This window comes from Sphingobacterium gobiense, from assembly GCF_002980575.1.
Taxonomy (GTDB): domain Bacteria; phylum Bacteroidota; class Bacteroidia; order Sphingobacteriales; family Sphingobacteriaceae; genus Sphingobacterium; species Sphingobacterium gobiense.
This window is the reverse complement of the sequence record NZ_PVBS01000002.1, coordinates 1,268,769-1,326,439: the sequence shown is the minus strand read 5'-3', so window position 1 is coordinate 1,326,439 and position 57,671 is coordinate 1,268,769. Positions and strand designations below refer to the sequence as shown.

Annotated in this window: 45 protein-coding genes (2 of these 45 cut by a window edge); 21 read left to right on the top strand and 24 right to left on the bottom strand. The window is 42.7% G+C overall.

What is annotated here, in order from left to right; all coding sequences use genetic code 11:
- From C5749_RS14355 to C5749_RS14315, 9 genes are all read right to left on the bottom strand, one after another.
- Positions 1-1,970: the 5' portion of a glycoside hydrolase family 127 protein gene (locus tag C5749_RS14355; RefSeq protein WP_105726832.1), read on the bottom strand. Its footprint begins 406 nt before the window's first position; 1,970 of the gene's 2,376 nt are visible here — the first part of the coding sequence; it begins with the start codon at positions 1,968-1,970; the stop codon falls past the left edge of the window.
- A gap of 64 nt (positions 1,971-2,034) precedes the next feature.
- On the bottom strand, positions 2,035-3,792 hold the full coding sequence (locus C5749_RS14350) for a glycoside hydrolase family 43 protein (RefSeq protein ID WP_245893786.1): 1,758 nt from the start codon (positions 3,790-3,792) through the stop codon (positions 2,035-2,037).
- A 35-nt stretch (positions 3,793-3,827) separates the two neighbouring features.
- Positions 3,828-5,765 carry a glycoside hydrolase family 97 protein gene (locus C5749_RS14345; RefSeq protein ID WP_105726831.1) on the bottom strand — a complete coding sequence of 646 codons (1,938 nt, stop codon included), beginning with the start codon at positions 5,763-5,765 and terminating at the stop codon, positions 3,828-3,830.
- Between the two features lie 2 nt (positions 5,766-5,767).
- Positions 5,768-7,318: a glycoside hydrolase gene (locus C5749_RS14340; RefSeq protein ID WP_105726830.1), complete on the bottom strand. Its 1,551-nt coding sequence runs from the start codon at positions 7,316-7,318 to the stop codon at positions 5,768-5,770.
- 26 nt (positions 7,319-7,344) lie between these two features.
- Positions 7,345-9,393, bottom strand: a complete 2,049-nt coding sequence (locus tag C5749_RS14335; RefSeq protein ID WP_219847986.1) for an alpha-glucuronidase — start codon at positions 9,391-9,393, stop codon at positions 7,345-7,347.
- Between the two features lie 12 nt (positions 9,394-9,405).
- Entirely contained in the window at positions 9,406-10,368 is a 963-nt protein-coding gene (locus C5749_RS14330) for a glycoside hydrolase family 43 protein (RefSeq protein ID WP_105726829.1), read from the bottom strand.
- A gap of 17 nt (positions 10,369-10,385) precedes the next feature.
- Positions 10,386-11,522: an endo-1,4-beta-xylanase gene (locus C5749_RS14325; RefSeq protein ID WP_105726828.1), complete on the bottom strand. Its 1,137-nt coding sequence runs from the start codon at positions 11,520-11,522 to the stop codon at positions 10,386-10,388.
- A gap of 22 nt (positions 11,523-11,544) precedes the next feature.
- Positions 11,545-12,957, bottom strand: a complete 1,413-nt coding sequence (locus C5749_RS14320; protein ID WP_105726827.1) for an MFS transporter — start codon at positions 12,955-12,957, stop codon at positions 11,545-11,547.
- A 27-nt stretch (positions 12,958-12,984) separates the two neighbouring features.
- Positions 12,985-15,477, bottom strand: coding sequence for a glycosyl hydrolase 115 family protein (locus C5749_RS14315; protein WP_105726826.1), 2,493 nt, complete (start codon positions 15,475-15,477; stop codon positions 12,985-12,987).
- 361 nt (positions 15,478-15,838) lie between these two features.
- Here C5749_RS14315 and C5749_RS14310 point away from each other — a divergent pair, with 361 nt between their 5' ends.
- From C5749_RS14310 to C5749_RS14290, 5 genes are all read left to right on the top strand, one after another.
- On the top strand, positions 15,839-19,840 hold the full coding sequence (locus C5749_RS14310; RefSeq protein ID WP_105726825.1) for a hybrid sensor histidine kinase/response regulator transcription factor: 4,002 nt from the start codon (positions 15,839-15,841) through the stop codon (positions 19,838-19,840).
- 116 nt (positions 19,841-19,956) lie between these two features.
- The gene (locus tag C5749_RS14305) at positions 19,957-20,556 is read left to right on the top strand and encodes a TetR/AcrR family transcriptional regulator (RefSeq protein ID WP_105726824.1); all 600 of its coding nucleotides are present in this window, start codon (positions 19,957-19,959) and stop codon (positions 20,554-20,556) included.
- A 79-nt stretch (positions 20,557-20,635) separates the two neighbouring features.
- A complete protein-coding gene (locus C5749_RS14300; protein ID WP_105726823.1) occupies positions 20,636-21,835 on the top strand; it encodes an efflux RND transporter periplasmic adaptor subunit in 1,200 nt (399 codons plus the stop codon).
- Between the two features lie 21 nt (positions 21,836-21,856).
- Positions 21,857-25,054 (top strand): efflux RND transporter permease subunit, encoded by a 3,198-nt coding sequence (locus tag C5749_RS14295; protein ID WP_105726822.1) that lies wholly within the window; start codon positions 21,857-21,859, stop codon positions 25,052-25,054.
- Positions 25,055-25,064: 10 nt separating this feature from the next.
- Positions 25,065-26,483: an efflux transporter outer membrane subunit gene (locus C5749_RS14290; protein WP_105726821.1), complete on the top strand. Its 1,419-nt coding sequence runs from the start codon at positions 25,065-25,067 to the stop codon at positions 26,481-26,483.
- Between the two features lie 115 nt (positions 26,484-26,598).
- Here the strand turns inward: C5749_RS14290 and C5749_RS14285 are convergent, their stop codons facing one another.
- Positions 26,599-29,094 carry a pectate lyase gene (locus C5749_RS14285; RefSeq protein WP_105726820.1) on the bottom strand — a complete coding sequence of 832 codons (2,496 nt, stop codon included), beginning with the start codon at positions 29,092-29,094 and terminating at the stop codon, positions 26,599-26,601.
- A gap of 430 nt (positions 29,095-29,524) precedes the next feature.
- Between C5749_RS14285 and C5749_RS14280 the strand changes: the two genes are divergently transcribed.
- Entirely contained in the window at positions 29,525-31,060 is a 1,536-nt protein-coding gene (locus C5749_RS14280) for a SulP family inorganic anion transporter (protein ID WP_105726819.1), read from the top strand.
- A 124-nt stretch (positions 31,061-31,184) separates the two neighbouring features.
- Here C5749_RS14280 and C5749_RS14275 read toward each other — a convergent pair whose 3' ends face one another.
- Positions 31,185-32,636: a glycoside hydrolase family 28 protein gene (locus C5749_RS14275; RefSeq protein ID WP_105726818.1), complete on the bottom strand. Its 1,452-nt coding sequence runs from the start codon at positions 32,634-32,636 to the stop codon at positions 31,185-31,187.
- 85 nt (positions 32,637-32,721) lie between these two features.
- Positions 32,722-33,495 (bottom strand): alpha/beta fold hydrolase, encoded by a 774-nt coding sequence (locus C5749_RS14270; protein WP_105726817.1) that lies wholly within the window; start codon positions 33,493-33,495, stop codon positions 32,722-32,724.
- A gap of 166 nt (positions 33,496-33,661) precedes the next feature.
- Here C5749_RS14270 and C5749_RS14265 point away from each other — a divergent pair, with 166 nt between their 5' ends.
- Positions 33,662-34,222 (top strand): helix-turn-helix domain-containing protein, encoded by a 561-nt coding sequence (locus C5749_RS14265; protein ID WP_219847985.1) that lies wholly within the window; start codon positions 33,662-33,664, stop codon positions 34,220-34,222.
- A 7-nt stretch (positions 34,223-34,229) separates the two neighbouring features.
- A complete protein-coding gene (locus C5749_RS14260; protein ID WP_219847984.1) occupies positions 34,230-35,387 on the top strand; it encodes a hypothetical protein in 1,158 nt (385 codons plus the stop codon).
- A gap of 43 nt (positions 35,388-35,430) precedes the next feature.
- On the opposite strand, the gene map is transcribed toward C5749_RS14260, so the two are convergent.
- Positions 35,431-36,195: a type I methionyl aminopeptidase gene (map, locus tag C5749_RS14255; protein WP_105726816.1), complete on the bottom strand. Its 765-nt coding sequence runs from the start codon at positions 36,193-36,195 to the stop codon at positions 35,431-35,433.
- Positions 36,196-36,360: 165 nt separating this feature from the next.
- Here map and C5749_RS14250 point away from each other — a divergent pair, with 165 nt between their 5' ends.
- The 4 genes from C5749_RS14250 to C5749_RS14235 are packed head-to-tail and all read left to right on the top strand — an operon-like array spanning position 36,361 to position 41,577.
- Positions 36,361-38,589 (top strand): heavy metal translocating P-type ATPase, encoded by a 2,229-nt coding sequence (locus C5749_RS14250; RefSeq protein ID WP_105726815.1) that lies wholly within the window; start codon positions 36,361-36,363, stop codon positions 38,587-38,589.
- A gap of 39 nt (positions 38,590-38,628) precedes the next feature.
- A complete protein-coding gene (locus tag C5749_RS14245; RefSeq protein ID WP_105726814.1) occupies positions 38,629-38,844 on the top strand; it encodes a heavy-metal-associated domain-containing protein in 216 nt (71 codons plus the stop codon).
- 18 nt (positions 38,845-38,862) lie between these two features.
- Positions 38,863-39,288, top strand: coding sequence for a heavy-metal-associated domain-containing protein (locus C5749_RS14240; RefSeq protein WP_146113757.1), 426 nt, complete (start codon positions 38,863-38,865; stop codon positions 39,286-39,288).
- 27 nt (positions 39,289-39,315) lie between these two features.
- A complete protein-coding gene (locus C5749_RS14235; protein ID WP_245893785.1) occupies positions 39,316-41,577 on the top strand; it encodes a multicopper oxidase domain-containing protein in 2,262 nt (753 codons plus the stop codon).
- On the opposite strand, the gene C5749_RS14230 is transcribed toward C5749_RS14235, so the two are convergent.
- The gene (locus C5749_RS14230) at positions 41,571-42,002 is read right to left on the bottom strand and encodes a hypothetical protein (RefSeq protein ID WP_146113756.1); all 432 of its coding nucleotides are present in this window, start codon (positions 42,000-42,002) and stop codon (positions 41,571-41,573) included. The two genes, C5749_RS14235 and C5749_RS14230, sit on opposite strands and share 7 nt — an antisense overlap.
- Before the next feature lie 70 nt (positions 42,003-42,072).
- On the bottom strand, positions 42,073-42,222 hold the full coding sequence (locus C5749_RS19665; protein ID WP_181151434.1) for a hypothetical protein: 150 nt from the start codon (positions 42,220-42,222) through the stop codon (positions 42,073-42,075).
- Positions 42,223-42,460: 238 nt separating this feature from the next.
- Here C5749_RS19665 and C5749_RS14225 point away from each other — a divergent pair, with 238 nt between their 5' ends.
- The 6 genes from C5749_RS14225 (at position 42,461) to C5749_RS14200 (ending at position 46,108) form a co-directional block, all read left to right on the top strand.
- The gene (locus tag C5749_RS14225; protein WP_105726810.1) at positions 42,461-42,790 is read left to right on the top strand and encodes an ArsR/SmtB family transcription factor; all 330 of its coding nucleotides are present in this window, start codon (positions 42,461-42,463) and stop codon (positions 42,788-42,790) included.
- A gap of 66 nt (positions 42,791-42,856) precedes the next feature.
- Complete coding sequence (locus tag C5749_RS14220) at positions 42,857-43,330, top strand: DUF6428 family protein (protein ID WP_105726809.1); 474 nt, start codon at positions 42,857-42,859, stop codon at positions 43,328-43,330.
- 20 nt (positions 43,331-43,350) lie between these two features.
- The gene (locus C5749_RS14215; RefSeq protein ID WP_105726808.1) at positions 43,351-43,956 is read left to right on the top strand and encodes an arsenate-mycothiol transferase ArsC; all 606 of its coding nucleotides are present in this window, start codon (positions 43,351-43,353) and stop codon (positions 43,954-43,956) included.
- A gap of 3 nt (positions 43,957-43,959) precedes the next feature.
- The gene (arsB, locus tag C5749_RS14210) at positions 43,960-44,991 is read left to right on the top strand and encodes an ACR3 family arsenite efflux transporter (RefSeq protein ID WP_105726807.1); all 1,032 of its coding nucleotides are present in this window, start codon (positions 43,960-43,962) and stop codon (positions 44,989-44,991) included.
- A 37-nt stretch (positions 44,992-45,028) separates the two neighbouring features.
- Positions 45,029-45,571, top strand: coding sequence for a sigma-70 family RNA polymerase sigma factor (locus C5749_RS14205; RefSeq protein ID WP_105726806.1), 543 nt, complete (start codon positions 45,029-45,031; stop codon positions 45,569-45,571).
- Positions 45,572-45,640: 69 nt separating this feature from the next.
- Positions 45,641-46,108, top strand: a complete 468-nt coding sequence (locus tag C5749_RS14200; protein ID WP_105726805.1) for a DUF2703 domain-containing protein — start codon at positions 45,641-45,643, stop codon at positions 46,106-46,108.
- Here the strand turns inward: C5749_RS14200 and C5749_RS14195 are convergent.
- From C5749_RS14195 to C5749_RS14170, 6 genes are all read right to left on the bottom strand, one after another.
- On the bottom strand, positions 46,064-46,780 hold the full coding sequence (locus C5749_RS14195) for an IS3 family transposase (RefSeq protein ID WP_181151432.1): 717 nt from the start codon (positions 46,778-46,780) through the stop codon (positions 46,064-46,066). The genes C5749_RS14200 and C5749_RS14195 overlap by 45 nt on opposite strands.
- Positions 46,781-46,794: 14 nt before the next feature.
- Positions 46,795-47,205 (bottom strand): hypothetical protein, encoded by a 411-nt coding sequence (locus C5749_RS14190; RefSeq protein WP_105726803.1) that lies wholly within the window; start codon positions 47,203-47,205, stop codon positions 46,795-46,797.
- A gap of 62 nt (positions 47,206-47,267) precedes the next feature.
- Complete coding sequence (locus C5749_RS14185) at positions 47,268-47,486, bottom strand: DUF4468 domain-containing protein (protein ID WP_483881776.1); 219 nt, start codon at positions 47,484-47,486, stop codon at positions 47,268-47,270.
- Positions 47,487-47,608: 122 nt separating this feature from the next.
- Positions 47,609-47,935 (bottom strand): hypothetical protein, encoded by a 327-nt coding sequence (locus C5749_RS14180; RefSeq protein WP_146113755.1) that lies wholly within the window; start codon positions 47,933-47,935, stop codon positions 47,609-47,611.
- Between the two features lie 348 nt (positions 47,936-48,283).
- Positions 48,284-49,477, bottom strand: coding sequence for a hypothetical protein (locus C5749_RS14175; protein ID WP_219847983.1), 1,194 nt, complete (start codon positions 49,475-49,477; stop codon positions 48,284-48,286).
- 85 nt (positions 49,478-49,562) lie between these two features.
- Positions 49,563-52,298, bottom strand: coding sequence for a TonB-dependent receptor (locus C5749_RS14170; protein WP_219847982.1), 2,736 nt, complete (start codon positions 52,296-52,298; stop codon positions 49,563-49,565).
- Positions 52,299-52,505: 207 nt separating this feature from the next.
- Here C5749_RS14170 and C5749_RS14165 point away from each other — a divergent pair, with 207 nt between their 5' ends.
- From C5749_RS14165 to C5749_RS14155, 3 genes are read left to right on the top strand one after another with little or no spacing between them, the layout of a single operon-like run.
- Positions 52,506-53,144, top strand: coding sequence for an ABC transporter ATP-binding protein (locus C5749_RS14165; protein ID WP_105726799.1), 639 nt, complete (start codon positions 52,506-52,508; stop codon positions 53,142-53,144).
- A gap of 2 nt (positions 53,145-53,146) precedes the next feature.
- Positions 53,147-54,544, top strand: coding sequence for an ABC transporter permease (locus C5749_RS14160; RefSeq protein ID WP_105726798.1), 1,398 nt, complete (start codon positions 53,147-53,149; stop codon positions 54,542-54,544).
- Between the two features lie 51 nt (positions 54,545-54,595).
- Complete coding sequence (locus C5749_RS14155; protein WP_105726797.1) at positions 54,596-55,081, top strand: hypothetical protein; 486 nt, start codon at positions 54,596-54,598, stop codon at positions 55,079-55,081.
- Between the two features lie 416 nt (positions 55,082-55,497).
- On the opposite strand, the gene C5749_RS14150 is transcribed toward C5749_RS14155, so the two are convergent.
- The 3 genes in view from C5749_RS14150 to C5749_RS14140 are tightly spaced (at most 8 nt apart) and all read right to left on the bottom strand, a layout consistent with a single transcriptional unit that may run on beyond the window.
- Positions 55,498-56,220: a 16S rRNA (uracil(1498)-N(3))-methyltransferase gene (locus C5749_RS14150; RefSeq protein ID WP_105726796.1), complete on the bottom strand. Its 723-nt coding sequence runs from the start codon at positions 56,218-56,220 to the stop codon at positions 55,498-55,500.
- Positions 56,221-56,227: 7 nt separating this feature from the next.
- Positions 56,228-57,544: a hemolysin family protein gene (locus C5749_RS14145; RefSeq protein WP_105726795.1), complete on the bottom strand. Its 1,317-nt coding sequence runs from the start codon at positions 57,542-57,544 to the stop codon at positions 56,228-56,230.
- An 8-nt stretch (positions 57,545-57,552) separates the two neighbouring features.
- On the bottom strand, positions 57,553-57,671 hold the 3' end of the coding sequence (locus tag C5749_RS14140) for an inorganic diphosphatase (RefSeq protein ID WP_105716496.1). Its footprint extends 424 nt past the window's final position; only the last 119 of its 543 coding nucleotides appear in the window; the start codon falls outside the window, past its right edge — the gene reads right to left on this strand; its stop codon occupies positions 57,553-57,555.

The window sequence follows — 57,671 nt, the reverse complement described above, 5'->3', positions numbered from 1 at the left end:
CGTTTATCCAATTCCAACTTTAAGCGCTCCTCCTCTTTTTTCTCCGTCTGCAGTTCCTTAAACTCCTCCCCTGTCATCGCCAGCCAGTACATCATATAACGGCTATCATGGATTTCATAAAAAGGCTGTAAGGTGAGTTGACCATGGCGTTCCTCGACAAACGCTGACGGCACCTCAAAATGCAGCGGTTTGTTGTATGTGGGACGCGCTTGGTTTAAGCTTTTGATTAGTTCCGTACGTTCGCCAATAAGGGCAGGTGTATCAAAAAGCGACACCAAAGATCCATGTGCAATATGCCCCCAGCGATGGTCATCCGCTACTAATCCCTGCAGATCGTCGTTACCTACTTTACTTCCCATTAAAATAGGTCCTCTGAATAGTGAAATATATTGCGGATGATGCCGTAGTTCTTCCACATGAAATTCCATGGACATGTCAATTTCTATCTTATCTCCCTTCCGCCATGTCCGATCGATCACAATATAGGAACCCGGTTGATACGATGTCGCATAGTCTTTTCCGTCCATCATTACCTTCATTTTTCCAGGCGGCACCCAATTTGGATACCGGATAAGGAGTTTAGCATCCGACGCGTTAATTTTATCAATGGTTAACGTGCTCTTACCAGACACCGGAAAATCGGTGTGCTGTGTTAACTTTATTCCTTTTTCTTTCCAGTCCAATTCGGAGGCTACAAAAAGATTAATATACAAGGCATCTCCGTCGTGTGTATAGATCATCTCTCCATACTTTCCGTGATTTTCCATTCCCGTACCTACACAACACCACATCGCACTGTTTACCTGCGAATAGACACGGTAGTGCGCCGGCCGTGCCGACGTAAAATAAACATAGCCGCCATGCTCCGGATGCTGTGTGGATAAAATATGGTTGTACAGCGCTTTCTCATAGAAGTCCATATATTTCGCGTCCGGTTTCATGCGAAACAAGCCTCCAGCTAGTTTCAACATATTATTGGTGTTGCAGGATTCTGGGCCTTCCCGCTCTTCCATATAACTCAAGAAATCCTGCTCCGAAGGGAAATGCTCCCTGCGACTATTTCCCCCTAACGAAAGAGAGCGGTTCAGGGATACGGTCTCCCAAAAGAAATCTGCCGCTGTTGTATAATCCTGCTCATATGTCAGCTCTGCGACGCGCTGATAACCGACCGCTTTGGGTACCTGCGTATTCGCATGCATATTGTCCAAGTTATCCACGCGATTTGATACCGAATCGAAAACCAGTTTATGTGAAAAACGCTTCGCTGTCGTAAGGTAGCGCTTATCACCTGTTATTTGATAAGCATCTGCGTACACTTCATTCATTCCACCAAACTCATTGGCCAACATCGACTCCATTTGTTCATCGCTTAATGCAGCTATGAGATTTACTCCCCAATCACTCAACTTGATAAACATCACTTTGGCTTCTTCATTGTTCCCGTAAAGCCATGCATCACGTAAGCCAGCATACGTTTTATGCAGGTTATACCAAGGCACCCAATATTTCCAAACCTCGCCTACGTTTCCTTTTTTAACTTCTTTCCAAAGGTTTTCACCGTTAGGCACACCACCCAAGTAGCCATCACCGTTCTTATCCTGGCAACGCTTTAATTCGGCTAACATATAATCCATGCGCTCTTTACAGCGCCGATCACCGGTAGACGCAAAGTGTATAGCCATTGCGGAAAGATAATGTCCACCGACATGGCCATCCAGATCTATCCAATTCGAAAAACTAGGCGCTTTCGGTTCTAATCCCGCTTCTTTTAGAAAGGGAGCCAAAAGACGATCAACATCATATTCCAACAATGTTTCTACATTCAAGTTTTGCGCATGTAGAAAAGGGCTTTCCAATAATTTGACGTCGCCTAGTGCGAACGTATGGGAATATAGTTTATCTTGGGCAATAGCTGCACTGCTTAGACCAACAGTCAGCAAGAGGATCGCGGTTTTATTTCGATTGATCATATTTTATGGTTTTAATAAACGGTGCCCCGCGGACTGGGGCAACCGTTCACGCAACAAAACTAAACTAATTGATATGTATGTCATTTGCCGATGTCGCATACAGCCCGATCATAGCGCCTGTAAACCCGCCCGCTACATCTGTCGAAAGGATGTCGCCTGATACGATGCCACCTAAGTTTTCAAAATTGCCACTATCGAGCGCGTAGGCAAATTGATAATCATCTCCCTGGGCTTCCACCTTCAACGAGATTTTTCCGAGTTCAGCTAATTTTGCCTGTGCAACAATAGACGATTCCCCCTTCTCCGTCCGTTCTAAAACAATAGAATAATCCTCCCCTGATTTGGTTATGCCAAATACATAATTAAACGCCTCACTTTGTACACAAGCTAACCCCGCCAAATCTCCTTCTGTTTCCGGTTTATAATGCATATCTACGAATGCGGAAAAAGTAGCGTGCTGTTGGCGATAAAATAAGGTTGAAATAGGTTGCTGTACTTTAATATTCACATCAAACGGTTTGATAACAAGTCCATCCTTGCTCTCCTGAACAAATTTCTCACGAGGTCCACGCAAAGCTATCCAACGATCGTCCAAACCCTTTCCTTCAAATTTATCGATGAACGTAAAATTACCATTCGGGAAAAAGTCGTCCGTATTCATTTTATTTTCTGCACCCTGTGGCATCTGAATTGATGGTTTGAGCGGCTCCATTCCGCCCTCGAATACGGGCCATTCGCCCGACCAATCGACGGGCAAGATAAAGGTTTCCCGACCTGTATTTACCCGGTTTTTCTCATTCGGCCGCACGGCCAGAAATACACCGTACCATTCCCCATCGGGAGTCTCGACAAGATCCGCATGACCAGCCCATTCTACGGGATTTGGTCTGCTCTTATCCAAATGCCGCTGCGACAGAATAGGGTTCGTGGTAGCAGGTTTATAAGGACCGTGGGGGCTGTCGCTCACAAAGATTACTTCGCTATGGTTCCCTCCTGTTCCGCCTTCCGCACACATCAAATAATACTTATTATGCCTTTTATAGATATGAGGCGCCTCAATCCATATCGGTTTTTGGGCAATATCCACACCACCGTCCACGATAATCTTGTCGGTACCCGCAATAACCTGGTCATTCTCCACATCATACTCCCACACCTTAATCACACGATGCCCTTCGTATAGTGCTTTTCCTTCATCGGGTGCATCATTATGGATCACATAGGCCTTACCGTCATCATCAAAGAACAGTGCTGGATCAATTCCACCGAAATTGAGCTTAATAGGATCCGACCAATTGCCCTGCAATGGGTCTTTTGTCTTTACCACCATATTGCCAATTCCAGACGCAATTTGCGTCGTAATCATATAAAACGTATCGTTATGTGGATTGTACATGATATCCGGAGCATAAATGCCGGCACTGATGCCTGCCGTTTCGACCTTTAGCTGCGACTCTCTATCCAGCACATGTCCAATTTGCTTCCAGTTCACCAGATCCTTGGAATGGAAGATGGGTACACCCGGAAACATAACAAAGGAAGATACGACCAGGTAATAATCATCTCCCTTGCGGGTAATACTAGGATCTGGATAACAACCTTGGAGAATAGGATTGTAAAAGTGCCCGTCAGGTAAGGGCTGTTCTGCATATATCTTATCGTTGCCCACATATTCAAAATTTTGGAATACCGGCTCGCGGCCCGCAACAATAGTATCTTTCCGATCTCCGCTATTCTGCTGACAAGACGACATCAATGTTAATGCCAGTAAACTCAGCCATGTATTCCACTTATACTTCATCCTACGCTGTTTCATTTTCATCTTTCTTTATACTTTAACCTTAAAAATATCCCCGATTAAAAGATCACAATTCCTCCCTGGGGTTGCATGTTTACCTCGATTTCTCCCTTTTTATTCGGTTTAACGTTGGATTGGTACGTCGTACCATCCGCTTTATCCATAATCAACGACACTTCCTCTCGTCCCATCATGGACACATCTATTGTCAATTTCACCGCGTTTTCTTCTGCATTTACTCCACTGATATACCATTGATCCGCATGACGCCTGGCAATGACAACATGCTTTCCGGGATAACCTGTTATAAATTTTGTTTCATCCCATGTGGTCGGTACTTTTTTCATAAAGTCAATCTCGAAAGCTGGCACATCGGTTAAGTTGTTAGGGGTCAACGCGAACGGTTGAATGGGATTCTGAAACAAAACAGCGGTAGCTAACTGAAAAGCATCCGTTGTTAAACGCTCATTTCTATCCTTGTTCTCTTTTGTTAGGTATTTATTCAGCAAAACGCCGCCGAACTCCATACTGCCTACCGTATTCCTCATAAAAGGATGTAGCGTAGCGTAAAACGCTTCATTAGCGCGGATATGTTGCGAAAAGATCAACATTTCAGACGCTAATACCGCTTCACTGCCTACATAATTCGGATACATCCGTTCCCATCCACGCGGTAAAGTGGCCCCGTGAAAGAAGACCATTAAGCCATAATCATTTGCATCCGAAAGAATGTCTTCGTACAGGCGCATGGTCTCCTGCTTATCGCCTCCAAAAAAATCAACTTTGAGTCCTTTGACGCCGATTTCCTGTAACCATTTCATCTCTTTCTTGCGCGCTATCGATGTATTCATTTTATTCCGGGGCCCTTGCGGTGCATCGTTAGACGCACCGTTGGAATTGTACCACAACAACACATCAACATTTTTCGATTGGGCGTAATCAACTAAATCTTTCATGCGATCGTACCCAATATTTTCATCCCAAAGCGCATCAACTAAAATATAGGGATATCCCATATCGGATGCTAAATCAATAAACGTCACCTGATCATCCCAGTTCATACTCTGATCTTGCCACACGATCCAGCTCCAAGTTGATTTACCGAATTTGTATTCCTGGGAGGCTTCATATAGGGGCTCTACTACGTCAAACGGTATCGTCGTTTCTACGATCGGTCGTAAATCGCTGCCCACTGTAATGGTTCGCCAGGGCGTGACACCCGGCAAACCTAATGCTGCTGCGGTGCTGCCGAAACCGTTGTTCTGCGCCATATGTGGATAAGCGACATGGAAAACACCATTTTCTGATATTTCGCTAAGGTGCGATGCGCAATACTGGCTATTCACGCCGGTTTCGGAAAGCAGCGCCCACCCATGATCACCAACGCTAAATAACGCAGGAAAAACAAATCCATATTCACTTTTAGCTTTAGTAAGCGGTGCATCTGCAATATAACCACTTTCATAACTGGGTGCTGTCCGGGCAAACCCCGTCATCGGTGTCATCATATTCGACAAAAATGATGTCGTATGCTCAGGAAACCGGTAACCTGTTATTTCCTTTTCTATCACGACGCTCCGCCGTTCTCCCCATATAGGAAGTTCATACCGAAAAGCGATATCATTATTACTTACCTGAAACACCACCGACATCCTCTTTTTGTCGGTATTCTCCACGGTTAAGGTCAAAACATTTGCTTGGTAGGTTGCATGTGAAGTTTTGATTCGATCCTGTTTATATTCTTTTTCAATTTTATCTGTATTTACGGCAACTATCTGCAAATTAGTCGTAAAATCACCTTCATTCGTTTCTAGACCTAAAGGTGACTTTTCCAAGATTACTTTCCCTTTGTAAGTAACGGTGTAAATCAGTTGTCCATGGTCTATGGAACAGGAGACCGATACGCTTTTATCCGGACTATCCATAGGCACTTCCTTTGCGGTTAATTTTCCGGCTAAAACAACGGTAAATAAGCATAAAAAACGTAGATAAAACATATTTATTTAATTAATTTGATGGAAATAATCGATTGCGCGCCTACGTTGACGACAACAGCTTTTTTATTTTCTGATAAAGCGACATTCTTATTCACCATCGTGCTTTCTTCTGTACTTTCGATTGCCTCTACCTGGGATACTTCAACAGGTAAATCGAATTGAATGACCCCCAAGTGAGTTTCCGCGCTATTCTGTAACACTAACGTAATGTCATATTCCCCTTCATAAGCCGTCAGCACAAAGTTATTATTACCGACTATTTTATCTATATCTACGCGTTGGCGTCCCGTAGCATATTGCGCATAATGCGCCATAATCGTAGATCGGGGTAGCAATTGTCCGATGGTAGTTCCTTGCTGTCCATCACCGATCATGCTATAATAGCGTTTCAGATACCACCAGATGTAAGCATTAAAATTAGCTTCCATGCATCCATATATTTCTTCTCCAACCATCAGCGCCTGATCCCATGACCAGTCGTCCTGGCTGTTGGTATTATGCAAGTGCTCCGTCATCCAGATTTCTTTACCATGCTGCCTTGCTAAAGGATAGTCGCCGATTCCACCACCGTACAAATGTGTTCCGACGATGTCCAAATTGTTAACGGCGATAGGATCATTTAAAACCGGATCCGTATACTCCTTTTTAAAATTGACAGCTTCTGCTGCGATTACTTTAACTTTAATATCTTGCGCGTAATCCCTCATAAAAGTCAATATCTGAGCAGGCGTCCATACACATGCATCGTAATCTGGATCCCAGTCGGGCTCATTTTGAATAGAGACGGCCTCAATAGTTACACCGTTTCCTGCCATATAATCTACAAAAGCATTTAAATGGTTGACGTAGTCTTGGTAATACTCCGGCAAAAGAAAACCTCCATTTCCGCCAGCCTGCTGTTTATTACTCTTCATATGAGCGGGCGGTGTCCAAGGCGAAGCAAAAATACGCACGCCTAAAGATTGGGCTTTTTTTGCGATTGCCAAATCGTTATCCCAATTTGCAGGATCAGGATAAATCATCATGCGTAACATACTGAACCCTAAACCATTTTCTCCATAAAGAAGGTCCACATCCCTCTCTGTTAGCTGATTACTGCCTAGCCATATTGCCGGATTTAACATGCCACCAAACCCACTTACGTTTTGGTATTTTACAGCTACATTGACCGCTAGTTCAATCGGTGGCTTTGGCAATTGGCTGATTTTGACTACCTGCTCTATGCCGGTGGTTCGATTTCGGAATATCAACTCTTGCTGGCGTTCTTTGCCCGTAGCGTTCTCTGAATAATTGAAATGGATACGGGTTGCACTCGCGTGAGCTAAACTCCCACCCTGTTTAAATGTAAAATCCGACAGAAAGCCCTCTTTTGCTATTTGCAATTCCCATTCCGAATAGCCCCAGTGCAACGTGAGCTCCGCTCGTCCGGCGCCATGCGTCAGCGCAATTTCGTTGGTCGAAATCTCCATAGATGGATTCTTTGTCTCATTATCTTTCTTACAGCTTATCAATAGCAAAGGCAGCAAGAAAATCATAAAAACAGATTTATTCATTCTTGTAGGCTTATATAAGTTAACAATTAATTATGATGCTTCATATCCAGCTTTATTTTTTTTAATTCTTCTAATTCATGTATGGGTCGCTCCAGCTCGTATGGAATAGGCGTTTTGGAGAAAGTCTGGAAATACAACAAGCAAGCGTCTTTCCACCACACCGCATCTTTTGCCTGAACTTTCAGTTTGGATTGTATCTCGCTAAATCGTTGTTCGTCGACATACTGTTCGAGCTTATCCCATGTTTTCTGAAACTGCCGTACCTCCTGTACGCCTCGGTCATAATGAAAACAAAGTTCCTCCCATAAGCTGTGCCCATTTTTCATACGGTGTGTCCACGGCACATGATGGAACCACAATAATAGATTTTCGGGACAGGTTTCGATGCTATTAAACGTGCTCCGCAACGGTTCATTATATTGCGACACAGCATTGCTCCCCGTTGTTGTGCGGTCAAACCCTACCCCCACCGTATCCGCATTATGATAATACCACGGCATCCAATCTGGTCTTCCTCCTTCCACATCACCCCAAGGTTCTGGCCCGTAATGGTGACCGAAGGCGAAAATATGATGTAAGCCTAAGGGCATCATATAATCTACCACTGCTTCACGTGAATCCATCATCATCTGCCGGATAGGTTTTGCGAAATCTCGGTTATCTGTAAAGGTCTGAGAAATCCATTCGTCTGCTATCTCTTCCGACGATAGCTGATGATTCCAAGCCAATCGGCCGAAAGCGTACCAATTTGCCTGTGCAAAATGATGCCCTGTCCAGTTGGTATCTTCGCCTATATTTGCAACTGCTGAAATAGCTGTTCTCTTTGCGGAAAAGATACTGCCATCCGTAATACACGCCACTGTGCTACCTTTACCTCTCGCGTAGGTATCGCTATCCAACGTTTCTTTAAAAAGCGGTGCGAGATAAGCCAGATGATTGGAGAAACCCAGATACTCCTGCGTAATCTGGAATTCAATCATCTGTGCCGTATGCTTCATAGCACCAAAAAGTGGCGTAAAGGGCTCACGAGGTTGAAAATCGATTGGCCCATTTTTGATCTGAATGATGACATTATCCCGAAATTGCCCATCCAGCGGTACAAACTCTTGATAAGCTTGCTTCGCACGGTCCTGCTCGGACGGATTATAGACGAATGCACGCCACATCACTATACCACCATAGGGTTTTAAGGCATCGGCCAGCATATTAGCTCCATCTGCATGGGTACGCCCGTGATCCTGTGGCCCCGGCTGTCCTTCCGAATTAGCCTTTACCAGAAAGCCTCCGAAATCGGGAATATGTTGGTAGATTTCTTTGACTTTTGTTTTCCACCAATCTTGCACTTCTTTGCGCGAAGGATCGGAGTCTGACAATCCATCCAATACTTTCGGCGAAGAGAAATTAGCGGACAGATAAACTTTGATACCATATTTACGAAAGATATCGGCCAAAGCTTTCACCTTTTGTATATAATTACTTGTCAGTATTTGTGGTGATGCGTTCACATTGTTTAGCACGGTTGCGTTGATACCGATAGAGGCGTTTGCACGCGCATATTGCTCGTATCGGGGAGACAGCGTGTTGGGGAGTTCGTCCCAGCGCCATAAGGAATAGCCGGCATAGCCTCGTTCGACTGTTCTATCCAGATTATCCCAGTGGTTCAGTATACGGATATCGTAATCGGGAATTTCTTCGATATTCAAGTTCTGCATATTCACCTTCGCCCCTTGAAGACGCAGCAAATGAAAAGCGCCGTATAATAAACCTATAGGCTCGGCAGCCGTCAACCGTATACCTGATACATCGCTTTTAATCTGATAGCCTTCTTTAAGCGCTTTCGCTTTTTTGTCTAAATGCATCGATATCGAAGTCCCCCGCCAGTATCTGTTTAGTTCCTGTTTTGCCAATAGGGCAGACTCATGGTTATTGGCAAGACTGATCTGTCGCTGCTTGGCGATATGTTCCTCTACGGGGACGTACCGTAGCCATAGCTGGCTGCCGTCCTCGGCACTAACCAACGATGGCAACATAAAAAATAGATATAAAAAGCGTTTTTTTAGGGATATAATAAGCATCAGATTCTCCTTTTACTGTCCTTTTATTGTCTTTATCGAACCATCCTCATCGTATTCCAGTTCGATCATTTTCATGCTGCGCAACCAGGTTTTACCACCAGATGGCACGGCGTCGTGATAAAATAAAAACCACTTCTCTTTAAACTCTACAATACTATGGTGCGTGGTCCATCCCACGACAGGCGTTAATATAACCCCCTGATATGTAAAGGGACCATAAGGATTATCACCAACGGCGTAACATAACAAATGCGTATCACCGGTGGAATACGAAAAGTAATATTTGCCCTGATATTTATGTACCCATGAAGCTTCAAAGAAGCGACGTTCGGTATCACCCTGCTTTAACGGATTCCCCTCTTCATCCAGCACAAGCACGTCGCGAGGTTCCTCTGCAAACTCCAGCATATTGTCCTGTAACTTCGCGATCTTCGGACAAAGCGCTGGTTCATGAAAATGGGGCAAGTGGCAAGGAGGTGTTAACTTATTTTCTCGATAAAACTGTAATTGTCCACCCCATATTCCCCCGAAATAAAGGTAATATTCTCCATTATCTTCAAAAGCACAGGGATCGATGCTATAACTACCTTTTATTGGATGTGGTTGGGGAATAAACGGTCCTTCAGGTCGATCACTGACAGCGACCCCCAATCTGAAAATATCGTTTTGATCTTTTAGCGGAAAATACATATAATATCTGCCATTCTTATGGGCTACATCAGCATCCCATAATTGTCGTCCTGCCCAAGGAATATCTTTTACCGAAAGTGCCACACCATGGTCAATCACATCTGCTTCAGCGCTATCCATCGAAAATACGTGGTAGTCCTGCATATCGAAATGATCGCCGTTATCATTTTCGGTTACTCCGCTCTCCCGGTCATGAGAGGGATAGATGTAAATCTTATCCTCAAATACGTGTGCAGACGGATCTGCCATATAATCATGCTGAACTAAATATCTAGAAGTCTTCATATTAACGGTATATCAAGTTATTTTGCTAAATCGATGAGGTCCTTAAAGAACGGCTTCGGTTCATAGTCGCGGTCAAATAACAACGGATAGTCTGTACGTCCTTCGATTGGCCAGTCATTTTTCCAGGAATCAGCGTCTCCGACTCCCCACAAGGTTACCCGACTGATTTTGTCTTGATGCTTCAGATATAATTTAAAGAAATCGACATAGCGATTTCCCAGTTCATTCATCTTATCCTCCGGCAGATTTTCCTTATATGGATCTAAGCTCTTACTATAGGCTGCCGTGTCGGTCAATTCGGCTCCTACATGTCTTCTTGCATGCGGAAGGACCGATATATCCATCTCCGTAACCATCACCTTAACCCCCAGATCCGCAAAATCATTTATGGTTTTCTCTGTTTCCTCTAGGGAAGCATGGGTCAATCCGTGATGTTCCTGCATACCTAAGCCATCAATTCTGATCCCCGCTTTCTGCAGTTTTCTGGCTAACCGTACAATACCTGCACGCTTAGCCGGGATAGCCGTCGAGTAATCATTATAATAGAGTTCCGCTTCGGGATCGGCCTCGTGTGCAAATTGAAAAGCTAACGGAATGAAATCCTCGCCGATAATATCGTAAAACTTACTTTTTCTATATTCTCCGTTGTCTAAGATAGCCTCATTGACGACATCCCATCCATGAATACGTCCTTTATAACGTGATACAACGGTATGGATATGATTTCGCATTCGTTCAATCAACACGTCCCGCGAAACATCTTTTCCTTCTTTGTCGGAAAAAAACCATCTTGGCGCCTGGGAGTGCCATATTAAGGTATGTCCTACCATATGCATATCGTGCTTCTCACCATATGCTACAAACTGGTCGGCATCCTTGAAATAAAACTCGTCTTCTCGAGGCTGCATAAACATACTTTTCATACAGTTTTCGGCTACTATCGAGTTAAAATGCTGTTCGACTACTTTGCTAGCAATAGGATTCTGTTCCCAAATCTGTTCTAGGTTCAAAGCTGCGCCGACATAGAACCGGTCAGCATAGACTTCCTTAAAAATGGCCTCATTCTTCTGGCTAGTTACCTGTGAATTTGTTGACATACAGGCAACACCTAACGTAGCTGCTCCGGCCAAAACTATGGTTTTTACTATGTTCATGTTTTCTTTTTATATGTTTTCTCTATTGTTTGTATCTATTCTCGATTTCGATGTTGATTTTGTCGATAACATCATCTTCTAGCTTGTATCTGGAAATGATAAACATCGCCAAAACCAACAGTATTGCCGGGATGATGGCCACTAGCCACAAAATCCCTTGTTCGGCAAATACCGACTGTGTTGTTGCATTGTGCTGATCAAACCCCACATAAGCCAACACCAACCCTGGAACAATGCCTCCTAAGGCCATTCCTGCTTTATAAAAAATTCCTGTCAGTGCATTTACAATACCCGAAATACGCTTACCGGTGGTATGCTCTCCGTAGGATATTACCTCGGGTACCAACGCCCACATGTAACCTGTAGCAACAATGACACCCGTTGATTTAATAAATTGGGCGACCAACACTAGCCAAATCTGGCTTTTTAAGGATGGGACGACAGAAATGATATAAAGCATAATCATCCCCACAATTGCTATGGTCAGAAATACATAAAACATCTGTTTTTTCCCGATGGCCCGCTTGATAGTCGGTACTAAGGGCATGAAAATAAATGCCGGTATGGATCCTAATGCCATGAAATAAGGTAACATCTCCGGTGCCCGCACATTATAGATCATATAATAGGAGCCTGCGGCATTTCCAGTGGCCATCATCGCAAAAGCCGTGATAAAGAAGAATGCCAATACCCTCAGCGGACCGTTGTGTCTGAATTCAACCCAGAGATCGGAAACCTTCACATTTTCTGTTTCTTTTTCATCCATCACCACGCGCTCTTTGGTCTGTGTATAGCAAAATAGCAGTAAACACAAGCCTACAAGCGCATAAATGGTCATGGTGATAAACCAGGCTTCGCCCGACTCCCGGGAATTGATCTTCCCATCGGGTGAAAAATACTGTACGATTATTGGCACACCATATCCTACGGTTAATCCACCCAAGTTGGCCATAAACATGCGTACCGATGTCAGTTTGGTAATTTCATCGGTATCTCGTGTCAGAGATGCATTGAGCGCGCCATAGGGGACATTGATCAAGGTGTAGAGCATAGACAGTCCGACATAGGTCACATAGGCGTATACCAGTGATCCGGAAAATCCGTTCCAGAAACAAAGGATAGCAAACCCAGTAAGCGGTATCCCGCCCAAAACAAGGTAGGAACGGTATTTTCCCATTTTCGGATTACGCTTATCAACGAAAGCACCTACAATAGGATCCCATATAACATCGACAATCCGCACAACTAAAAACATGACACCAGCTTCTGCCGCAGAAATACCAAATACATTGGTATAGAAAATAAGCAGATACATAGAAACTGTCTGGTAGATGAGGTTTTGCGCCAAATCACCGGATCCAAATCCTATGCGCTGCATAGATGACAACTTATAAAAGCCTTTCGACTCATTGGGTAGCAGTTTATCTGAATTCATTATAGAGGAATAGCGATTATTTATAGTTTACTTTTTCGCACTTTGGGGAGGGCCTAAATAAGTCGGTTTTAACCCGCCGAGATCCAACATGATTTTTTGGATAACAATGCCGTGCTCGAGCGGCCGGATACGAATCGTATGTTCACCTTTCTTGTCAAAACGGTGTGTTGTTACGTTCTCAATAATACGGTTGGCTTGCCATTTTCCGAGCTCGCCTTTGTAATGCCCGTTAATATTCAGGATTTGCTCCTTTCCACCGTTTATAGAGACCGCATACCGCAACCCTTTATTGGCATTGTAGTTTAGTGTGGGTGAAGTCAACACGATTAGCTTTGCCTCACCGGTCGATTTAATATCAATTTTATATTCTAAGTATACCTGTTCATCCAGCGGCGCTGTAACCGGCAATGTCGTTATGGCAGATTCGGTTTTACCCAGATTAGGCAGTTCCGTCCATTGGACAGTTGGAGAGTTGTTCGCCTTATGAAAATTCATTGCTTCAATTGCTATATAGCCATCTTCTTCAACATAGACTTTGGAATTGGGCGTAATGGAAGCAGTATCTACATAGGTAATTTTTGGCATAATACTATGAGGTGGATTATTCCAACTGGTATAGCCTATCCGTACCTGATCCATCATGTGCTTCCACTTTCCGTGTGAAAGTGTATTAAAGTGTAACGTCAATAAGGAATCTCGTTCAAACCCTTCTTTAACTTTATCTGCCCAATAGTTAGCGCGTACATCACCTTTAGCGGCATAAAAATCGTTCTTGGCTTTAGCGTAATACATATCGTACAAGTTTGACATGCCATTGATCGGGAATAAGACTAACTGATCGAAAGCATCCTTATAAGCACTTGGTAATTGATTATACAAACGCATGGCATCCACGAGCAATGCGCGATATGCATTCGCTACGCTTTCAAATTCGTTGTAGTTTTCCAAGCTAAAGGTTTTATGGTTTAACAATTCCGGCGTTACACGATGGTTAAATTTAGTATACAGGTCTATCAGCCGGGCTGCTTCTTTAGCATATTGTTCACCGAACTGTTGCGCACACCATCCCTCGGTATGTGCCAATAGGTTTCCGGGATTAAAATGCTTGGGATTCCAGGCCATATCCAAGAAAAAGGAAATGGGGTATTCCATCGGTTTCAAATCCCCTACATTGACCACCCAAATCTTATCTACACCATGTTCGTAAGTAAGGTTCATCTGTTCCCACACACGGGATACCTGACTTACGTTCAGCCATTTGGTATTCCGAGGACCTCCCACGTAATCGAAATGATAGTACATACCGTATCCGCCCTTCCGGGGCTTGGCATCCAATGCGGGGAGCTTACGCACATTGCCCCAGTTATCATCACAAAACAGTAAGGTCACATCATCCGGTACACGCATACCATCGTCATAGTAATCCTGGACTTCCTTGTATAATGCCCAAACTTGTGGTGTATGTTCTGCCTTTTTTCCTGTAACTTGCTCAATAATTTTACGTTGGTCTTTTACAATTTCCTCCAACAGACTGGTGTTCTGTTCATCACTCATAGGTTCATCGCCGTCGCCACGCATCGCTATCGTCACGAATGTTTCCCAATTTTTAGCACGTTCCATGCCCCCCCGCCAAAACTCCTGAAGCCCTTTTTTGTTTTTACTGTAATCCCATTCGCCACCATTACCATGTCGTTTCCATTCGGCCTGCGCCCGCGCCATGGGTTCATGATGTGAGGTGCTCATCACGATGCCCATCTCATCAGCTAAAACACCGTTTTGTGGATCATCATCGTAAAATGCACTGCCCCACATCGCTGGCCATAAAAAGTTTCCTTTCAAACGAAGCAATAGTTCGAATACTTTTTCATAGAATTGGCTGTTATACCCACCAAAAGCATGGTTAGCCCATCTTGTCAACGCGGGGTATTCATCATTTAAGAATATTCCACGGTATTTAACAGCTGGTTCACCTTCGGTGTAGACACCTGGTTTTACATAGAGATTTTTTGCACGTTCTACCGGAACATCTGCCCAATAATGCCACGGAGAAACCCCCATCTGTTTCGCTAGCTCATAGATTCCATATATAGTTCCCCGCTTTTCGCTCCCCGCTATGACCAATGCAGATTCGAGATCGGCCGTAGGATTATTGACGACTGTGATGATAAATTTTTCTCGCTTACCTTCAACCTCCTTACGATTGAGTAAACCGTTTTCCAATAAACCGTCAATTAAAGACGATTGCCCGACTGTTCCTATCCAAAGCGCTCGTTTTATACCTGGTGTCGTCTCGCTACGTATTCCTGCGACTTTTTCAAAATCCCGCTGCAAACTTTCGACAGCGCGCAGAACACCTTTGTCATCATTTGGATCAACATGTATCGGAAGTGGCTTTCCCTTCTCAATTAACGGAAGATAGCCGGATTGGAATTCTCGAAAGACAAACCGTAAATCGCTTGATTGACTATTCGATTTATAAACAATAAAAAGTAAAAAAAATAAAATGAGAGACTGCTTCATGAATAATGATCTAACATCGGTTTATTTATATGTTTAAAAATTGGCACCTCAAAGTCAAAACAAAACATTTCGTGTACAACCTTGCGGAACGCTTATAATCGGCTTTCTATATGTAAGGGTGAAAAGCACCCTCATTCTCGAAAAACCACAAAAGTAAAGATAGAATTAAAAGATACGTATCATTATCACACCCGTTACATTCCCGCTCCTTTTTGTTCCAAATACCTATATTTATGTTTCATTTTCATTTCTATACGTTTCCTAAACATCTTTGAGCAGGTTTTTGCCCCAAAAAATAGCTTTTAATTTGTTAAATCAATCGTGGATTGTGTATCTTTCAAAAAAGTAACCAAAGAACCCCATGTTAAGAGTATTTTTATCACTTTTATTGATTTGCCTCACGGTATTGTCAAATGGACAGGCCACACGTCTCTATGACTATCGAGATTATGGATTTGGTGAATTGTCGTCGAACCTCATCAATAGCATAGCACAAGACAGGCATGGCTACATATGGATTGCCACGGAATATGGCCTTAATAAATTTGACGGGGTGCGTTTCTCCCAATACCTTCATGACGTTCAAGATAGTACATCGATATCGAGCAACCACGTCACTATACTCCATCGGGATGACCAGGAACGTTTGTGGATTGGATGTTCAAATGGCCTTCAATACTATAACGATAATAGAGAGCAGTTTATTCGAATTAAGTTCCCCGATCAGATTGCTCCCCATATTATTGATATTTTGACACGCGCCGACGGATCATTGTGGGTCGCTACTTCGGGCTGGGGGATTTTTTCCATCGATATAAAGGCGGGCGCTGCTCATTCGTTAGAGCATGTTAATAAGCTTGCAGGTGGTATGTATGGCCGTAAACTTTTGGAAGACAGCAAACGCCGCGTCTGGATAGCTACGGATCGTGCAGGTGTTATTTGTATATCTGCCGATCTCCAACACACTAAAAAGTTTTCCGACAGCGAGGTTCCATTTCCAAAGGGTGGAAAGTATAACATGACAAACATACCTACTGGTGACATCATATTAGCCTACAATTCTCAGGTGGTCCTAGCCGACAAGTCACTAACTAAATTCACATCTTTACCGTTTGAAAACAACCTTCATCCCATGATCAATGAGATACGGCTCGCACAGGATGGCAGCATAGTTATCAGCACGGAAGGCGGCGGTATATGGCACTTAAAGCTATCGGAACATCCTTTGCTGATACGCCAAACCGAATTATCAAATCTTGACAAGAATTATAGTAAAGCCGGTATAAGAACATTTTTTCAAGATCAGGAAAGTAATTTCTGGCTAGGTTGGTTCCAGCGCGGACTGGTTTTTATACCGGCTTCCAGCCATCAATTCGAATTTTGGAGGATATTGGAAACAGAGGAAACCGATAGCAAAAAAATAAATGTAATTACTACCGACCAACAACGCCATATTTGGTATAGTGTGGAGGATGCCGGACTATTTAAAGTAGATAGCACAGGTCATATACTAAAGAGATATCCAGAGCTTCATGATATCATGCAAGTGTTAGAAGACAAGCGAGGCGATATATGGTTCCTTTCCTATAGACGGGGATTGGGAAAAATCGAAGAAGGAAAGAGCAATGCGATATATTTGGATATCTTTCGAGGGAAGGAAACCCGAACGATGGTTTTGGGAAAAAACGGAAAATTGTATATCTCCACATTCGGAAATGGATTCGTAGAATACGATCCACGCAACAACACGTCGAATTTCTTCACGATGAACGATACCCTTAACCCTAACGGTGTATTAGGAAATGACTGGATCAACACCATCTTATGTGATCGCAATGGTTTAATTTGGCTTGGCCATCACAAAGGTATCAGCTGTTATGACCCCCAAAAGCAAACGTTCATAAACCAATGGGCAAACGAAAGCCTCTCCGAACAAATTGTGCTTTCTTTATTAGAAGACAAATACGAGAATATCTGGGTCGGAACATATAATGGTCTGCATAAGATCGATAAAAGAAGCAGGCAGTTAACAAGCTACACCGCCAACAATGGCCTATCCAGTAATGTGATTTCTGGACTTGGTGAAGATAAAAAAGGGAATATATGGTGTAGCACATTTAACGGCATCAATTATATAAACCCAACTGAGGATAGAATCGTGACCTATTACACGGGAGACGGTTTAGTTGATCGTTCATACAATCGTTCTGTTTATTATCAAGATCCCCAGGGAAAAATATACTTTGGTGGAAAACAGGGCATTACCTCCTTTTATCCGGAACAGGTTCAGTTGACGAAATATACGCATCCGGTATATATCACAAACTTGTACATCCGAAACCAAACAACCAAGCCGTGGGATTTGTCTGGCGGAAGATCTATTTACACGCAAAGTCTGGCGACGGCGAACGAATTTTATTTTGGCAATCAGGACGATAGTTTTACACTCGAACTATCTACAATGGATTTTAATAGTCCAGAAAACATTCATTATGAATATCGATTGAAGGGTTTTAACAAAACCTGGAACACCACTTTACCGGGAGTTAATCTTATCACATACAACAATCTTTCACCTGGAGAACACGAGCTGGAAATCAGAGCCTGTAAATTTGGTGCGTACTCGGAGAGCCGATTCCTCACGTTGCATGTCATGCCTCCCTGGTACCGCAGCACGTTAGCTTATTTGGTTTATCTCATTTTATTTATCGGTATCCTTATCTTGATCGCCAACTATCTCCGTGAACGTCGATTGGAGAAGTTACACGCTTATAAATTACAGCTTTTTACCGATATTTCGCATGAGATCCGCTCGCCGCTTACACTGGTACTTAGCCCAATCGATAAACTAATAAAAAATACGCTTGACCCACATGCGAAGGAAACGTTACAAAATATGCGCAGAAATGCACATCGTATTCTTAACCTCGTCAATCAACTGCTTGATATCCGTAAGCTGGAAAGCGGTCAACTCCAATTAAAGTTTAAGGAAACGAATCTAGCAGACCTTGCTGTACAGTGTGCGCAGTCATTTGAACAGCAAGCCCAAGAACGGAACATACGGTTTAAAGTAAGTTCCGGCTCCACCTACATACCGGTTTGGATCGATACTAATAGCTTAGATAAAGTACTCCATAATTTATTATCTAACGCCTTTAAATATACACCGGACGGAGGTACAGTAGATGTCCATGTTAGCTCTTCACTAACCAAACAAAATACAAAACAGCCAAGCTATGCTGAAATAACCGTATCAGACACCGGCCCAGGTATCCCTGACGATGATAAGACCAATATCTTTAAACGGTTCTATCAAGGCAACAACCAGATTTCGGGTGGCCAGCAGGGATCCGGAATTGGTCTACACCTTACCCAGGTTCTGGTTGAAAAACATGGCGGAAAAGTGTCCGCAGAAAATCGAACAGACGAACCAGGAAGTTGCTTTCGTGTACATATTCCAATGGGAACAAGCCATTTGCCGAAAACACTGTTGGCAAACGACGACGACAATAAAACCGTTGTAGTTGAGAAGCCACATATTATGCAGGTACCCGAACCCATTGCTCCTAATGTGGTTTCGCATAAGACGAATTTCAAAGTACTCATCGTAGACGACGAGAAAGACATTTTACGGTATGTGAGCCAAGAACTGCAAGGGCTATACAAAATCCTTTCTGCCGAAAATGGAAGTGAGGCGTTTCAACTTGCCCTCTCCCAGTTACCTGATCTGATTATCTCCGATGTCTCCATGCCCGACATGGATGGGTTTGAACTAGTCAAGAAGATAAAGTGTAACAGTACGACCAATCATATACCTGTTATTCTACTAACCGCTAAAATAAACTACGAGGATCGCATGCAGGGAATTGGCTTGGGTGCTGATGCTTACCTCACAAAACCGTTTCTAATGGAAGAATTGGTGGTTATGGCCGAAAACGTGATTAAAAATCGGATGACAGTCAAAGGGAAATACTCAGGAGCCCAGGAGCAGCAAGGAAAAGTAAAGACGATCTCCTTTAAATCAAGCGACGAAATCCTAATGGAACGCATCGTTAGCATCACTAATAAATACCTAGAAGATTCCAGCCTCAATGTGCAGTTGTTAGCCGACGAAGTCGGTTTAAGCCGCGTTCAACTACACCGTAAAGTGAAGGCTTTGACCGGTATCTCCACAAGTGAATTCATTCGAAACATACGCCTCAAACAGGCAGAGAAACTGCTGCTGGAAAAACAAATGAACATTTCGCAGGTCGCGTATGCATTGGGTTTTACAAACCAAACACATTTCTCTACATTGTTTAAAAAGATGTACGGTCTAAGCCCGTCGGAATATATTAACCGACACGCAAAGCAGCATGGTTAGTGCTTTCCGTTATGAAAATTAAGTTAAAAAAATTTAATGACATTTGGATGTCACTGGAACAAATTAAAATACGCAATTTTGCCTAACAGTGTTAAATGATTTTATAAGATTAAACCATGGGTAGCAAAGAGCGCATTCAACGCCTTAAAGACGAAAACCGGAATTCCATTCTGGAAGCGTCCCTTCAGATTGTCAAGGAAGAAGGGTGGCAGGCGCTAAGTATGCGTAAAATCGCTGATATTATCGAATACACCGCCCCCATGATTTATGAATATTTTGCCAATAAAGAAGCCATCTTGAATGAGTTGTCAAAACAAGGCCATCTTTTACTAGCAAAACGTGTCAAACAAGCTCAAGCCAAAGAAAGCACGTTAGAAAAACAACTAGAAGCTATGTGGTTCAGTTATTGGGATTTTGCTTTCGAAGAACGCGAGCTTTACCAACTCATGTTTGGTATCGGAACGGCATGTTGCGGAGCGGAGAAAAATGAGAAAGGTCGACCGTCTTTTGGTGAACACATCGCCGATGTGATCCGAGAGATTATGGCTGAGCAGCAACCTTCCGAAGATCTGATTTGTCGAAAATATTTCACCTATTGGTCTGTCATCCACGGCCTCATATCCATCAATCTAGTAGATAAGGGAAATGGAGAGATTACCAATCAACAGGTGCTTAAAGACGCCATTTATGGAATAACACGTTCACTGAACGACTAATTTTTTTACGCAAAAAGATACGACGTTAGATAATTTAACACTGTAAAATAACTTTTAAATTTAAAAACAACCTTTACAAATGAAAACGCAACGATTCACCGATTCACAGCATCTCCAGGCATTATTATTTAACACTGTTAAATCGTTTAATCCCGTAAGGATACTATATATTTTAAGTATGGTACCCTTTCTTTATGGCTGTACGACGGGTACCAGTAAACCCGCAGCGTCCGCGCCACCCACACTGCCTATCGTCACGTTAGCCAATGACGACCAGACTATCTATCAAGAATATCCAGCTTCTATCGAAGGGGCTTCGACAATCGAGGTTCGCCCCCAAGTAGACGGTGTGCTCGATCGAATTTACGTTGATGAAGGGGACAGCGTGCGAAAAGGGCAGTTATTATTTAAGATCAATGATCGTCCGTACCAAGAACAACTCAACCAAGCAAGAGCCAATTTACAAGCGGCTGAAGCCGCTTTAGAAAATACAGCGTTGGAAGTTGAAAAAAAGACACGCCTTGTCGCCAATAAAGTACTAACCGATTTCCAATTAAAAGCCGCGGTCAGTGCTCTTCATGCGGCGAAAGCAAGTGTACAACAAGCAAAATCAGCAGTGGAAGCGGCAAAAATCAATGTTGGCTACACAGAAATCAGAGCCTCCACCGCAGGCTTTATCGGGCGGTTGCTAAAAAAGCAGGGAAGTTTGGTTAGTCCATTGGACAGCGAACCACTCACACAACTATCTGATGTAGAAACATTACACGTATACTTTTCGCTCGGAGAAAACGACTTTATTGCTTTTAAACGTGATACGAAAGGAGAGACATTGGAACAAAAATTACAACAGGTACCTCCCGTGACGCTATTGCTTTCTGATCGAAGTATTTACGAACACCCTGGAAAAATAGATATGGTCGATGGCCAATTCGATAAGCATACTGGGGCGATCACGCTTCGAGCTACTTTTCCAAATCCTGAGGGCGTCCTGCGAAATGGAAACACCGGAAGGATTCGCCTAGAAAAACGTTACCAAGACGTCCTCCTTGTTCCTCAATTGGCAACGATAGAAATTCAGGATAAGATTTTTGTATATGCGGTAACAAGCGAGAATAAGGTTAGTCAGCAACCCATTACGGTTGTGGGCAAGAGCGGCGAAAACTATCTGGTCGAAAAAGGGATAAAGCCGGGAGACCGTATCGTGTATAAGGGGATAGATCTTTTACAGGAGGGACAGACGATCACGCCTCAAATAGTAACTACAGAAAACATTCACTAATTTCTTTAATTCCAGCGCAACATGTTCAAAAAATTTATAGAACGCCCCGTCCTCGCCACGGTCATATCGATATTACTTGTCATTCTAGGAATTATCGGTATCCTGAAACTTCCGTTACAGCAATTCCCGGATATTGCACCACCAGCTGTTCAAGTCGTCGCACTATACCCTGGCGCTAATGCCGAAACGGTGTTACGTGCAGTAGCTCCATCGTTAGAAGAATCCATCAATGGTGTGGAAAACATGAGTTACATGAGTTCAACCGCCAGTAACGATGGCTCCCTGATGATTACGGTATATTTCAAGTTAGGTACCGATCCTGATCAAGCAGCTGTTAATGTACAGAACCGGGTGTCTCAAGCTACAAGCCAGCTTCCTACAGAAGTTGTTCAAGCAGGTATTACGACAGCAAAACAGCAAAATAGCTTGATCATGGTATTGGATTTGTATACGGAGGATGAAGCAAAATACGATCAAACATTTATTACAAACTACGCCCAGATCAATATCATTCCAGAGCTTAAACGGATTCCAGGGGTTGGACAAGCAATTGCCTTCGGGGGGAGTAAGGACTACTCGATGCGCGTTTGGTTGGATCCAAATCAGATGGCGACTTACAAGCTAACACCCGGGGAGGTAATGGCTGCCATTCAGGATAAAAATATGGAAGCTGCTCCTGGTAAGTTTGGAGAAAACAGCAAAGAAGCATTTGAATTTGTCATTAAATACAAGGGAAAGCTCAACCAACCAGCGGATTACGAGAATATCATTATCCGCTCCAATACGGACGGATCCATATTGCGGTTAAAAGATGTGGCCCGTGTCGAGCTGGGGTCTTATACGTACGCCAGCCATACACGCATTGATGGCAAAGCCGGGTTGAATATCGGGATTATGCAGTTAGCAGGTTCCAACGCCAATGAAATCCAGATTGCCATACAGGAATTTATGGATAAGGCGTCTCTCAATTTTCCAAAGGGCGTAAAACACCTTGTGCTCTATAACACCAAAGATGCGCTTGATCAATCTATTGATCAGGTAAAGCACACGTTGATCGAAGCGTTTATTTTGGTCTTTCTGGTCGTTTTCTTGTTCTTACAAGATTTCCGGTCTACGTTGATACCAGCAATAGCTGTTCCGGTAGCCATTATCGGTACATTCTTTTTCATGCAGCTTTTTGGTTTTTCGATCAATTTACTCACCCTGTTTGCGCTTGTGTTAGCCATCGGGATAGTCGTAGATGACGCCATCGTCGTAGTGGAAGCTGTGCACAGCAAAATGGAGCATACACACTTGCCTCCCAAGTTAGCAACCACATCCGCGATGGGGGAAATAACAGGGGCTATTATATCTATTACGCTGGTGATGTCAGCCGTATTCCTCCCCATTGGTTTTATGGAAGGATCCACGGGTGTGTTCTACCGACAATTTGCTTTTACATTAGCGATCGCTATTGTTATCTCTGCCGTCAATGCTTTGACGTTAAGTCCGGCACTTTGTGCACTGTTTCTGAAACCGGTCCATCATGGACACGCAAACGGTAAGCGGCTCGGTTTTAAGGAAAAGTTCTTCGCTGGGTTTAACGTAGGTTTCGAAAAGTTGACACGAAATTACGTGGGAAGCCTGCGCTTTTTGATTCGTCGCAAATGGGTGGGTCTATCGGGACTAGCGGTATTAGTCCTTTTGACTGTTTTCATGGTACAGCGAACACCGACAGGCTTTATTCCTTCGGAAGATCAAGGTTTTATCGCGATTTCCTTGTCAATGCCTGCTGGAGCGTCGTTAGACAGAACGTCCCAAGCCCTAAAAGAAGCAGAGCAGCAGCTTCAGCACGCCTCCTTCACCAAAACACTCAACGTGATGGCCGGATTTAACATCCTGACCCAATCCACAAGTCCATCAGCCGGTGTCGCTTTTATCCTGCTTAAGCCACACGAGGAGCGCGGCGAAGTTAAAGATATCGATGCTATCATGGCAGAGGTTAACCAAAAACTGTCTAGCATCAAGGGTGCCAATTTCTTCGTATTCACCTTCCCTACCGTACCAGGATTCAGTAATGTTGACGGTTTGGATATGGTTTTACAAGACCGTACCGGAGGCGAGCTACGGAAGTTTAGCGATATTGGACAAGGATTCATCGGACAACTCATGGAGCGTCCTGAAATTGCGATGGCGTTTACCACATTTAGGGCCGATTATCCACAGTACGAATTACAGGTTGACGATATAAAGGCTGAACAACTGGGCGTGCGGACGAGAGATATCCTCCACACCATGCAGGCTTATTTCGGCAGTGCACAAGCCTCAGATTTCAACCGCTTTGGTAAATATTACCGCGTTATGGTACAAGCTGATTTCACAAACCGTACAGAACCTTCCGCAATGGACGGTATATACGTTAAAAATCAAAATGGTGATATGGTGCCCATTACGACCCTAGTTCAATTGCAACGCGTATACGGTCCAGAAACGGCGTCCCGATACAATCTTTTTAATTCTATCGGTATCAACGCTATACCGAACCCAGGCTATAGCTCTGGCGACGCCATAAGAGCCGTCGAGGAAGTTTCGCGTCAGCACCTACCCACAGGCTATACTTATGAATTTTCAGGGATGACCAAAGAGGAATTGATTTCAGGGGGACAATCGACGATCATTTTTATCCTATGCCTGGTATTTGTTTACTTCTTGCTCGCCGCACAATACGAAAGTTACATTATACCGTTGGCGGTAATTTTATCTATTCCTACCGGTGTATTCGGTGTGTTCGCAGCTATTGGATTAACCGGCATATCCAATAATATATACGTACAGGTAGCCCTCGTTATGTTAATTGGGTTATTGGCAAAAAATGCCATCCTCATCGTCGAATTTGCTCTTCAGGGAAGGAAGCGGGGACAATCTATTACCAAGGCTGCCTTGGAAGCGGCTAAACTGCGCCTCCGTCCGATCATTATGACATCGCTTGCTTTCATTGTAGGTATGATCCCCATGATGAGTGCGGTAGGTCCCTCTGCACAAGGAAACCATGCAATCAGTATAGCAGCTGCGGGAGGAATGCTTGCCGGTGTACTATTAGGTCTCTTGGTTATTCCGGTTTTATTTGTCGTCTTTCAATATCTTCAAGAACGCGTCAGCGGATCCAGAGCCAACGAACAGGTATTGCCTTCCCATCATCAAGAACTCGCTTTTGTAGACAGGACTTCCATACATTCTTAATTTTAAAATTATGCAGATCAAAATAAAAAGTAGTTTTCTCTTCTCCTTGGCTATTTCCGCTTCTTTGTGGGCATGCCAAACCAAAAAGCTAAGCAATGACATCACACTGGCTCCTCCCACATCCTTCCGTAGCGAGCAAGCAGTAGATGCTGATAGCAGTATCGGTAATGTCCCTTGGTGGGAATTTTTTCAAGACCCTGTTTTACAGCAACTGATCGATACCGCGCTGCAGCAGAATGCGGATATGCAGCTTGCGCTCAAGAATATCGAATCGGCGCAATTGATGTTCACCCAGGCTAAAGCAGGGAATCTACCCAGCTTGCAACTACAGGTACAGGCCAATAGCACCAACCCCTCCAACAATAGTCTAAATGGATTGAGTTTAGGTCAATTTTTAGGCCAGAACCATATCGAAGATTATACTGTTGGCTTAGGTTTGTCATGGGAAGCTGATATTTGGGGCAAGATTAAGGGAAAAAAGGCAGCTGCGCTGGCGGCATATTTACAGACCGAAGAGGCTAGAAAAGCAATTCAAACACAACTGGTTAATCAGGTGGCCAAAGGTTATTACCAACTGTTGATGCTCTATCGTCTCCAAGAAATTGCGCAGCATAACTTACGGCTGAGCGATAGTACCCTTCAAGTGGTTCAACACCAATATGAAGTAGGCGATATCAATTTATTAGCCTTGGAACAAGTTGCCGCGCAACGGCAGGCAGCAGCTGCATTAATTCCTGATTTTCAGCAGCAGATCTTACTTCAGGAGAACGCTCTGCACGTTCTTAGCGGCGACTTTCCAAAAGAAATACATACTGCAACGACGCTAGATGCTGTCAATCTCCCCACGGATTTGGCAGTAGGTATACCCGCCGAATTATTGAGTAAGCGTCCTGATGTTAAACAAGCGGAATTATCGGTAACGGCGTCGCGAGCTTATCATCAGGTGGCTAAAGCCCAAATGTATCCTTCCTTATCTATCACGGCGCAAGCCGGTGTCAATGCGTTTAAAGCCAGCAATTGGTTTAATATCCCTGCATCCCTTTTTGGAGCTGTGACCGGTAGTATAACGCAACCTATTCTTCAACGAAAAGAATTAAAGACTCAGTACGAAGTTGCACGCGTTGAATACGAAAAAAGTGTGGTTCAGTTTCGGCAATCCGTCGTCAACGCAGTAGGTGAAGTGTCGGACGCATTGATCTCCATACAAAAGCTAAAAGAGCGGCAAGAGATTGTACAGGACAAAACAAATCGGTTAAAAGCAGCTGTTAAGCATGCTGATTTACTTTACGAAACGGGTAGCGCCAGCTATCTAGAAGTTATCACCGCACAAAGTAACGCGCTACAGAGTGAACTGGAATTAGTACAGATCCATAAGGCGGAACTTGTCGCTGTGGTGGATCTATATCGGGCACTGGGTGGTGGCTGGTAAAATTCCGGGGCATTCTGCGGTCGGAACCGGTCAATCGATTAAAAATTCTTTGGATCATTTCACTTATGCGCAAATGATCCAAAGAATTATAAAAAATGCACATCGTGCACACGTACTAAATGATTGTTCCGCTAAGAATATTGACCTTACGTGTCATACGATCCCCTTCGGCATCTGTAACAGTAAACTCAAATGAACCTACACCCGCAGCTGCCGGTTTGAAAATTGCTTTTCCATTTTCCACCGACACCGTACCATTCACCGTGTTACCTGCTTTGAACCTCGGATTTTGTGTAAATCCACTAGCCAACTTATTTAGGTCTATTTCTAAAGATTCACCCGCCGCTGCGCTGTAGTGCACTTTGGACATCCATTGCAGGTAATAGTCCATTTCCGTGTAACCATCGCGATTTTTGTCCAGATTGGCATCTGAAAAATCACCCTTAGGAGAATTAGGGTTTAAGCCCCGGTGCGTTTCCCACCAATCCGGCAATCCGTCGTGGTCGCTGTCCCAATTGGTAGCACGCCTTACTTCTGGGTAATCATCGTAGCCTCCTGCATCATCCTGATGGTCTGGATAGCCTGGTTTGCCAGATATACTCCCTATTGTCGAATACGTACTGTCGATAGTTTCCTGGATAATGCGTTGATCGTGTTCATCCAGCTCAGGTCGGTTGTTGCCCACATCAGACAGTACCAATTTATAGGCCAGCCGAGCACTATGCGTAGTCACTTTAGGATCAAAAAATGGTTGATCCACAAAGGTTTCGTACTTTTCGGAATCGCCATTGCTATACCTCGCTTTTCTACCCGCTTCCTGATTACGCTCGTCAAAGTGTCCAGGCATCACATTACCGGTGAAATAACACCGTTGCGTTCCTTTACCAACATTTTCATGGTCTCCGATGAAAGCGAAGAACTGCGTCGTTCCTGCTCCTGGTTTATAGTAATTGTTCACAAAATTAACCTCATGGGCACCTCCATCTGTAGCTCTGGATCCCCAGTTGTACACAACGTTATTGCGAAGGTCCAGTTTGCCCGTATAAAACCCATCACCATTCAAACCTCCGGCCAGACTCCAGTTTCTACCATAGCAATGTACCAGCAAGTTGTGATGAAAACTACCAATTTCTCCGCCGATACTGGCAGCATACCCGTGCATCTTCCCTTTTTCGTATTTCGTATGGCCCGCCGAGTTCAGTGCTTCGGAAATCAAGGTCCGCTGTAAGGTAATATTTTTTGCCCCACGCGAACTGAAAGCCTCATCGATGGTCCAACTAATCGAGCAATGGTCGACAATGCTGTAATTTGCACCGGTCAAGCCCATGCCGTCTGCGGTTTTCCCCGCACCCAAACGAACACGCAGGTGCTGCGCCACGACGTCATTCCCCGTGAATCCAAAAGGAGCGCCGGCGATACAGATGCCTTTCCCGGGCGCTGTTTGTCCAGCAATAGTCACATAGCGCTGATTTGCAACCAGACGGGACTTCAGATGGATAATACCCGAAACGGCAAAAACAATAGTCCGAGGACCGGTATGGTTCTCTACGGCTTCCCGCAGGCTCCCAGGCCCGCTATCGTTCAGGTTGGTGACTTCAACTACTTTTCCTCCACGGCCGCCGCGTGCATAGCGTCCGTAGCCTTCAGCTTCTGGAAACGCCAGTTGCGCCGGTCTGAAATACCATACATCACCTTTCGTTTTGCCTTCGCCCGTTATTTCATCTACTCGCCAGTAGTAGGTATCCATGCTGTAAAGATCGGTCGCTAGAAATTCCGTTGCACTTTGTTCGCCCTTGAATTCGGGAGAAGAAGGTGTAGCGTTTGCAACCGTGGTTGAATCCAAACCAAAATATACTTCGTGTCGTGTGGCTCCCGGTGCGGACTCCCAGGTTAAATTGAGCTTATCATCCTGTGGTTCCGCGTGTTCGTCGGCATTTCCCGGTGACGGTGAGTGCGCCTGCTTCGCTGCGTCAGGTGTATTAATCTCGAAAGCGTTGATAACGAGATCGCTCACAACCGAACCCGTTCTGTCTCCGGCCTCAAACACCACAACTGCGTCCTCGCCTTTTTTTACCTGTAGGTTCGTATAAGCGGTTACAGCATCCGCCGTTTTCAGTGCTCTTACGCTCGGCTGCACCGTCCGCTTTTTGCCCTTATGCAAAATTACGATGGGGCTGAAGGTGTTATTCTCCGGGCTATGGGGGATGTTGTGGTACGTCAGTAACGTGTGTTCACCCTCCGGGAGCCCACTGATACGCATTTTAATCTTTCCTGCTGCATCCCCGTCCTTCACCGTAATACCATCGGAAACCAGGTAGGCAAAATTAGGCGACCCCATACCTGTTTTGTACCATTCGGAAGCCAGCTCACCGCCACCGCTCCCTATTTTGATGAACGTTACCTTTATATCGCCCTGTGTAAAGCTATCGGAAGTGCCGGCTTTTACCTGCCACGAGGAATAGCCAACTTCGTTGGTTTCAGCAACTCTGCGGCTGGTTTCGTTAAGATCCACCTTAACCACCGGCTTCTGTTGTGCGAAAATTGATTCGGCCGTGAATAAGCAGAACAAGATAAAGCCACAGGCTAGTGAACGGGAAAGAGTAGTATTCATAGAGATTTAAATTAGATATATACTTCTTTATGCACGCCTAAAAATCGTATGCTTTAGCTCTTATTGGCTAGGTATGCTTTAAAAGTGTTGTTGAATCAGCTATTTACATTTATTCAAATGTAGGCGAATCAGCAGGAGCGTTATTATATCATGTTCCCGATTTCTTCTAATATCTTACCGAAAACCAAATAATGATTAAAGCAAAGATTTTTTTGTAGATACATGGTAAACACTATATTGCATAATTTATTTGAAATTGTATCTTTGCTCCATCGAATGAAAAGAACAGTAAACATATCGTCCCAAATTACTCCGCCTTAAAGCACGGGCAACCAGTTGTTTCTTCCAATAACGATATTGGTTATCGTACTGTACGCAGGTGTTTCGCCTCTGGTGACCATTCAATTTTACTATTTACTTCTTTATTAATATGAAAAAAATTCTGAATTTATTTGATTTCAGCCAGAAAATAAATTACAAAAATGAGATTTTAGCCGGTTTAACCGTTGCTATGACGATGATCCCAGAATCGTTGTCCTTTGCCATATTAGCAGGGTTATCACCGCTAACAGGGCTTTATGCCGCTTTTTTAATGGGTATCGTTACCGCGGTACTAGGAGGCAGGCCAGGAATGGTATCGGGCGGTGCAGGTGCAACGGTTGTTGTCCTTATCGCCCTGGCATCCACACACGGGGTCGAATATCTGTTTGCCGCCGTCGCGTTGGCGGGCATCTTACAATTATTAGTCGGGCTTTTTAAACTCGGCAAGTTTGTCCGCTTAATACCGCAACCGGTCATGTATGGTTTTCTAAATGGCCTTGCCGTCATCATTTTTATGGCGCAGGTTGCGCAATTTAAAGTCGTCGATAATGGCACGGAAAGCTGGATGCAGGGATCCGCACTCTATGTAATGATTGGATTGACCATGCTCACCGTAGCCATTGTATTTATATTACCGAAATTCACCAAAGCTGTTCCTGCCTCTTTGGTTGCCATATTAATTGTATTCGGTATCGTTTATTTTCTCAACATCGATACGAAGAAAGTGATTGATATAGCTTCTGTAAGCGGGTCGTTGCCCTCTTTCCATATACCACAAATCCCTTTTAATTTAGATACATTAAAGCTTATTTTCCCCTATGCGCTGGTCATGGCTGGTGTAGGCTTAATTGAAAGCCTACTAACACTAAATATGGTGGATGAAATAACCAACACGAAGGGCCAGTCCAATCGGGAGGCCGCAGCACAGGGCATTGCAAATATTACCAACGGCTTCTTTGGTGGAATGGGCGGATGTGCAATGGTAGCCCAAACCCTAGTCAACATCGGCGCGGGTGCAAGAGCTCGACTTTCGGCAATTATTGGCGCTTTCACCATTTTGTTGATTATCTTGGTGGGAGGTCCTGTAATTGAACAAATCCCGATGGCTGCTCTGGTTGGTGTAATGATGATGGTGGCCATCGGGACATTTGAATGGGTCAGCTTCAGCATTATCAATAAAATGCCGCGTCATGATATTTTTATCGGCATGCTGGTCGCTGTCATAACTGTACTTTTACATAATTTGGCATTGGCGGTATTAATTGGGGTGGTGATTTCCGCTCTGGTATTTGCTTGGGAAAGTGCCAAGCGTATTCGTGCCCGGAAATTTATAGACGATCAGGGCGTAAAACACTACGAAATTTATGGTCCGCTTTTTTTCGGCTCAACGACCGCATTTATCGAGAAATTTGATGTGCTCCATGATCCGCAAGAAGTGTTAATCGATTTTAGGGAAAGCAGAGTTGTTGACATGTCTGCCATTGAAGCGCTACATAAAATCACCGAAAAGTACCACAAGGAAGGAAAAAAAATACATTTGCACCATTTAAGTCCTGATTGCAGACAATTGCTTAAAAATGCGGAATCGGTTATTCATGTAAACATCCTGGAAGACCCGACTTATAAAGTAATGACAAATAAATAGCGGAACCAGGGGATATCATACGTATCCCCTGATAAATCATTTCTTGTTGAACCATAGACACGGCTCTTGCTAGTTCAACATTATCCCCTGTGAAGGTATGCGTTAAAAACGTATTGCGGTATTGCTAAAACTTCTCAAACTCGGCCTCGGAAGTGGACTGAACATCCTCGTCCGTTACGAGTTTTCCGTTTATCAGCACATTGTCGAACACCATGTTTTTTGTATAGTTAGCTTGAATAGGCACATCCACCCCGTCAATATTCGAATTGATAATTTTCAGGTTTTCTGCAGGAGATTCTTCGTAAGCATTGATCAAAACACCGAACTTCCCTCCTTTTTTAACATTTAGGTTCTCCACCGTAATATTACGCACGGTAGGCATAAAATCGCCTGGGTTTTCGTAAAACATATCTACTAAAACGGCAGCCTCTTTGTATGTACCGACTTCGACGTTACGCATATAGATATCCTCTATGACACCTCCCCGCAGGGAGCTTGTTTTAATCCGCAATATGCGGTCTAACTCTGGACTGTCCATCTTCAAATTTTGGGCAAATATATTTTTAGCGCCTCCAGATATCTCGCTACCGATTACAATACCTCCGTGCCCATCTTTCATCTCACAGTTTTCGATGATATGGTTTTCAGCAGGACGTCCGATAGACCGACCGTCTTCATTTCGACCGGATTTAATGGCTATACAATCATCACCCGTATCGAAATAACAACCGGTTATCAACACATTTTTACTTGATTCGGGGTTACAGCCATCATTATTAGGACCATGTGTTACCACACTTACATTCCGAACGGTGACATTTTCGCATAACACCGGATTAATATTCCAAAAAGGTGCATTGATAATCTTTACATCGGCTATTAAAATGTTGGAAGAGTTATAGGGCTGAATAAAAGGTGGTCGTAAGAAATGCCCGTCCCCGTATACCCTATCTTCCACGGGAATTCCGTCTTTCACCTGTTGCGTAAGCTTCTTGACCGCAGCAAGTTGATTATCCATCCCTTCTGACCAGCCATATACTTTCTTTGCTTTCCAGGGCCACCAATGCTCATTATTCGCATTTCCATCGAGTATCCCTTTACCGGTTATGGCGATATTCTCCTGCCCGTAAGCATAAATTAAAGGCGAGTAATTCATACACTCCATGCCTTCCCAACGGCTTTTGACCAATGGTTTATAGTCTTCCGTATTTCGGCTGAACAACAATTTTGCACCGTCTTCAAGATGTAAATTTACGTTGCTTTTCAAGTGAATAGCGCCCGTTAAAAATGTTCCTTTGGGGACAACAACCCTGCCTCCTCCATCGGTATGGCAGGCTTCGATGGCGTCGTTGATAAATTGCGTGCTAAGAACTGTGCTATCTGATCCTGCTCCGTATTCCGTAATTAGAAAATCCTTCTTAGCAAAATTAGGTTCAACAATCAATGTCCGTATGCTATCAGCCACTTTCCATGCTTGGTCCGTTTCTTGTTCTTGTGTTTTTTGAGGTTCTCCACAGCTTACCAACAAGCTAAAAGGCAAAACTGCAGCTATTAATAAATTACGTACTTGCTTCATATATAGTTACTTGATTAAATATGTTCTCATACTATTACCGACAATTAACGGCAAATAGCTTGAAAGATAGAAATAAAAATCGATCCTAGCTTAAAAATTGTGTCACCAATTCGTTAAACGCTTTCGGATTCTCGGCTTGTACCCAGTGTCCAGCTTTGGGAACGACTTGGATCTCCGAATTCGGGAACATCTCCTGTATCATAGGATAATCTTCCTCCGAAATATAATTGGATTTCTCCCCCGCTAGAAACAATGTTTCACCATCATAAACACCTGCCTCTACCCCTACGGTAATAAACTCCGCGTATTTATCGGTCAACGTTTTTAAATTGAAGCGCCAGTCTAACGTTCTGTCTTCCTTTATGTAAACATTTTTTAGTAAAAACTGAATAACACCAGTTTCATCAATATATTGACGCAGCTGCTCTTCTACCTCTTTACGATTACTTAATTCGTTAATTTTAACCGCTTGCAGCGCTTCAATTATTTTTTGATGATGCGGCGGATAAGCTTTCGGAGCAATATCAGCAATAATCAATTTTCGGATATTTGTCGATTTGGAAATCGCATATTGCATAGCTACCTTTCCGCCTAGCGAATGTCCTAAAATATCGACTTCTTGAAGCCCCTGGTATTGGATATAGGCTTCTAGGTCGTCAACCATCGCCGCTAATGACATGTCTTCGCTATGAAAACTCTGTCCATGGTTGCGTAGATCAAGCAAATGGATAGACCTTTGTTCTCCAAATTCTCTACCGAAACTTCCCCAATTATCAGACATGCCAAACAAGCCGTGCATCACCAATAGCGGTGTACCCGGTTGATCTTCTCCGTATATTCGTGAATGTAAAATCTCCATAAGGAGTAAAGATAAGGTTTATCTTCTTCTTTTTTTACGTCAAAAAAAGAAGCTTTTGGGGTCTATCAGCTTCGTTCGGCTTTTTTCTTTTTTTGTTAAGCAAAAAGAACTATATTATTCTTCGTTCTTTTGTATCACAACTATAAGTTCATATAACATATATAATATGACGATATACATCAAAAACATGGTATGCAACCGCTGTATTATGGTAGTCCGCCAAGAGGTCGAAAAACTAGGGTTTAATATCGATGCAATAAAACTTGGAGAGCTTGTTATTAGGGAAGAGCTAAATAATGCACAGCGGGATAAGGTGTCTGCTGTCTTGGAGCCACTAGGCTTTGAACTGATCGACGATAAAAAAAGCCAGCTGATTGAGCAGATTAAGACTATCGTGATAAAATGGGTGCGGGAGCAGAACAGAGAGCGTTCCGTAAATCTTTCGGATGTTTTAGCAGATCAACTGCACCACGATTACAATTACCTGTCCAATCTGTTTTCTGAAGTGGAGGGCATCACCATTGAGAAGTATCACATCGCACAAAAAATTGAGCGAGTTAAAGAGCTATTGGTATATGATGAACTGTCGCTTAGCGAAATTGCCTACCAATTGGGTTACTCTAGTGTAGCGTATCTAAGCAATCAGTTTAAAAAGGTTACAGGGCTATCGCCTAGTCATTTTAAACAAATAAAGGAAGATAAGCGCAAGCCATTGGATGAGGTATAAAGCCGATATGATGAAAAAAAGAAGCCCCCTATTGACGGTTTTACTTATTCTTCTCGCAAGCGGCAGCCACGCACAGGAAAAACCTGAGCTACATATTGGTGGAGCATTGCGTTTTAACTATAATTATTCCACTTGGAAGGAAGGACAGAAAGAGCGAGGGGGAGATTTCGGTTATGATGTATTCAGAGTCAATGTGGACGCGAAATATAAAGGAATAAAAATGGACACCGAGTACCGTCTTTACGCCCAGAGTTTTGGAGGAGGCTTCTTAAAACGCGGTTGGGTAGGTTATGATTTTGATGAATATAGCGACATACAAATTGGACTAACGCAAGTTCCTTTCGGGATTAAGGCGAACTCCCACAGTTGGTTTTTTGGACTTGATTATTACGTCGGTCTGGAAGATGACCACGATATGGGAATTAAGTATACCCATGAAGGCGAAAAGTTTGACTACGCTATTGCTTTTTTTAAAAATGCGGAAGAACTAGACTTCGGCAGTACATCTGACATCTCGGATAGTCGATATTCCTATGATGTAGGTTCCCTTCCAGGGAAAGATGGAATGACGTACAGAAACAAAGAAATTAACCAGATCAATGGCTTGCTCAACTATAAGATCGACCGAAGCGGTGTACAGCACAAACTAGGTCTATCTGCTCAATATGGTGGATTATATAATCTCGATACTAGAAAAACGGGTAATCACTACGCGCTGGCGGCTCACTACGAGCTGAACATTCGAAATCTAGACATCAAAGCACAGATAAGCACCTATACGTATAACCCAAAAGCACCCGAGGGAGAATCCAATGAGGTAATTGCGATGACTGCCTACGGTGCACCTTATTTGGTAGCCTCCCGGGCAGACATATATACGTTAGGCATTGGTTACGCGATACCGTTGAACTGGGGTCCCGTATCAAGTGTTATTCTATATAACGACTTTGGTTATATGGATAAAAAGAAGATCGAGTTTGCCAATACGTTCATGAATGTAACAGGTGCGATGTTCACCGCGGGGCAAATATATACATACGTGGATTTTGCCGCGGGTAAAAATCAACCTTGGCTAGGCCCTGATTGGACGGACGGCTTGGGAACAGGCAATCCAGAGGCCACATGGAGCGCGAGATTCAATATTAATATTGGCTACTATTTTTAATAAAGTTGTCGAACCCAGTGAAGTCGAAGATTGCGTGTGTGTTTTAGTTTAGTATCCCATTCATTTCTGTTAAGATAATGGGCTTGTCTCCCGTTACTACTATCGTATGTTCATGCTGTGCCATATAACCTCCTTTATCCCCAACCACTGTCCAGCCGTCGGCCAACGTCTGTCCCAAAGTAGAATCTGTTGTGATAAAGGTTTCTAGCGCGATAACGGAATCTCTCTTGAACCTTCGCTTATCGAATCTGTCTCTATAGTTTAACAAATCATGCGGTTCTTCATGAAGGCCTCTGCCTACTCCGTGCCCTGCAAAGTTCTTGATCACTTTATAACCGCGCTTTTTAGCTTCTGATTCAATTAAATGACCGATATCAGCAATCCGCGTCCCACCTCGGATATTCGCAATGGCCTTTTTTAAAATATATTTGGATGCTTCTACTAAATGTTGATGTTGGTTAATATCTTCTCCCAATACAAAAGACCCACCGTTGTCGGACCAAAAGCCATCACGTTCGGCAGAAACATCTATATTTATAATATCTCCCTCTTGCAGTATGCGCTTATCTGATGGAATACCGTGAAAAAATTCGTTGTTAACGGATATGCAAGTCCAACCTGGAAAACCGTAAGTGAGATAGGGTGCGGATTTGGCACCTAAATCTGAAAGCACTTTTGCGCCATAATCGTCCAACTCCTTTGTCGTCATACCGGGGCGAGCGTAATCAATCATTTGTTTCAAGGTGCAGGCAACAGCCTCGCTCACTTTTTTCATGCCTAGCAATTCCGTTTCGTTTGTTATGGACATACACGTAAAGTCTATTTTATTGCTTCCGAAATTAAGAAATAATGGTGGAAATAAAGACACATAGAAAAGAACGAGGAGTAAATCTTACAACTCTTTCCCGAAATAGTGTAAGCGAAAATCAACCGTTTATGCTCAATTTTGTTTTGTAATAAGCAAGATAACGATATGGCTACGGACAACAAACAAACAGAGACCACGGTAAAACAATCCTTCCCGGTACTTAATATGACCTGCGCTGGATGTGCTGTCAGCTCGGAAAGCACGATAAAAGCCCTGCCCGGTGTGTTAAATGCATCCGTAAATTTTGCGAATGCCACCTTAACAGTGGAGTATCTTCCCAACATGACCAATCCCTCGGCTATGCGAAAAGCGCTACAAGACATCGGTTATGATTTGTTCCTAGAAGACGAAAGCGCTCAACAAGAGACATTAGAAGCTATCCAGGAAAAAAAATATAAAAAACTAAAAAACAAAACCATTTGGGCGATTATCCTATCCATTCCGGTAGTCGTCATTGGCATGTTCTTTATGCATATGCCTTATGAAAATGAAATCATGTGGTTGTTTTCAACGCCGGTTGTCTTATGGTTGGGTAAAGGTTTTTTCGTAAACGCGCTGAAACAAGCAAAACATCGCTCCGCGAATATGGATACCCTCGTCGCGCTAAGTACCGGAATAGCCTATATATTTAGTGTATTTAATATGCTGTTTCCGGAATTCTGGCTAGAAAGAAATCTGGAACCTCACGTGTATTTTGAAGCGGCAGCTGTTATCATCGCTTTCATTTTGTTAGGTAAGTTGTTAGAAGAAAAAGCAAAAAGCAACACCTCTTCCGCCATTAAAAAGCTGATGGGATTACAACCCAAGACCGTCGTTCTCGTGAAGTCAGATGGCACAGAAAAGCAAGTTGCCATTGACGATGTAAAGGTCGACGATGTGCTATTGGTTAAACCAGGCGAAAAGATTGCCGTGGACGGGATGGTTACAACAGGTAATTCTTATGTAGACGAAAGTATGCTCAGTGGCGAACCTGTTCCCGTACAGAAAAAGGAAAATGAAAAGGTATTCGCCGGAACAATAAACCAAAAAGGCAGTTTTCAGTTCAAGGCTACCAAAGTCGGGAAAGAAACGATGCTAGCCCAAATCATAAAAATGGTACAGGATGCGCAGGGCAGTAAAGCTCCTGTACAAAAGTTGGTAGATAAAATTGCCGGCATATTCGTTCCGATCGTGATTGGCATTGCAATCCTCACATTTATCCTATGGTTAATACTAGATGGTAGTGAAGGGCTTATACATGGACTTTTAGCTGCTGTGACTGTTTTGGTAATCGCCTGTCCATGCGCCTTGGGCCTAGCGACACCTACCGCCATTATGGTGGGTGTGGGAAAAGGTGCGGAACAGGGTATTCTCATTAAAGATGCGGAAAGCCTGGAATTGGCAAAAAAAGTCAATGCTATTATTTTAGATAAAACAGGTACAATTACCGAAGGGAGACCCCAAGTTACAGATATACAATGGTTGCACGACGACCCTGTTAGCCAACAAGTCTTGTTTAGCTTGGAAAAACAGTCCGAACATCCGTTGGCCGATGCTGTAGTCAAGCATTTAGAGAATATTAAACCGATTCCACTCTCCTCTTTTGAGAGTATTACCGGAAAAGGAGCAAAAGCCGTTTATGAAGGTGCGGATTATTACGCCGGAAATAGAAAACTACTATCAGAAAACGGTATTCAGATCGCTCCGCAACTGCAGCAACATGCTGACACGTGGAGTGCAGCATCCAAAACGGTAATCTGGTTTGCCAATAGGAAAGAAGCGCTTGCGGTATTGGCTATCTCCGATAAAATCAAAGAAACATCCGTGGAAGCTATCCAACAGTTAAAGGAAATGGATATTGAGCTATACATGCTTACAGGTGATAATGAAGCCACGGCCAAAGCTATTGCGGAGCAAACAGGTATTCCGCATTACAAAGCGGAGGTGCTACCACAGCAAAAAGCAGATTTCGTCAAGGAATTGCATAAACAAGGTAAAGTAGTAGCGATGGTGGGTGACGGTATCAATGATAGTACTGCTTTGGCAACCGCGGATGTGAGCATCGCAATGGGCAAAGGAAGTGATATTGCCATGGATGTAGCTAAAATGACTATCATTTCTTCTGATTTGAAAAAAATACCAGCCGCCATTAGATTATCCAAACAAACTGTCGCGACCATTCGCCAAAATCTGTTTTGGGCATTTATATACAATTTAATTGGCATCCCGATTGCGGCAGGTATACTATATCCGATAAACGGATTCCTCCTCAACCCAATGCTAGCCGGTGCAGCTATGGCGCTCAGTAGCATAAGTGTCGTTAGCAACAGCTTGCGATTGAAACTAAAAAAGTGATGCAAAAAACAAAAATTTATAACTCATAATTTATAACTCATGAAGACATTAAAATTCAAGACAAACATCAATTGCAGCGGTTGCGTATCCGGCGTAAGCTCCTTTCTAAACGGATTGAACGGTTTGACCGAATGGGAAGTAGACACGAACAACAAGGATAAAATCCTGACCGTTGTTGCCGACACGGCTACCGAACAAGACGTGATCGATTCGGTACGAGAAGCAGGTTTTAAAATAGAGCCTGTACAAGATTAACAAGCAAAAAACAATCAGATGAAAGCATTATCTTATATCATCACCACCTGCCTTGTGCTATTATCTACACTGTCGATGGCACAGATTAAAAATGCAAAAACGGAGACAGCAAAGATCAATGGCAATTGCGGTATGTGCAAGCGTACGATCGAAAAAGCGGGCAACACAAAAAATGAGGCACAGGTTGTTTGGGACGCCGATAATCAGCGCGCTTCTATTACGTACGACACCAGGAAGACGACGATGGACACCGTCCTCAAACGTATTGCACAAGTAGGTTACGACAACGAAAAATATCTAGCCCCCGATGAGGTCTACACCAATTTACATGACTGTTGTCAATATGATCGTAAATTGAAACATTCCAAAACCAATAAGAAACCTGACGGGCATTCGCACCATAATTCCAGTGAAGGTTCATCCCGTCAAGGAAAACATCATTAATAAATAACAGCTTTATAAAAAATGCATATGTATAATCGGTATCTGTCCTTTCTGCTCACGTTTGTGTTGTCGGTTTCTGTCGCTTTTGCTCAGCAAGTAGTTCGCTATGAGCTGTATATCACGGATACATTAGTAAACTACAGCGGAAAAACGAAACAGGCTATTGCGGTCAATGGACAGATCCCGATGCCTACATTAACCTTTACGGAAGGCGACACCGCTGAAATTGGCTTGCACAATCAACTCAAAGAAAGTACTTCTTTACACTGGCATGGTGTGCAGTTACCCAATCGGGAAGACGGTGTTCCTTTCTTAACACAAATGCCGATCCCAGCCGGTGAAACATATACCTATCGTTTTCCCGTGAAGCAAAATGGCACCTATTGGTATCACAGTCATTCGGGTTTTCAAGAACAAATTGGTATGTACGGTTCGCTTATTTTTCGCAAACGAAAAGGAGACACCACCTTTCGGAAGGGGATTGATGATATCCCGACTATCCCCATCGTGTTGAGCGAGTGGACAGATCTCCATCCTCACAACGTACAACGTATGCTAGCCAGTGGTAACGATTGGTTTGGCATCAAAAAAAATACCGTTCAAAGTTATGCAGAAGCCATCAAAAAAGGACATTTTAAAACTAAAGTGACCAATGAATGGAAACGCATGGAGGCGATGGATGTTAGTGATGTGTACTACGAAAAGTTTTTGATAAACGGAACAAGCGAACAGCAACTTTCTGAGTTTAAAGCGGGCGACCGCGTGCGTTTACGTCTTATCAATGGGGGAGCTTCCTCTTATTTTTGGATCACCTACGCGGGTGGCAAAATAACCGTTGTCGCCAACGATGGTAATGATGTAGTACCGGTAAAAGTGGATAGATTGATCATCGGTGTATCGGAGACCTATGATATTATCGTCGATATTCCGGCTTCACATACGGCATATGAACTTATGGCAACAGCGGAAGATCGTTCCGGTTCTGCTTCTATTTATATCGGCGAAGGCATTCGCCAGCTCGTCTCGCCCTTGCCAAGGCTTCAGTATTTTGACGGTATGAAAATGATGAACGACATGATGAAAATGAACGGTGATATGGACGATATGGACATGGATATGGGGCTTCAAAAGATGGATATGAACGCCGTGATGTACCCAGAAATATCTGCAGAAGATGCTCATCAACATCACGCAGCAGCTTCAGACGACGATCATACAGCACATCAAGGACACGACCACAGACAGCAACATCAAGAAGAACAGCTCCACCCCGCTGCTCCTGTCACGCTCAATTACACCATGTTGAAATCACCGCACAAAACGACATTGCCTAGTGATGCACCTGTTAAGGAACTTCGTTTTGAGTTGACGGGGAACATGAACCGGTATGTGTGGAGTATGGACAATAAGGTTTTATCCGAAACAGACAAAATCCCGGTAAATAAAGGGGAGGTTTTGCGTATTATCCTATTCAATAACTCCATGATGCGCCACCCGATGCATCTGCATGGTTTTGACTTCCGTGTCATCAACGGACAGGGTGATTATGCGCCCATGAAGAATGTGCTGGATATCATGCCCATGGAAACGGACACCATCGAATTTATGGCAAACACGGAAGGGGACTGGTTTTTCCATTGCCATATCTTATACCATATGATGGCGGGTATGAATCGTGTCTTTGCTGTCGGTGACTATCAAAATGACTTGCTTCCCGACAAAGAAAAAGCCTATAAAGTGCTACAACGAGAAAGCAATATGCTGCATTTCATGGCCGAGAACGATTTTGCGACCAACGGGAATGACGGACAGGCGATGCTGCAAAATACGCGCTGGAGCTTAGGAACCGAATGGCGCTTAGGTTATCACGATAAACATGGCTATGAGGTAGAAACGCACTTTGGCCGGTACATTGGCAAAATGCAATGGCTTATGCCCTTTGTAGGTTTTGACTGGCGCTACCGAAAACTGGGCCGGCATGAACAGGAAAAAAACATGTTCGGACAGGTAAATAAAAAAGATAACCGAAGTGCTTTTAGCGTCGGGGTTATGTATACGTTACCTATGCTCGTCAATTTCCAGGCGGAAGTATATCACGACGGCATTGTTCGTTTGGCCTTAATGCGGGAAGATATTCCTGTTTCCAGACGGATACGCGCCGGCTTTATGGTCAACACCGATAAAGAATATATGCTGGATTTACGCTATATCATGACCCGAAATTTAGGGATCCGCACACACTATGACAGCGATATGGGATTTGGTGTGGGATTGGTCGTAAATTACTGATTCTCGAAATGAGATTCCATGAACGCTAGTATCTCTTCATAATCTTGAGGATCATGAGAGACGCCTTCGTCTCTATAATAATAGCCGTCTTCAGTCCTGTCCGATATTTCCAAATTGGCTTGGAAGTTAATCTGGATAAGACCCTCGCTAATTTGTTTTAACAAAATATTATGGGTGATTTTATTCCCCGCTCGTTTCGCAAATATACCTCGCTGTTTTATCACAGATTTCACCTGGATAAATCCAGCATCTTTTTCCATGTTCTGGATAAAATAATCACTGTCCGCAAAAAGCTCTATTAGCTCCTGGAAGGCCGTTGATTTATCGATATCTTTCACCGTCATAGACGGCAGTTTGGTTTGACTAAAGCCCATTAAGCTGACCATTAATAAACAAAGTGAAAGTCCGTATTTTATAAAAGCCATAGTTCAATCAATTAGATATTTCGTTAAAAATAACAAATAATTGACTTTTCCGCGACTCGATAAACGACTTTCACTCCCACCAGGCTAATGTTCTCGTATTTTTCTTAATTAATTCAGCATCCTCCGGGCAGAAACTGATCATACCCTTGCTTTCGTAAAGTAAAACACCGGCTTCCCGGATGGCAGCAAATACTCCTTCCTTATCCCTTCGGTAACACACCGTTGTCGAGATACGTTTATCTGGCAATTACTTAAAAATGCCGAAACAGTTATTGATGTGAATATTATCGAAGATCCTACCTACAAAGTAATGACCAACAAATAGTAAGGTTCGTAAGCATCGAAAGTAATCTAATTTTATTCCATAGATTTTTCGGTGCTTTTGTTATGAGAAATAAATTAAAGAATGTTGTGGTTTATAATTTATTATCGTAATATTGCAATATATAATAAGAACTATGGGACTTACTAAATCGGAAATATTTACGGATGAACAAAACAGGTTGGCGTCACTGTTTAAGGTTGTGGCACACCCTGCGCGGGTTGCTATACTCCAATACATCATCAATCAAAAAACCTGTATCTGCAACGATTTGGTGGAGGAGTTGGGTTTGGCACAGGCTACTATTTCGCAACATCTAAAGGAATTAAAGAGCATCGGTATTATCCAGGGAACAATCGAAGGTAAGGCCGTCTGTTATTGTATTGATGAAAATGTCTGGAAACAAATCCAAAGAGATTTCGACGTTTTTTTTAATCAGGAAGTAAAGGTTAGCAAGTGCTGTTAGCCACATTTTTTTAGTACTTATTATCGTAATATTGCAATATATAATTTATCATAAAATAGCTATTATATGAAACTATCAAACATTAAAGAAATCTTACCAACATTAAATAATGTTGAATTTCAATTAGAGAACGGAACTTTTGTTCCAGAGCATTTCCATGTCACTGAAGTGGGACAGATCACTAAAAACTTTATCGACTGTGGAGGTGTAATTCGCACTGAAAAGGTTGTCAATTTCCAACTATGGAATGCGAACGATTTTGAGCATAGATTAAAACCAGGGAAACTATTGAATATCATCAAACTATCTGAAGAAAAATTGGATATTGAAGATGCTGAAATTGAAGTAGAATACCAAAGCGACACCATTGGTAAATACGATCTGGAATTCAACGGAAAAAACTTTGTTCTGAAAAATAAGACAACGGCTTGTCTGGCTGAAGACGCTTGCGGTATTCCTTCTGAAAAACAAAAGATAAGTCTTTCGGTACTTACAAACAGCCAAAATAACTCATGTACACCTGGAGGCGATTGTTGTTAACAAATATAAAAAGTAAAGAAATGTATCAGAAGATAATTGAAACAATAACACAATTGCAAAACATCAGCGAAGAACGTAGAACCATATTACAGCCGTTGATAGATTTTGTTCAACAAAAAATAGATAACAGACAGGAAGTAAATCTCAATTTCATCTGCACCCATAACTCACGTAGAAGCCATTTATCACAGGTTTGGGCACAGGTAGCAGCAGCACACTACAGTATTCCAAATGTACATTGCTACTCGGGAGGGACAGAAGAAACTGCATTATTCCCAAAAGTAGCTGAAACATTGACCAATCAGGGGTTTAATATTTTCAAGATTGCGGAAACTACCAATCCTGTGTACGCCATAAGGTATAGTGACAATGCTTTGCCGATTATTGGTTTTTCAAAAAAATACGACAGCTCTTTCAATCCTGTATCTGCCTTCGCAGCTATTATGACTTGCTCACAGGCAGATGGCGGCTGTCCTTTTATTGCGGGGGCGGAAAAGAGGATACCTATAACATTTGAAGACCCAAAAATTTCAGACAATACCCCTGAACAAGCCAAAGTGTACGCAGAAAGAAGTCTGCAGATCGCATCGGAAATGTTGTATGTTTTTTCAATGATTAAAAAATAACCGATGCAACCAAAACTAAAATTTCTTGACCGTTACCTAACCTTATGGATATTTCTTGCGATGGCAATAGGTGTAGGTTTAGGACATGCCTTTCCAGGTATTTCCAACATGACAAATACTTTATCTGTAGGCACCACAAATATTCCTCTGGCTATAGGGTTGATACTCATGATGTATCCGCCATTGGCAAAGGTTGATTATTCCTTATTACCCATGGCATTTAAGGATAAAAAAGTAATCGGTATATCTTTATTGCTGAATTGGGTGATCGGCACCGTACTGATGTTCGGGTTAGCCGTTTTATTTTTGCGGAACGAACCTGATTATATGACCGGTCTGATACTGATTGGCTTGGCGAGATGTATCGCTATGGTTATTGTGTGGAGTGACTTAGCTAAAGCTAACAGAGAATATACGGCTATGCTGGTCGCCTTAAACAGTATCTTTCAGATCTTTACCTACAGCTTTTTAGTCTGGCTGTTCATCAACGTATTACCTGCCAAATTAGGATTAGCCAATTTCGACGTAAGCGTTTCCATGAAAGACGTTACAGAAAGCGTATTGATCTATCTAGGAATTCCGTTCTTGGCAGGTTTTCTTAGCCGTTACTTCCTTGTGAAATCAAAAGGCATAGCATGGTATAACAGAAAGTTCGTACCCAAAATATCACCCGTTACATTGTACGCTTTATTGTTTACGATAGTATTAATGTTCAGCTTGAAAGGCGATAAAATATTGGAACTACCAATGGATGTGGTAAAAGTAGCTATTCCATTAGTTATCTACTTTGTATTGATGTTTTTCGTGAGCTTCTTTATCAACAAATCCCTAAATGTTCCTTACGATAAAAATGCATCCATCGCTTTTACAGCTACCGGAAATAATTTTGAACTGGCAATAGCCGTCGCAATAGCGGTATTTGGCATTCATTCACCTCAGGCATTTGTAGGCGTTATCGGCCCATTGGTAGAAGTTCCGGTACTGATACTATTAGTCAGGGCAAGTTTGTGGATGAAGAAGAAGTATTACGGGTAGCATTACCTATTGGTTGCTACACTAAAACATTTAAGAGATGAAATGTGACATATTTAATATTTGGGCAGCTTATCGTCAGGAGATAAAAGGTTATGTAAAAAAACGGGTCACTGATGAGGATGATGTTAATGACATTATGCAATCAGTCCTTATCAAGATCACAGATTATTGTGAGACAAAAAACAATGTAAAGTTCATAAAGGCTTGGCTTTACAAAGTTGCGCTAAATACGCTCATTGATTTTCATAAGAAGTCAAAGCGGACGACAACCCATTCAAATTTTGGGCAGTTATACCTGCATAGCCAACAAGAGTATGATGAGAATATCTTTGTTTGGCTTTACAATTTCATAGATGAACTGCCCACTGAATATTCAGAACCGTTAAGGCTCTCGGATATAGAAGGGATGCCACAAAAGGAAATTGCAGAACAACTCGGTTTGACGTTAACAGCTACGAAATCAAGAGTTCAAAGGGCCCGGAAAATGTTAAGGAATAAATTTGACGAATGCGGCACAGTAGAGCCTTCCGAGAGCTATTCAATGTCTTATACCATAACCAAATCTTGTTGCCTGAAATAAAAATTGTAAAAAATGCTGCATCTTTTCAATGCCTTTCCAGTCTTATGAGTAAATTTTAAATCAAAGAAAATGGAAGCACAAACAAAAAATGTATTAAAAGTAGAATTTATTCAGGTAGAGATGCCAGCAAATGCTGACGGTTCCTGTTCAGCCTGTGATACCATTCAGGGAAAATTGGTCTCCGCAGTTCAAGCTGTTCAGAAGCTATTTGATAATTTGGATTGCGAAATCTTTCTAAAATCAACAACAATCAGGACTGTTCAGGAAGCTGAAAAAGTCCAAATAGTTGCTTCTCCAACAATAAGAGTAGGCAATTTGGATTTTCACCCGCACCATCCCACAGATAACTCTGAAAAAAGAGAGTGGACTTGGAAAGGAGCTACCATAGCTGAACCTGATAAAAAGACTTTGATAGAAGTTTTATTAAGGGGCTATTTTGAACCTCAAAAAGAGCATGAGAAAAAGGAGCTGTCTCCCTATATTCTCAAATACTTAGATGAAAGTGAACAAACGAAATCTGACTGTGGATGTAGTTAGAAAACAATATGAACATAGAGCGCACCCAGCTGAAAAGTCCAACAGGAATTCCGTCTTTAATATACCGTTGATCCGTTCGGCAATGGCATTTTCATAAGGGTCACTGTTCTCGGTCATAGATATGCGGATGCCAAATGACTCCAGTGTCTGTATATATTGCTGGCAGCAGTACTGTACACCGCGGTCACTGTGATGGATCAGTGTCCCCTGCATTTTAGAGGTGCTTGCCATCAATAAAGCATTTATAGGGCCATCACTGTGGAGCGTGGGGTGAAGGCAGTAGCCGATAATCCGGTGGGAATAGGCATCTGTAACAATACTCAGGTAGGCGAACCCATGCTTCAGGTGGAGATAGGTGATGTCGCTTACCCATAACTGCCCTGCACATGTCAGCACGCTCAGATCGCGGATCAGGTACCCACGTTCCCCCAGCAGCCTGTACAGCTGGTCCCTGCCCATTTTTATACCATGCCCGTCAAACCTGTCTTTTAAGATGACCATCAGCTTGGGGACACCACAGCGGGGCAGGTCTTTGCGCACCTCCCTGACCATCTTGATGACCAGTGCATCTGCCATATGCTTCTCTTCGGCACGCTTTATCTGCTCATAATAGCCTTGTCGGCTATACCCAAACAGTGAACAGAGGTACCCTACACTGTAATGTGGGTACAACTGCCTGAGCAGGCTTACTGTTTGGACCCAGACTTTTTTCGGATACTGATCCGCAGTTTCTGTTCGGCAACATCGACCAATGTTTCCAGTGCAGTATTCTTCACCTTGGCATCTTCCAGATGCTTTTCCAGCTCCTTTATCCGCTTATGAAGCGCCTCTAGTTCTCGCTGTTCTTTTTCGGTCATCGGGGGTAAAGTTAAAGGAATATCCGAAGAATATAACCTACGCCAGCGGCGTATCAGTCTCCACCATGTAGCATCTCCTATATGAAATCGCGCACGTGCTTCCCCTTCGGTCATCCGGCCTGCGTCCAGCTCGCCGACCAGCCATCTACGGAATGCTATCTCTGGCTGGGTGGAACTCTCATCACTGAAGCGGTCCTTAAGTAAAATCTCTTTCTGTTTTCTTCCTGTTGAGTTTGACATCTTTTTCCTCTTTTTACCGAAAAGGTGTCAAGCTATTTCAGGAATAGACACTTTACCATTTCCTAAGATTCATAAATATTATATACCGACATATCCACCGTATCGGGACTGATATTTATGGCTACCGTAAAATACATAGAAAAATCAGATTTATTGACGCCTGATTTAAAATTATATTTCCTCACCGACTTGCCGACCAATGTTCCGGCTTCCCTATCGTCAATCTGAATCACATTTTGGATGTCTGGAAAATTATCGACAAACCAACGTTTTAAAGCTATGTAAGCTTTTTCCTTATCTCCTTGATAGATAAGCTTCCCAACTTACCCGATACCTCTTGACAATCGCATCCAACTAGCAAAAAGTGCACGATGCACATACAGAAACCATACATTGAATGTAGCTACTTAGAAGGGCCTTTCACAAAACGTGATACCGCGCCATAATTGCCTGTGTATGTTGCTTGCTCAACAATGCCATCACCTAACGTAAATCTAATCTCGCATGTGGTTATATTATCTCCGCCCGGTGCTTGATAATCATACGCTATAAGTGTTCTCCCATCTTTTAGCTCTTGTTTACGCATTGGCGGACCATACACGAAATAGACTTGGTCTGCATCCTGTCCTTTCCATTCGCTCATATAGTTATTGTAACGGCTAAAGAGCACGCCGCAGCCAGTCAACAACAGAACTGATATTACTAAATAGCACATTAGATTTATCTTCATATCTAAAATTACAAATATGGCAGGATGACAGAAAATTGAAAAGATCATTTAACAAAAAGATAATATGGCTATATCAAGGCGTGACACATGCTCATTTCTACTTTCTTTTTAGAGAGTATAGTTAGTATAAATCTGTAATATGAAAATAAAATATATAAATTAACTCTACGTTATGATCTATTTATGTTACCATTAAAAATTGACCATAAAAATATTAAGCTTATTAACTAAATCTTTCATGTGGCATTATATCTTCTACACTGATGTATAAATAGTAAAAAGCCGGCTCCTTATCGGAAGCCGGCTCTTTGAGAGGTATTATATTTTTTATTGTTCTGAAGCGTAAACTTACAAGCCTACAGTCCAACCTTGAGCCCATTCTGGAACATCAACACCGTTTCCAGCACCAGTTGCTTCATCGTTCTCTGTAAATACTTTTGTGATGTCTACATCAGCATCTGCAGTAGAAGTACCTTTTGCTTTTGTTCCCACATTTAGGAATTTAACATTGGTTGCTTTTAATTCACCAGCTTCAACAAATGCCAAACTTTCGTCATGTTGGATATCGAAACCAACACCCCAGTTACTTAATACCACATTGTCAAAATTACCATTTGTTCCTACACGCATTTTAATAGCTTGGTTTTCACTCCCGTCACTATCGTTGTTCCCAATTAATGTCAAATTTTTAATCGTAGGATTAGAGATAGGATCCGCATTATGGTTACTAGAATTATTATCGGCTTCAATACCTCTGTTACCACTATTCGTTCTTATACCATACCAATACTCACCGGTACCGTTCCATCCCTCTGTCCAATCAAAGATATCATCTCCAACTTCTTCATGTGTATTCACAGCAACCAGATATCTAGAATCCACTGTACCGCCAAACCATTCGAAAGCATCATCGGAACCCTCGTAAGATTGTACATATTCGATTGTTGTTCCTTTTCCGACACCAAACATAGAAAGGCCGTTGAATTCTTTTGTTCCGTCGTAAGAGTATCCGGAATATTCAATTCTCAAATATCGAACGGTTCCTGAATTATCATTGACGACTGTACCTCCATATGTCAATTCAGACACTTCTGCAGAAGCTGTTAATCCTTTATTGATTGGGGCGCGACCACAGATAACCAATCCTCCCCAAGCACCAGGTTTTTTTGTAGTAGCTGTCATAACAACCGGATTTTCCTTAGTACCTTCAACATTGATTTTTCCTCCTTGCCCCACGGCAATGTACCGAACGTCCTGACGGTCACCCGAAACATTTGTTGCTTCGATGATTACGCCGGGCTTAATAGTCAACGTAGCGCCTTCTTTTACTTCCACTTTTCCTGTCAACTGATAGGTACCAGAAGTCAAGATAACTTCACCTTCTGTAATTTCACCGTGGAAATCATCACGCACCAACTCAAAGGAAGAGTCTCCGTCTGGTTCTGGAGTATCGTCGTCACTACAAGATGTAAATGCTAAAGAAGCAGACAAAAGCCCTAAACAGAACATTTTAGTCATTGGAATAGTAGATTTTCTCATCATCTCTCTTTTTATTTTATTTAATACAAATATCTATGGTTAAAATTTCCAATACATTAACGAAATATTATCTTTATGTTAAACTCGACTATAAATTATATTTGAATCCTAACGAAAAGCGAATACCTCTTTTATAAGATAAGATGGTCACTGGCACATCGGTGTTGTCCTGAATCCGTTCGTAGGTTGGATCTAATAGATTTCTAGCTCCCAAATCGACACCAAATTTACGATTGACCTTATATTTCAGTATAAAATCTAACGTTCCAAGACCTCGATCGATCTGGTTTCCCTTACCTTCAGTTCCTAACGCATATAATCGGTCAGAGAAGTGATTGTATAAAACAGTAGCCACAATGTCTGATTCGTTATTCCATTTCTTAGTAAAGGAGAGGTCTGCGTTCATCAAGAAGTCGGATGCTCCTGTAAAACCGGCGCGATCATGTGTCAAGTTTAAGTTATATATTGTCTCGCTGCGCACTTTCTCTGCACTTAATTCTTGATCAGTTTTCATATAAGCAGCGTTTCCCCCTACCGATAACTTACTATCACCATTATCAAAAGTGAACACATCTTTCTTTATTTCTACCTCTGCACCATATACCGCTCCCCAGTCCCCGGTATTCATATAAGAAACGTCATTTGCAGATGAAGCAAATGTTACTTCATTCATTGGATCTACGATATACTTACCAAACAGTGTAACCGATAACAGCTCTGATGCACGTGGAAACATTTCCCATCTAATATCTAAGTTATAATCTTGTGAGGGATATAAATCAGGGTTACCTACCCTAGTCTCCGTAACATCTATATATCTAAAGTAAGCCCGCTCCTTAAATTGTGGTAATGTGTAGGTCTTACTTGCTCCTAAACGTAGATTTTGTTTTTCATTCAATTCGTACTTCAAAATCAAGTTTGGCAGCAGGCTGTTCCGCTTAAAGGTATTGGGGCGTCCTGATCGATCCAACACCGTAGCGTAGTCAATAGTCTGCGTGATATTTTCGTAGCGTAAACCTATCATTCCCGTCAATCTGTCGGTCAGCTTATATTCTCCATTTGCAAAAAAAGCATGGATATCCTGTTTTCCTTGATAAGTCTGGGGCAAATCTAACGTAAAACCTTCTGAGCGAAATACTCCTTGATTAAAATTATCAGGATTAAAAAAGGCATCTAGGTCGTTGAGATCAATACGTTGCTGACGTCCCGCTGAGGGAATTCGGAAATTAACTTGGAAATCTTCAAAATCGCGGTCTTTTATTTTACCGTTATACCCAAGAGATATCCGGCCTTGATCATTGTCTCCTAATTTATAGTGTGCAGCAACATTAAATGCTAGTTCTGTTTCCGTCAAATCTTGAAAATAACGATGGTTATCAGCAGGTTGGTTCTGTAAAAGTACACGATAACCTAGCTGATCGTTGATACCCATAGTATTTTGTGTACGATCAGGCATACCGCTCGTCACATTATTGTAAGATAGCCCCCAATCCAAATCAATCTTTTCAGACAGCAAATGATTACCGAGAATTTGATTAACAAATAGTTTGCTTTGACGGAAGGTGTTCCGCTGTATAATCCCTTGACCATTTTCTGCCATATCGCGAATAAAACCGGAATAACGATCTGCAGATTGATCGGATGAATTGATGAACAAGAAATTGTACGAAAATTTATGATTTGGGTTGAGCACGTATTCGGCGTTTAACATCCCTGTAGTATTCGTAACGTAGCCGTAACGAATTTGATCTAGATCTTTTATTCGATTTCCACCTGCAGAAAGTTCACGATTTACTCCCTCTCTATAATTATAATCACTGGTATAATTCGCCACAGCAAACAGATTTAAACGGCTACCCATACCGAGCACAAAAGATTTCCCACCCCGTATACCAATATTCCCAAAAAGCGGCGTTTGCTTCTTCGGATTCAAACTATTTTGAAAATTAAATCCACCGAGCGGATCGTTAGGTACACCATAATTCACAAACCCACTACGGGTCGGTCCTTGTTGCAGATAAAAATTATCCCATTGGTCGAGTACATTGGTATTCGTGTTGCTTCCTATAGTAACTTCCAACATACCATCACCCGAATATCTTTTCGATGCGATATCGACATTTCCACCAGCAAAATCGCCTGACATATAATTGCTATATACTTTGTCGACTGCAACATACTCAACGATGTCCGTTGTAAACAGATCCAAATCAATATTCTTGCGTTCCGGATCATTGGATGGAATCGGTAGACCATTAAATGAAGTCGTATTATAGCGATCTCCCAATCCTCGTACATACACCTGGCTGGTACCTTCTATTCGGGAAACGCCACTCATCTTTGCTAGGGCACTAGCCGCATCACCGACACCTTTCCTAGAAAGCTCCTGTGCTCCGATTTTCTCCACCATCAAATTAGATGCCTTACGTTCTGCAAGCAACGCCGCTTCACTAATATGCTCTCTCCTTCTAGTAATAACCACTTCTTCCAAAGTGGAGTTGGCATTAACCAACACGACCGGTACAAACTCCCATGTCTTCTGTTCGAGGTTGAAAGCTGTAGAGTCGGTGTTGTATCCGACGAACGTACTAACAAGGACATACTCCCCTGGTTTCTCCGGCAACGTGAGCGAAAACTCTCCGGCATTGTCTGTAGATGTAGCGTACTGGGTATTCGCAATTTTTATACTAACTCCTGAAATAGGTTGGTAAGTTTCGATATCCAAAACTTTTCCCTTCACCCCAAATTGTTGCCCTTTAACGCCCGAAACCTGCATGGCGACTAGCGTAACGATTAAAGCAACATAATAGCTTAACTTATTCATCGCGTGTTAAAATTATGTTGCAATATTATGAGCATAATATTAGCTAACTGTTAACATTAAATTATTAAAACGTCACTTGTTCGTTAATAAATTGTTAACTACCGCTGGAGCGTTTTGTATTTTTCTCGTTAAATCTCAGCTTCCGTAACTTTATTATTCGGAGTTGTGTATAATAGTTAGTAATTTGGTGCCTTAAAACAACAAACTATGGCAGATACGGTACTATCATCCGTTGGGTTAAGTTACCAATATCCACAGGGTGTCAAACTGGAATTTCCGGATATCCATATACAAAAAAACCAACATAGCTTGCTCTTAGGGGATTCGGGAACAGGAAAGACCACACTCTTACATTTGCTGAGTGGTCTGTCCAAACCGACTACCGGCGAGGCTCATCTGATGAACCAATCGCTGTATACCATGAGCGGTACCGCACTCGATGCTTTTCGCGCAAAGAATCTAGGCTTTATATTTCAAGAAGCACACCTCTTGCGAAACCTCACCGTAACCGAAAATATCAAGCTGGCGCAGCGCCTTGCCAAAAATCCGGTAGATGACCAAGCTATTATCGAGATGTTGGATCAATTGCAATTAAAAGATAAAGCTAATGCGCTGCCGGGCCAACTAAGCCGCGGACAAAAGCAACGTGTTGCCATTGCTAGGGCTGTGGTTAATCGTCCGGGGTTGTTGTTAGCCGACGAGCCCACAGCGTCATTGGATGATAAGAATACGGACTTAGTGCTGCAGTTACTTTTCAATATTGCTAGTGGCTATGGTTCTACGCTACTCATCGCCACGCACGACAAGCGTATAAAAGATCAATTTGCTAATTCCTATCAACTGTAGCTATGAATAATTTGCAACTCGTCTGGAAGAATATTACCCAACAGCTAGGCTCAACCCTGCTCAGCATATTACTCACCGCTTTCGGTGTGGCCATTTTGTGTGTTATCTACATCACGGGCGATACGTTTGAAAAGCAACTCACTAATAACACAAAAAACATTGACCTAGTTGTTGGTGCCAAAGGGAGCCCTTTGCAACTCATTCTGAGTTCGCTTTACCATGTGGACAACCCTACCGGCAATATTGCGTTAACACAAGCTAGGCAACTTAGTGAAAATCCTTTTATCGAAATGGCGGTTCCCATTTCGTTAGGGGATAACTTCAAAGGGCACCGTGTCATTGGTACGGAGCCGTCTTACTTGGAACTTTATGGATTATCCATAAAAGATGGAAATCTATGGAAAACCTCCTTTGAAGCCGTAATAGGAAGCGAGGTCGCGCGTAAAAGAGGTTTGAGAATAGGCGATGAATTTTTCACTGCACACGGACTTTCCGAAGATGGACATGTACACGACGACCATCCGTTTAAAATAGTCGGCATACTAGAGAAATCGGGTTCCATAGTGGACAACCTTATCCTGTGTAATCTAGAAAGCGTATGGGATGTACATGGGCTCCATCATGATGACCACGATCATAGCGGACATACACATGATGAAAAACATGATCACGATCACGACCATGAACACCACGAAGAGCATCAACATGAACACGATAGCCACGCACACGAGCACGAACATGATGAACATCAACATGAACATCACGACGACGATGCGCACAGCCATGAAGAAATGGTCTCCGAGAAACCAAACGACATGTTCATCAAAAATATTGGAGCAGACATGCTAGCGGATCGCGGGGAGGAAGTAACGGCATTGTTGGTTAAATACAGTTCGCCAGCGGCGATGAGTGTCATCCCACGCTTGGTAAACGAATCGACGGATATGCAAGCCGCATCGCCAGCTATCGAAAGTACACGTTTATTTTCGTTATTAGGTGTAGGGCTGGATTCACTTACTATCCTAGCCTATATTATTATGCTTATCGCCGGCCTAAGTGTATTTATTAGCCTTTATAATGCTTTGAAAGAGCGGAAATATGACCTGGCTATTATGCGATCTATGGGAGCGTCCAAAACTAAACTTTTCGGCCTCGTATTAGTCGAAGGCTTAGTGATTACATTGATAGGCGGAATTACAGGATTAGTCCTCGGACATGGTGCTTTATATGTTATAGGCCAACAAACCAGTGAAAGTGCTGATTTTATCACAGCATTTAACATCCATGGACAAGAGTTGATTTTAGTGCTTGCGGCTTGTTTATTGGGCGTTTTAGCAGCGATGATTCCAGCTATTAAAGCCTACAAGACATCCATTTCAACGATTTTAGCCGATAAGTAGCTCGTGATGCGTTACAAGTGTCCGATTAAAAAGATTAGATAAATAAAAACGATGAAGCAAATAAAAGTATTAGCAATTATCATAACGTTATTCACCGTCGGTACGGCAAAAGGCCAAATCGGGCAGTTTCCAGGGGAGAATGTACCTGACCATACGCCGATGATGAACAGCACCTGGGAAGCCGTCGACAAAATGATGTATAAGGTAACCACAGAGAACAATAAAAAGGTATATACTCCACACTATCCGCCCGTTTTAAAAGCCTTAGAAAATAAAGTGGTAGAGCTTCCCGGTTACCTCGTGCCGTTAAACAGTGGCCGCAACCACAAGACGTTTATGCTATCGGTACTTCCCGTCATGCAGTGTGCTTTCTGCGGAAGTAACGGCATTCCACCTATGGTCGAAATCTTCATGAAAAACGAGTCCGTAAAGTTTACCGAGGAACCTATTAAGATCAAAGGAAAAATGGTGTTCAATCCCGAGCCTTTAAAAGGGAATGCAGAGATTCAGATTGTAGATGCTGTTTTAGTTAAATAAAACGAAGGTTATCTTTAATCAAATTTCTTTTACTCCTTTTTTCTTGACAAAAAAGGAGACAAAAAGTCAAGACTGAATATGGTTCTGCTATTTTTCTTCGTCTATTCCTAAACAAAATAAACTCGCTATCGCTCGGACAGTATTTTGTTTTTTACGGAATAATCTTCAGAAAAATGGCCGCAGAACAATATAAGGTCGTGTTAATTCGCGACACCACCATCAATTATCGATCGCGTTCATATACGTAATGCACTACCCCTTCCTTAACCCTAAATGTCACATACGGAGATTTGACGATTGTACAAATCTAATTTTAGCACTATCCCTTATGTCAAATGTCCGAAGTGACGAGGTTTTTGCTTCTTTTTCACGGGGAAAAAGAAGATGAAAGAATTTGTATAAAGAAAACCGTTCTTTTAAAAAGAACGGTTTAGTACCGCAATCTCTAAACAACTTGCTAGTGCAGCTGTTTCCGTACGCAGACGACTGTTTCCCAGTGAAACCGGTTGATAACCTAAGGATAATGCTTGTCCAATCTCCGTTTCGGAGAAGTCTCCTTCTGGGCCTATTAAAATAAGATACTTACCTGCCGGCGGACAAATATCCGCTAAATATTGTTTTTGTCCCGCTGCACAATGTGCAATGGTTTTAGTCGTATATTCTTCCTGTTTTATTTCTTCGAAAAACTTCGAAATGGAAATTGCAGGATTTATCTTTGGGAGATAGGCTTTAAGTGATTGTTTCATAGCGGAAACGACCACTTTATTCAACCGTTCTAACTTTACTTCCTTACGTTCTGAATGGGCCGCGATAATCGGTGTGATTTCTTGGATACCAATTTCCGTGGCCTTTTCTAAAAACCACTCCAACCTATCGATGTTTTTTGTCGGCGCTACAGCCACATGTAAATAATAAGCGGGTTTCTCGTACCCCTGCGCGACGTGGAGTATGGATAATGTGGTTCGTTTGGGATGTGGATCAAGAATTTTGGCGGTATACCATCCGCCAACACCATCAATCAAATAAATCTCATCTCCTGACGATAAACGTAGCACCCGGATGGCGTGTTTACTTTCATCTTCGCTGAGTATAAATTCCTGATAATGTGGCTCAATAGTGGGGGTATAAAAAAGATGCATACTTTACTTATTCGTCATCCATATCGTCGTACGGTGTTTCCATCAATTCCAATTTCACGAATTCGATGTTTTGTTGGGTCTTCTTGATAATCGTGAACGAATATCCGGCTGCTTCCCTTACTTCGCCGACATCTGGAATCTTCTCAAAATAATGACTTACCAGCCCAGCCATGGTATCGTAATCAGAACTTTCGGGCAATTCTAGTGGTAGATAGCCGTTCACATCATGTACATTAGCTCCGGCATCAACCATATACTCAGTCTCTGAAATCTTTTCTACAACCGGTGTTTCCTCATCATATTCATCTTGTATTTCCCCAACCAATTCTTCCACAATATCTTCTAGGGTCACCATACCCGCCGTTCCACCAAATTCATCTAACACAATGGCTATCTGCATCCGCTTTTGCTGGAATTCGGCCATCAAGTCGTTAATTTTTTTCGTTTCAGGAATAAAGTAGGGCTTACGTATTATATTCTTTAAAATCACCTCTTTCCCCTCTACAATAATCGGCAATAAATCCTTCGTGTGTACGATACCTACAATCTGGTCTATATTGTCATCATAGATAGGAATGCGGGAGTAACCTTCTTCCGTAGCCGTTTTAATAAGATCTTCTGCCGTATCTGTAATTTCGATAGCCGTAATTTTAGTCCGCGGAACCATAATATTTTTTACAATACGTTCATTGAACTCAAATACGTTCTTGATCAACTGGTGTTCGTTAATATTTAGCGCGCCACTTTCTTTTCCTTTTTCCAGCAAATACTGCAATTCCTCCGACGAATGATGCGCTTCGTGCGCTTGGACATCGATGCCTATAAGCCGTAATAAAAAGTTGGCGAAGCCATTGAGCAACCATATAATCGGTTTGAAAATATAGTAGAAAAACTGCAGCGGTGCGGCAATCCGCATCGTCGTGGCCACCGGCCTTTGTATCGCGATAGATTTTGGAGCCAGCTCACCAAACACAATATGCAAAAAGGTAATGATACTAAATGCAAGGACATGCCCCAAGTTTTTCGCCACTGTGCTCGTCAGTTCAACGTTGAACAACCCAAAAAATTCGTGAACAATCCTGGTCATTACGGCCTCTCCCACCCATCCGAGCGCAAGAGAAGCCAATGTAATCCCTAATTGGGTAGCTGCTAAATAACCATCTAAATGCTTGGTGATATTTTGGGCAATTTTAGCAACCTTACTTCCTGATTTCGCCTGCAGCTCGATCTGGGAAGCCCGAACCTTGACAATTGCAAATTCCGCAGCTACGAAAAAACCGTTAGCTACCACTAAAAATACCGTCCAAAAAACATCGATAGCCATGCTATATATTATTTGTTACCGAATTCTTTGTTATATAGTTCGATACTATCTAACAAGATTTCCTGCGCACGCTGACGACCGTGAATACCATCGACACGCACCTTTTTCTTCTCCAGCGCCTTATAGC

What these genes read in the sequence shown, in the direction of transcription:
- C5749_RS14235 (WP_245893785.1), top strand. Translation starts at nt 39,316, where the DNA reads ATGTATAATCGGTATCTGTCCTTTCTGCTCACGTTTGTGTTGTCGGTT.
- C5749_RS14325 (WP_105726828.1), bottom strand. Translation starts at nt 11,522, where the DNA reads ATGAACATAGTAAAAACCATAGTTTTGGCCGGAGCAGCTACGTTAGGT.
- C5749_RS14205 (WP_105726806.1), top strand. Translation starts at nt 45,029, where the DNA reads ATGAAATGTGACATATTTAATATTTGGGCAGCTTATCGTCAGGAGATA.
- C5749_RS14285 (WP_105726820.1), bottom strand. Translation starts at nt 29,094, where the DNA reads ATGAATACTACTCTTTCCCGTTCACTAGCCTGTGGCTTTATCTTGTTC.
- C5749_RS14320 (WP_105726827.1), bottom strand. Translation starts at nt 12,957, where the DNA reads ATGAATTCAGATAAACTGCTACCCAATGAGTCGAAAGGCTTTTATAAG.
- C5749_RS14215 (WP_105726808.1), top strand. Translation starts at nt 43,351, where the DNA reads ATGTATCAGAAGATAATTGAAACAATAACACAATTGCAAAACATCAGC.
- C5749_RS14330 (WP_105726829.1), bottom strand. Translation starts at nt 10,368, where the DNA reads ATGAAGACTTCTAGATATTTAGTTCAGCATGATTATATGGCAGATCCG.
- C5749_RS14335 (WP_219847986.1), bottom strand. Translation starts at nt 9,393, where the DNA reads ATGCTTATTATATCCCTAAAAAAACGCTTTTTATATCTATTTTTTATG.
- C5749_RS14295 (WP_105726822.1), top strand. Translation starts at nt 21,857, where the DNA reads ATGTTCAAAAAATTTATAGAACGCCCCGTCCTCGCCACGGTCATATCG.
- C5749_RS14230 (WP_146113756.1), bottom strand. Translation starts at nt 42,002, where the DNA reads ATGGCTTTTATAAAATACGGACTTTCACTTTGTTTATTAATGGTCAGC.
- C5749_RS14265 (WP_219847985.1), top strand. Translation starts at nt 33,662, where the DNA reads ATGACGATATACATCAAAAACATGGTATGCAACCGCTGTATTATGGTA.
- arsB (WP_105726807.1), top strand. Translation starts at nt 43,960, where the DNA reads ATGCAACCAAAACTAAAATTTCTTGACCGTTACCTAACCTTATGGATA.
- C5749_RS14340 (WP_105726830.1), bottom strand. Translation starts at nt 7,318, where the DNA reads ATGAATAAATCTGTTTTTATGATTTTCTTGCTGCCTTTGCTATTGATA.
- C5749_RS14305 (WP_105726824.1), top strand. Translation starts at nt 19,957, where the DNA reads ATGGGTAGCAAAGAGCGCATTCAACGCCTTAAAGACGAAAACCGGAAT.
- C5749_RS14270 (WP_105726817.1), bottom strand. Translation starts at nt 33,495, where the DNA reads ATGGAGATTTTACATTCACGAATATACGGAGAAGATCAACCGGGTACA.
- C5749_RS14225 (WP_105726810.1), top strand. Translation starts at nt 42,461, where the DNA reads ATGGGACTTACTAAATCGGAAATATTTACGGATGAACAAAACAGGTTG.
- C5749_RS14290 (WP_105726821.1), top strand. Translation starts at nt 25,065, where the DNA reads ATGCAGATCAAAATAAAAAGTAGTTTTCTCTTCTCCTTGGCTATTTCC.
- C5749_RS14170 (WP_219847982.1), bottom strand. Translation starts at nt 52,298, where the DNA reads ATGAATAAGTTAAGCTATTATGTTGCTTTAATCGTTACGCTAGTCGCC.
- C5749_RS14145 (WP_105726795.1), bottom strand. Translation starts at nt 57,544, where the DNA reads ATGGCTATCGATGTTTTTTGGACGGTATTTTTAGTGGTAGCTAACGGT.
- C5749_RS14310 (WP_105726825.1), top strand. Translation starts at nt 15,839, where the DNA reads ATGTTAAGAGTATTTTTATCACTTTTATTGATTTGCCTCACGGTATTG.
- C5749_RS14165 (WP_105726799.1), top strand. Translation starts at nt 52,506, where the DNA reads ATGGCAGATACGGTACTATCATCCGTTGGGTTAAGTTACCAATATCCA.
- map (WP_105726816.1), bottom strand. Translation starts at nt 36,195, where the DNA reads ATGTCCATAACAAACGAAACGGAATTGCTAGGCATGAAAAAAGTGAGC.
- C5749_RS14175 (WP_219847983.1), bottom strand. Translation starts at nt 49,477, where the DNA reads ATGATGAGAAAATCTACTATTCCAATGACTAAAATGTTCTGTTTAGGG.
- C5749_RS14220 (WP_105726809.1), top strand. Translation starts at nt 42,857, where the DNA reads ATGAAACTATCAAACATTAAAGAAATCTTACCAACATTAAATAATGTT.
- C5749_RS14180 (WP_146113755.1), bottom strand. Translation starts at nt 47,935, where the DNA reads ATGAAGATAAATCTAATGTGCTATTTAGTAATATCAGTTCTGTTGTTG.
- C5749_RS14200 (WP_105726805.1), top strand. Translation starts at nt 45,641, where the DNA reads ATGGAAGCACAAACAAAAAATGTATTAAAAGTAGAATTTATTCAGGTA.
- C5749_RS14280 (WP_105726819.1), top strand. Translation starts at nt 29,525, where the DNA reads ATGAAAAAAATTCTGAATTTATTTGATTTCAGCCAGAAAATAAATTAC.
- C5749_RS14350 (WP_245893786.1), bottom strand. Translation starts at nt 3,792, where the DNA reads ATGAAAATGAAACAGCGTAGGATGAAGTATAAGTGGAATACATGGCTG.
- C5749_RS14240 (WP_146113757.1), top strand. Translation starts at nt 38,863, where the DNA reads ATGAAAGCATTATCTTATATCATCACCACCTGCCTTGTGCTATTATCT.
- C5749_RS14150 (WP_105726796.1), bottom strand. Translation starts at nt 56,220, where the DNA reads ATGCATCTTTTTTATACCCCCACTATTGAGCCACATTATCAGGAATTT.
- C5749_RS14155 (WP_105726797.1), top strand. Translation starts at nt 54,596, where the DNA reads ATGAAGCAAATAAAAGTATTAGCAATTATCATAACGTTATTCACCGTC.
- C5749_RS14250 (WP_105726815.1), top strand. Translation starts at nt 36,361, where the DNA reads ATGGCTACGGACAACAAACAAACAGAGACCACGGTAAAACAATCCTTC.
- C5749_RS14160 (WP_105726798.1), top strand. Translation starts at nt 53,147, where the DNA reads ATGAATAATTTGCAACTCGTCTGGAAGAATATTACCCAACAGCTAGGC.
- C5749_RS14345 (WP_105726831.1), bottom strand. Translation starts at nt 5,765, where the DNA reads ATGTTTTATCTACGTTTTTTATGCTTATTTACCGTTGTTTTAGCCGGA.
- C5749_RS14245 (WP_105726814.1), top strand. Translation starts at nt 38,629, where the DNA reads ATGAAGACATTAAAATTCAAGACAAACATCAATTGCAGCGGTTGCGTA.
- C5749_RS14260 (WP_219847984.1), top strand. Translation starts at nt 34,230, where the DNA reads ATGATGAAAAAAAGAAGCCCCCTATTGACGGTTTTACTTATTCTTCTC.
- C5749_RS14275 (WP_105726818.1), bottom strand. Translation starts at nt 32,636, where the DNA reads ATGAAGCAAGTACGTAATTTATTAATAGCTGCAGTTTTGCCTTTTAGC.
- C5749_RS14315 (WP_105726826.1), bottom strand. Translation starts at nt 15,477, where the DNA reads ATGAAGCAGTCTCTCATTTTATTTTTTTTACTTTTTATTGTTTATAAA.
- C5749_RS14190 (WP_105726803.1), bottom strand. Translation starts at nt 47,205, where the DNA reads ATGTCAAACTCAACAGGAAGAAAACAGAAAGAGATTTTACTTAAGGAC.
- C5749_RS14300 (WP_105726823.1), top strand. Translation starts at nt 20,636, where the DNA reads ATGAAAACGCAACGATTCACCGATTCACAGCATCTCCAGGCATTATTA.